This is a genomic window from Mycobacterium sp., from assembly GCF_036273375.1.
Lineage (GTDB): Bacteria > Actinomycetota > Actinomycetes > Mycobacteriales > Mycobacteriaceae > Mycobacterium.
In genome coordinates this window covers 1-54,791 of sequence record NZ_DASUHS010000093.1, presented here as the reverse complement: position 1 = coordinate 54,791, position 54,791 = coordinate 1, and the positions used below count along the sequence as shown (strand labels likewise).

Genomic DNA, 54,791 nt, shown 5'->3' with positions numbered 1-54,791 from the left:
CGACCGCACCCTGAATCCGGTGAAAGCCCTTGCGGTCGTAAAGGTGCGTGACGATGCCGCCGAGCAGCAGCCCGATGACGAGGCCGATCGTCGTCATGGTCAGGGCCTGGGTTACGCCGGCATCGCCGTGGCCGCCGAAGTAGAGCAGCGACCGGGTCCCGAGGAAGACCTGGTGCATCGGTTCGAATTCGGCCAGCCAGCGGAAGAAGGACGGTGTGGCCTCCAGCGGCACCGTGGCGCCGGCCGACGGCAGTCCGAGGATCACGAAGATGAGCAAGCTGACCAGCATTCCGGCCGTCCCCAGCACCGACAGCAGGGAACTGGACGTGATGCCCACGGCGGCGATCGCGAAGACGCCGAACGCCCAGAGTTGCCAGCTGTGGTCGATGGGCATGCCGAGCGCGTCGGCGATCGCCAGATACACCGCCGAGGTGAGCAGCCCTAGCAGCACCATCAGGGCCCACTTCAGCAGCAGCGTCTGAAATCTGGAAATCCTGACCTGCTCGGCGAACCGGTACACCGGGCCGAATTCGGCGGGCACATAACCGAGCAGCGCGTCGACGAGCGTGCTGACCACGATGCTGCCGGTGAATCCGGCCAGCAGCAGCAAGAGCGCATAGTAGAAAGCCGACAGGCCGTTGCCGGTGCCGTTCGGCAGGGGGTTGTATACGTTGGACTGGATGTCGATGGGGGCGCTCAGGCCCACCTGGGCCGCCCCGGCCAGCGGTGCGCCGCCGGTCTGCGCGGCCACCTCCGCCATAACGCGTTGCCCGGCTATGCCGTTGGCCATCCCCATCGCCGTGTTGAGGGTCTGACCGGCGATGCTCGCGCCGAGCGTGCCGGCCCTCGGATTGGTGGAGACCGTGATCGACGGCCGGTCCGCGCGGGCGGGCAGCACAGCGCTGGTCGCGAAATCCCGCAACTTCGACGAGAAGCTCGGCGGTATCAACACCTGGCCGTACACCCGGCCGGTGTCCATTTGGTGCTTGGCCTCGCCACGGGAGAGCACGCGAACGTCGAACTTGTTCTTGTCCAACCCATTGACCAGGCGGTCGACGATCTGTGCGCCACCGGGGCCGGCGTCCTCGTTCACCACCGCGATGGGGAAATGACGCAGGTTTGTCGTCGGGTTCAAGATGCCGCCGAGATAGAGCGCGCACAGCGCCGACATCAACGCCACGGTGATCACCAGGGGTGCCGCCCAGAACCGCACGGTGCGGATCGCCTTGATGTTCCGATTGGGATTGGGCGCCGCGTGCTGCGGGTGCGAGTGAGGCATGCCGACTCCTGTCTGTCGTGCTCACTCTATGGGCTGCGGAGCCGGCCCTCTATGGCCTCAGTCACCAAGCTTCGCGTGCATCTCCCAGATCAGCAGTTCTGACGGCTCGCTCGCCGACACGCGCCGGCCGTCGGCGTCGGTGAATCGGACGGCATCGCCCTCGGCCACCGCGCCTATTCCTTCCACGCTGACGCTGCCCCGGGCTGCGAAAAGGTGCAGGTAGGGAGCTTGCGGAAGGCTCACCTCCGCACCGGCCGCCAACCGTGTCACGTGCAGCGCGGCGTTGCGGTTGTGCAGGGTGATCGCGGCGTCACGCGCGGACATGCCTGAGGCGATCGTCACAAGATTGTCCGCCAACAGCTTCTCGTCGATCTCGTGCTGTTGGTAGCTCGGTGGGACACCGGCCTCATCGGGGACCACCCACATCTGCACGAAATGAACCGGCTCAGTGGAGGAGTCGTTTCGCTCGGAGTGCAGGATTCCGCTGCCGGCCGACATGCGTTGCGCCAGGCCGGGATAGATCACCCCATGATTGCCGGCGGAGTCGTGATGCGACAGTTCGCCGCGCAGCACCCAGGTCACGATCTCCATATCCCGGTGCGGGTGGGTGTCGAATCCCGTTCCCGGCGAGACGATGTCGTCGTTGTTCACCAGCAGCAGCCCGAAATGGGTGTTGTCCGGGTCATAGTGGTCACCGAAGGAGAAAGAGTGCCGGGATGTCAGCCACGGGGTGCTGGTGAGGGCCCGAGTTCCCGCATCCCTTATCACCGTGCTGGCGGACATCACCCCAGCCTAATCTGTTGCCGCGTCAGGTCACCGCCGCGGTGAGCAGGCCTTGGGCATGCCGAAGTGCCGTGTCGAGTTTCGGCAGGGTCAGCCCGGTGGAGTGACCCAGGTGAATCTCGATTTGGTACTCCGGCTGGCCGTCATGGCCGAATATCGGCAGGACTACGAATTCCGTTGTGGCCAAATCCGTCTCGAGCGCATCGGTGACCGACCGCAGGGTCACCATCGTCATCAGCGTGGTGAGCTGACGGGTGACCTGCGCCGTCGGCTCCAGCGAGCCCAGCACATCGGCAAGCCGAGTGTGCAGCGAGCGGTGAGTGTCGTCGAACCGCCACGCGCCGTAGCCGCGGGCGCGAATATCGGCGAGTACCAGTCGGTGCTCGGCAATTTCGATGCGAGTCAGCCTGGGCATCACGCGATGCAACCACATCTCGACGAAGTCGTCGTCGCGCCAGGCCATGGCGACCAGACCAAACGGCGGGTCGATGGGGAAGCGCTGCCCCACGGCACGCTCGCCGTCGGTGCCATGGCCGACCGCGTCGACGGTGGTCAAATGCCGGGCTCCGATCCTCGACATCGAGCAGCCCGCCCCGAGCGTGTGGTGCAGGAAACGCAGCGCCTCACGCCCGCGGTCCAACAGGGGGAACTGCTCGCGCAGGCCGTGAACCAGTCCGAACAATCCGCTGCCCAGCACGTAGCGACGATCGTCGCGGCGCGCCACCCAGGCCCGCCGTTCCAATTCGGCCAGCACCAGCGCGCAGGTCGAGGTGCTGATCGCGCAGCTCTTCGCCAGCTCGGCCGAGGTCAGGCCGTATGGCGAATTCGCCAGGGCGGCAAGGATGTTCACTACGCGGGCGGTGGGCGGTGATTTGGCGCCCGATCCGGCCCAGGTCGCGGCCATTGACGTATCCACCGCCACCTCCCTACGATCCGTCCAAAATAGCAGAATATGAGTCCTAATATTAGGAGAGAGTCGTGTTTAAGGTGGGAGTATGGGGGCCGGGTTCGATGGGCGTGGTCGCCCTGCGGGGCGTGATCGACCATCCGGAGCTGCAATTGGTCGACGTCGTCGTGCACAGCGATGCCAAGGCGGGTCGCGATGCGGGAGAGCTGTGTGGCATCGCGCCCGTCGGCGTGGTGGCCACCCAGGATCCGGCCGCCCTCTTGGCCGGTGACGCCGACGTAGTGGTATACGCGGCCGGCGCGAACTTGCGGCCGCTGGAAGCCGTCGAGGACATGGTGTCGATCCTGCGGGCCGGAAAGAACGTGGTGTCGTGCTCGGTGGTGCCGCTGGTCTTTCCCGACGCCGTCGACGCCGCGTTCACCGACCCGCTGCGCCAGGCCGCGATCGACGGAGGTGTGTCGTTCTTCACCACCGGCATCGACTCCGGGTTCGCCAATGACGTGCTGCCGCTGGTCCTTACCGGCGTCTCCCGGGTGATCGAGTCGATACGGGTGACCGAGATGTTCAATTACGCCACCTATCCGGATAAGTCCGCCGTCTACGAGATCCTCGGCTTCGGCCAGCAGCCGGCCTACCCGGCCTTCGCGGCCCAGCCGGGGATCTTCACCTTCGGCTGGGGTCCGGTGCTGCACCAGTTGGCCGCCGGCCTGGGTGTCAAGATCGACAACATCGAGGAGACCAACGAGCGGATCCCCGCCCCCGAGTCCTTCGACACCCCCACCGGTCACATCGCCGCCGGAACCATCGCCGCCATGCGTTCGACGCTCACCGGTTACGTGGACGGGAAGCCAACTTTCGTGCTCGACCACGTGACGCGCATGCGTGACGACATCGCCCCGGACTGGCCGCATCCGCGCATCTCCATCGCGCCGAAAGACCTCGGCTACGGGCCGGCGTCCGGACAAGGGCTGTACCGGGTGGAAATCGAGGGCTCGCCCTGCATGCGCTGCGAATTCGAGATGGCCGAGGACGCAGACCACGACCTGGGAGCCCGCATCGCCGGCTCGTCGCGGATGGTCAACGCCATCCCCGCGGTATGTGCGGCCCCGCCCGGACTGCTGTCCGCGCTGGACCTGCCGCTGATCACCGGGACCGGCCTGGTGCGTCCGGTACCGGGTCCGCCCCCGGACAGCCGACTGTTCTAAGCCCGGCCGTCGGGATACGTCGCGGCGGCGAGCTGCAGGATCTCGGCGCGGTCGGCCGGCAGGATGAACCCGGAGCCGATCGCCGCGTCGAGGGCGGCGGTGAAGCTTTCCAGGTACTGCGTGCCGCCACCCGGATAGAGCCGCTGAATCGTGTTGGCGTCGAACAGCTCTCCAGAGCCGAAGATCGCCGACATGATGCTCTCTTCGCCGCCCAGGCCCGACGTCCTGGCGATCGGCACGTCCACCCATGGGGTCCTGATGCCACCGCGGGCGAGTCCGTTGCCGTCCGTAACGGGTTGCGGCCCAGCGCTTTCGTGGACCTCGAGCGGCTCGGCGCCCGGCGCGGGTTCGCCGGTGGCGACCCAGGTGTTCAGCGCCGCGAGCGCCGCCTGCACCACGTAGTGGTGCTGCGGCCCGAAGTTGATGTTGTGCGCCAGCTGCTGGCCCATCAACATGTCGGTCGGCGTGTAGCCGGCCACGATGGCCTCGAGCGGTGCCGAGCCGCTGTCGATGAATGCCACCTGGATCGTGTAGTTGTCGGCGTGGGCGGCACCGGCGATCTCCCAGACCCGCAGCCGCTCGTTGTCCGGCTGTCTGGCGAAGTAGTAGCCGTCGCGCGGGCCGCCGAAAACATCGGTCTCGGTGATGACCGTCAGCAGCGGGGCCCGCAGTTCCGGACGGAACGTAACCGCCTGCATCGCAGGGGATTCTTCGAAGATCGAGGTGCCGTCCAGCGGGGCGGCCGGGCCGAACCGCGAATGCACCAGGAACCCGTCATAGATGGGAGCCAACGGATCGACGGCGTTGATATAGGTCGTGAGGAACATCGCCGATTGGGATTCGCCCAGTGCGATGACGCGTTGCGCGGGCAGGCCTTGCAGGATGGCGCCGTGTTCACCATTTTTGATGAGCCCGCCGACCTGGGAGAAGATGTCGTAGGAGAACGCGTCGCCCGGATGATGCAGGGCCGCATACCGTTGCGGGTCTTGGCTTTTCAGTGACATATCCCCGCCGAGCAGGCTTTCGCCGCCCTCGACTCCCACCCGCTGAGCCGAGACCGCGACGTAGGCGTAACCGGCGCGCAGCATTTCGCGGTGCGCCATCATCCACACCGCGGCGGCGTCGATGCCACCACTGACGTTGAGCCACTCAACGAGCACCGTCCCGTTGAACCGGGCCGGGTCGGACGGCGTCAACACCACGATGCGGGTGGTGAAATCGGCCGAGCCCGAGGGTGTTACGTCCCACCGGCCGTCGGGGCCCAGCTCGCTCACCGGGGTGTAGCGGCAGGCGGTGCCGGCGATCAAGAACTCCTCGACGCCGTAGCCCACCTCGGCCAGGTCAAAGGCGCTCAGCAGCAGCGCCGGCCGGCCAGGGGTGGGCGTCACCCGGGGGCGGGTGTTCGTCATGGAAGCATCCTTGTCACCTCTGGGCGGCGGACAGCGAGCTGGGCAGCCCGAATTTCGTGAACAACGTGTCGTCGAGGAAAGCCACTACATGGGATACCTTGCCGTCCTGCACATCCAGCACATGCAACTGAAAAGGAACATGCACCTCGCCGGCGCGCATGTACATGGCCGCGGCAGGCTGGCCGTTGGCGATCAGCGGCAGCATGCGCATGTCCCCGCTGACCTCCGCCGGGCACTGCTGATGAATGAGGGTGACGATGGCCCCAGCGCCCTGATACCAGCCGGTGTGCGGCGGCATCTCCCAGATCGCCTCCGCGGTGAACATATCGACCAGCCGGTCGATGTCGTAGGTTTCGAACGCGGCGATGTAGCGCGCCAGCAGGTCCTGGGCCTCGGCCGAATCCGGCTGCGCCAGTTCGTCTTCGGCGCTGGGTCCAACCGCTTCGAGCTGAGACCGGGCCCGCTGCAGCAGGCTGTTGACTGCGGTGGTGGTGGTTCCGACCGCATCGGCCACCTCAGCGGAGCGCCATCCCAGCACGTCGCGCAGCAGCAGCACCGCCCGTTGCCGTGGCGGGAGATATTGCAGCGCAGCGACAAACGCCAACCGCACCGACTCCCGCGACCCGACGACGACCGACGGGTCGGCCGGATGCTCGGTCAGCTCCGGCAGCGGCTCCAGCCACGGCACCTCGCGTCGCTCCACCAGCTCGGCGGTCGGGTCCGAGCTCGGAGCACCCAAGCCCACCGGCAACGGCCTGCGCTGGCGTCCCTCCAGTGCGGTCAGGCAGGTGTTGGTGGCGATGCGGTGCAGCCAGGTCCGCACCGAGGACTTGCCCTCGAAACGGTCGTACGCCTTCCATGCCCGCAGCAGGGTCTCCTGCACCAGGTCTTCCGCGTCGTGCAGGGACCCGGTCATTCGGTAACAGTGGGCCAGCAGTTCGCGGCGATACGGTTCGGCGTGCGCCGAGAAACCCTCGCCGGCCACCGGGTCACCTTCAGAGTTTTGCGCGAGAAGGTTCATCCGCAAGAGCCTACGCAGTGTCGGGGCAGACGGCCCGTATCAGCAGCCACTACGCTGCCCGTAATGACTAGGACCTCCGAGTGAACCGCACCGAACGCAGTTTCGATGGGTTCGGCGGTGTGCGCATCGTCTACGACGTCTGGACACCCGACACCGCCCCGCGAGCCGTCCTGGTCCTCTCACACGGTCTCGGCGAGTACGCGCGTCGCTACGACCACGTCGCAAAGCGCTTCGGCGAGGCCGGCCTGGTCACCTACGCGCTGGACCATCGCGGGCACGGCCGCTCCGGCGGTAAGCGGGTGCTGGTGCGCGACATCCACGAGTACACCGCCGACTTCGACACCCTGGTCGGCATCGCCACCCGAGAGCACCACGGCCTCAAGTGCATCGTGCTGGGGCACAGCATGGGCGGCGGAATCGTCTTCGCCTACGGCGTCGAACGCCCGGACAACTACGACCTGATGGTCCTGTCGGGGCCCGCGGTGGCGGCCCAGGATCAGGTCTCGGCGCTGCTGGCGCTGGCCGCCAAGGTGCTCGGTGCCGTCGTGCCCGGGCTGCCGGCGCAGGAACTCGACGTCGACGCCATTTCCCGTGACCCCGCGGTGGTGGCCGCCTACAAAGACGACCCGCTCGTGTACCACGGCAAGGTGCCGGCCGGCATCGGCCGCGCGTTGCTGCAGGTCGGCGAGACCATGCCGCGACGGGCACCGGCCCTGACGGCGCCGCTGCTGGTGGTGCACGGGGAGCAGGACCGGCTGATCTCCGTCGCGGGCAGCCGTCGCCTCGTCGAGTGCGTGGGGTCCACCGATGTCGAGTTGAAGGTCTACCCGGGGCTCTACCACGAGGTTTTCAATGAGCCCGAACGCGAGCAGGTGCTTGATGACGTGGTCTCCTGGATCACCGCTCGCCTGTGAGGGCGGGCGTGTCGGCCCGCTCCCGTACTTTGGCGCCATGACTGACGCGGGCGACGATGCAGAGCGAAGCGATGGGGTGGGGGTACCGCCCAGCCGCGGAGCGGCGAGGGGGAGAGCGGCGCTATGACTGACGACAAGATGCTGGCGCGCATCGCCGCACTGCTGCGTCAGGCCGAGGGTACCGACAACACTCACGAAGCCGACGCGTTCATGTCCGCCGCGCAGCGGCTCGCGACGGCCGCGTCCATCGACCTTGCGGTGGCGCGTTCCCATTCGGTTGAACGGTCGGCGGCGCAGACGCCGACGCAGCGCACCATCACCATCGGGGCCGCCGGCACCAAGGGGTTACGCACTTATGTGCAGCTGTTCGTGCTGATCGCCGCGGCCAACGATGTGCGCTGCGACGTGGCCTCGAATTCGACGTTCGTGTACGCCTACGGGTTCGTCGAGGACATCGATGCCAGCCACGCCTTATACGCCGGCCTGGTCGTCCAGATGGTCCGCGCTTCGGACGCCTACCTCGCCTCTGGTGCGCATCGTCCCACGCCGACTATCACCGCTCGCCTCAACTTTCAGCTGGCGTTCGGGGCACGCGTCGGCAAGCGGCTGACCGAGGCCCGCGACCAGGCTCGGCAGGAAGCCACCAAAGACCGCCGTCGGTCGCCGGGTACCGCTATCGCGTTGCGGGACAAGGAGGTCGAGCTGGTGGACTACTACCGCGGTGCGTCGAAGGCGCGCGGCACCTGGCAGGCCGGCCGGGCGTCGGCGGGGTATTCCTCGGCGGCGCGGCGTGCCGGGGACCGGGCCGGCAAGCGAGCGCGGCTCGGCAACAGTGCCGAACTCCCCGGGGCGCGGAGCGCGCTGAGCGGGTGACGGCGGGGAACTTCCCGAGGCGGGATTCTCAACGCTCCAAGGTCTATGCGGCTGAGGAGTTCGTCCGGACGCTGTTCGACCGTGCCGCCCAGCACGGCTCACCGGTGGTGGACTTCTTCGGCACACAGTTGACGCTGCCGCCGGAGGGGCGATTCGGTTCGGTGGCGTCCGCGCAGCGCTATGTGGACGACGTGCTGGCGCTCCCGGCGGTGCGGCAACGGTGGCCAGCTGTGCCGCCGCTGCGGGTCCGACCGCGGCGCGCCGCCACCGCCGCGCACTACGAAAACCGCGACGGCACAGGTGTTATCGCGGTTCCCGATCACGACACCGCCGACTGGGCGCTGCGCGAGCTGGTGGTGCTGCACGAAGTGGCGCATCATTTGTGCCGGGCCGAGCCGCCGCACGGCCCCGAGTTCGTTGCGACGATCTGCGAGTTGACGGAGCTGGTGATGGGACCGGAACTGGGGCACGTGCTGCGCGTGGTCTACGCCAAAGAGGGCGTTCGTTGAGCCACGCCGATCCCGACGCGCGGGCACGTGCGGTCGAAGCCCGGATGACCGACGACGAGCGATTCGCGCTGCTGGTGTCGGTGATGGGAGCCGGCGAGATGTTGCCGGTGCGCGACGAGCGCATCCCCGCGGACGCGCCGATGAGTGCGGGATACGTGCCGGGGGTTCCGCGTCTGGGTGTGCCGGCGTTGCTGATGAGCGATGCCGGCCTGGGCGTCACCAACCCCGGGTTCCGCCCGGGCGACACGGCCACCGCGCTGCCCGCGGGTCTGGCGCTGGCCGCCAGCTTCAATCCGTCGCTGGCCCGGGCCGCCGGCGAAGTCATCGGCCGCGAAGCGCGCAGCCGCGGGTTCAACGTGCAGCTGGCGGGTGCGATGAACCTGGCCCGCGACCCGCGCAACGGCCGCAATTTCGAATACCATTCTGAGGACCCGCTTTTGACCGCCACGATGGCCGCCGAGTCGATCGACGGCATCCAGCGCCATGGCGTGATCTCGACGGTCAAGCATTACTCGTTGAACTGCAACGAAACCAATCGGCACTTCCTGGACGCGGTCATCGATCCCGCCGCGCACCGCGAATCCGACTTGTTGGCCTTCGAATTGGCGATCGAGCGCTCGCGACCCGGCGCGGTGATGACCGCCTATAACAAGGTCAACGGCGACTACGCCGCGGCGAACACCGTCTTGATCAACGACGTGCTGAAAGGAGCCTGGGGTTACCGCGGGTGGGTGATGTCGGATTGGGGTGCGACGCCGAGCTGGCAGTGCGCCCTGGCCGGCCTCGATCAGGAGTGTGGGGCCCAGATCGACGCGCTGCTATGGCAGGCCGAGTCCTTCGGTGCGCCGCTGCGCGACGCATACGCCGACGGCCGGCTGACCAAGGAGCGCCTGTCGGACATGGTTCGCCGGATGCTGCGGTCCATGTTTGCCGTCGGTATTGACAACGCCGATGCGGCGCCGACACCGGACCTGGCTGCGCACAACGAGATTGCGCTGGACATCGCCCGGCAGGGAACGGTGTTACTGATCAACCGGGGGATGTTGCCGTTGGCACCCGGGTCGAGCGTGCGCATCGCCGTCATCGGCGGATATGCACACATGGGCGTGCCGGCCGGATACGGTTCCAGCACCGTCGTTCCGCCGCGCGGATACGCGGGCGTGGTGCCGATCGGCGGCACTGGGCTGGAGGCCGGGCTGCGCAATCTGTACCTGCTGCCACCGAGTCCGCTGGACGAGTTGCGAAAACAGCTCCCGCACGCCCAGATTGAGTTCGATCCCGGGATCAGTCCGGCCGAGGCGGTGCGGGCGGCGCGCGGGGCCGACATCGCTATCGTGTTCGCGGTCCGCGCGGAGGGCGAGGGCTTCGACATCGCCGACCTCTCGCTGCCGTGGGGCCAAGACGAGCTGATCACGGCGGTGTCGGCGGTCAACCCCAACACCGCCGTGGTGCTGCAGACCGGCAATCCGGTGTCGATGCCCTGGCGGGACTCGGTGAACGCCGTTGCGCAAGCGTGGTTTCCGGGCCAGGCCGGTGCCCAGGCCATCGCGGAGATTCTCACCGGGAAGGTCAATCCGTCGGGCCGGCTGCCGATCACCTTTCCGGTCGATCTGGCCCAAACGCCGCGCCCGCAACTGCCCGGCGCCGGCGAACCGTGGGGGACACCGACCACGATCGACTACGTCGAAGGAGCCGACGTCGGCTACCGCTGGTTTGCCGCGCGCGGTCATGAACCGATGTTCGCCTTCGGCCATGGGTTGTCCTACACCAGGTTTGACTACCGCGACCTGGTGGTCAGCGGGAAAGAGACCATCCGCGCCAGTTTCAGCGTCGTCAATGTCGGCGACCGCGCAGGGGCGGACGTAGCCCAGTTGTACCTAACGGCCGCCGCCGGTGAACCGTGCTTGCGGCTGCTGGGATTCGCGCGGGTGGAGCTCGAGCCGGGTGCAATGCAGTGGGTGACCATCGAGGCGGACCCGCGCCTGCTCGCCCGCTACGATGGCGGCGCCGGGACCTGGCGGATCAACCCGGGCGCCTATACGGCGGCGGTGGGTATTTCGGCTACCGCCATGCGGGCGACGGCCACGGTTCAGCTGACCGGCCGTACGTTCGGGCGATGATCCACACGGGCGCACACCCGAGCGCATGTCTGCGACGGGTGGAGAGGTTGACGGCGGTCGCCCAAAGGCACGGTCGTTTCATCCTCGAGCTGACCATGTCGTGGCTGCTCGCCCAGCAAGCTGTTGCGTCGGTGATCGCGCGCGCGACCTGCCGATCAGACTCACACCCGGCGTTCGCCCGGCGGCCAACACGAGGGGGCAGGCCGTCACGTGACGCCGCGCATTTTGTCCGACGCCGACCGTTGCCGGACACGCGTCGTGCAACGGAATCGCTCCCCAGGTCTACCAGCTCGACGACGACGGCTATTGCCACAATGTCCCCACCACGATCGAGGACTCGCTGCGCGATCTTGCCATCGCCGGGGCGGAGGCTTGTCCAGAAGGTGTGCTCCGCGTTGTCGAAGATTCAGACGCATAGCGACGCCGCTGCGCGGTTGAGCAGTCCCAACCGGTGGCACCGGCGCTCCCTGACGATGTGTTCAGGCGGTAGCTTCCCAGATGTCACGACCCTTCAGGAAGGTAGCCATGCCCGCTTCTCGCGCGTCCAATAAAGACATCGCGCAGACGTTTTTCGACAACCTGTGGGTGGACACTGCCATCGCGCGCAGCGTGGCAACCGACGACGTCACATGGGTGACGACCCGAGGCGTGCCCATTCCCGGAGCCGAGGACACAATCGAACACGTCGGGTGGGACGCCGTTGAACACGTCTCGAAAAGTGGGCTGGGGATCGAGACCGGCTACATCCCGGAGACGATGACTTTCCCGGTGCGCGAGTTCCTCGAAGTCGAAGGGGACAGGGTGATCTTCCGCTTCACCATGGCGTGCAAGACCAAGGCGGACAAGGACTACGTCAACGACTATCTGTTCCTGATCGACATGCGCGACGGTCTGGTCGCCCGCTTTCAGGAGTATTGGGACTCAAAGCAGGCCTACGATCTGCTACTCGCGCCGGGTCTCGGGGGCCGCTAGATGTCGAACAACCAACACTCGGCGACCCATCCGGTGCTCGACCTGAGCATTGACGAGGTTCTGACCACGACGCGGAATGTGCGTAAGCGTCTTGACTTTTCGCGACCGGTGCCACGTTCGGTCATCGAAGAATGCCTGACGCTGGCACTGCAGGCACCGAACGGTTCGAACAACCAGGGCTGGGAATGGATTGCGGTCGAAGATCCGGCACTCCGAAACGAGCTTGCTCAACTGCAGCGCCAAGCCCTCGAACTATTCCTCGGGGACGCCGGGCCCAATCCTTCTGTCGGCACCCGGATCGACGTCGGCCGCAACGAGCGCATGGCCGAGATCAGCGGGTCGGTGATCTATTTGATGGAGCACATGCAAGAAGCGCCCGTGCTCATGGTCCCAGCGGTCCTGACGCCGGGCCGGTTGGAGAGAGCCAACAGCTTCTACCAGGCGAGCACGTGGGGCTCGATCCTGCAGGCGGTGTGGAGCTTCATGCTCGCACTGCGATCGCGCGGTCTTGGCAGCGCGTGGACGACGCTGCAACTGTGGAAAGAGCGGGAAACCGCTGAGCTGCTCGGCATTCCGTACGAGGACTACACCATCGCGGGGGTCTTCCCGGTTGCCTATACGGTCGGCGTCGACTTCAAGCCGGCGCAGCGGCGGCCGGTCAACGAGGTGCTGCACTGGGATAGGTGGTCAAGCGCATGCCAGTAATCGATTGCGATTGCCATTTCGAAACGACCATCGCACGAGATGAGCATCCCTTCCGCGAAGTCCTGTCGCGCATGCCCGATAGCCGGGAAGTGATGCGATATGCGATGACCGAGGATCTGGCAAGGGCGACGCCGCGCGAGGATAGGCCCGCGATCGACGAAATCGTGCAGTTCCTGCCTCGAGAGAACACGTCGTCGATGCAGCAGATGCTGCTCGAGGATGCCGGAGATCCCGAGTTCGTAGTCTCCACTGTCGACGAGCGGATCGGCTGGATGGACGATGTCGGCATCGACATCGCCCTCATCAATCCTGGCAATTGGTTTCTGTTGGCCGAATTCGTCGATGATCGCGCTGCCGCATTCCGCCGCTGCAACGACTTCCTGGCGGATCGCTTAGGGGAAAGAACCGACCGGTTGCTCCCGGTCACCCTTGTCGATTTCAGCGACCTGGCCGGCGCAGCGGCCGAACTGCGCCGCATGCGTGATCGTGGCAGTAGAGCGTTCTGGATCGAGGCGCGACCGTTCAACGGTATGTCGCCGGCTCACCCCGATTGGGATGTCGTATGGGCAACGGCGACCGACCTCGGCATGATCGCGCTGTTGCATGTTGGACGTACGCCAGCCAACTTCGAGGGATGGGGAAACGCCGGCTGGATGCAACCGGGCGGCGGCGGGATGATGGGGTATTTCAGCTATGCGAACGCCATGCGTCACCAAGCGGCCGAATTGCTGCTTGCCGGAATGGTTTACGGAGGTGTGTTCGACCGACACCCAGCGCTGACTGTCGTCACCGAGGAATTATTGGTCAGTTGGTTGCCTGGTTTCGTCTCACGCTGCGATTCGTTCGGGCGTGGCGACACGGTCCGACGTAACATCCGCGCGACGCCGCTGATCGGTCTTGGCGACAAGGATCCGCTCGAAGCGGTCCTGCCGCTGCTTCCGGAAATGCTCGTCTTCTCGTCGGACTATCCGCATGGCGAAGGCAATGCCTCGCCCATAGATCTGCTCGAACCTGCCTTGTCGAATCTGGATGCGGCTGCCCGGGCAGCATTCCTCGGGGAGAATCTTGCCGACTGCTTCGCCCGGATGGGCGATCCGCTCCCAGTGCGATGAGTGGGAAGGCCAGTGCGTAAGCATCATCCGCTTGACCGGTTCGCCGGCTCGTGGGCACTGGTCACCGGTAGCGCCCGCGAGCAAGGCCTGGGCTTTGCGTTCGCGCGCCAAATAGCCGGCCGCAAGATCAATCTCGTGCTGGTGGACATCCTCGAAGAGGACCTTCAAGCGCGGGCTGCCGAGTTGCGGTCGCAATATGGTGTCGACGTCCGTCCGATCACTGCTGACCTCGGCGACCTCTCGGTATATCCGTCGATAATGGATGCGCTTGGCGATGTCAGCGTCGACTTGCTGATCTGTGACCACATGTTCACCCCGGGGGACACCCCGAAAATTCTGGATATGCCATTGGATGTCCACAACACGATGATCGACATCAACGCACGGGCGTACGTCAACCTCATTCACCGCTTCGGGAACCTGATGGCAAAGCGGGGAAGAGGGGCCATCGTGATCGTGGCCTCGGGTAGCGGATTGGTACCCGCCCCCTACACGGGTCCGTACGCCGCCAACAAGGCATTTCAGATCGTATTCGGTGAAGCATTGTGGTACGAAACCCGCGGCACCGGCATCGACGTGCTGGTGATGTCCGCCGGCTTGATGGACACCCAGGGTGATGCGCTGTCGAATTACCCGCGGTGGCAACTTGCCGACCCCGCTGATGCCGCGGCCGAAACATTGCACACCATCGGGCGCAAGCATCTCGTCATGCCCGGGCGCCCAAACCGACTGGTCACTCTGGTCAACACGCGATTGATGTCACGGCGCCGCGCCGTCACGACGATGGGCCGGTTCATGGAAAGCGGGTTGGGCAAGACCACCGGCTAGGCCCGGGTCGGCGGTTGTGCGATGAGCCGGCCGTTTCCGCGCAACCTGTTCAGGCGCGCCATCGCCGACCGGCTTCCCCTCAGCAAATCAACGGGAAACCCCGACGGTGGGTGGCTCGGCGGCATGAAAGGAGCTTCAGCCGTCTTCGCTTCCTAGGCCTCGGCCCATGCTCCTGAATACGGACAGCTGTCTGTATTAACGGAGATTGCCGGCCTGACCGTCCACGTCCCGCCGCATGTCGTGGATCCTCGGTGTGCCGAGGTACGCGATTTCAGTGCGCAATTCACGGGCATATTGCGTCTGAGCGCCGATGCCGCTAATCTGAACAAGTGTCCGGAAATGAGACGACACCGTCCCCGACCCGCACTGTGCAGCGGCGACGAAACGTGCGGTCTGAGCAGAGCATGCGCAAGCTGGTTGCCGCGGCGGTGGAGGAGTTGAGCGAGTCGACCTACGGCGAGTTGACGGTGCGCACCGCGGCGGCCCGCGCGGGCGTATCGCCCACGACCGCCTACACCTATTTCCCCTCCAAGGACGCACTGATCGCCGAGGTCTACCTTCGCCTGCTTCGTGAGGCGGCCATATTCACGGACGTCAACGACACCGCGGAATCGCGAGTCAACGCGCAGTTGCGGGAACTCGCGCTCTTGATCGCCGACAAGCCGCATCTGGCCGATGCGTGCACCATCGCGCTGATGGCCGACGACGTCGTCGTGAACGAAATTCGCTCGCATATCGCCACCGAGATCAGTCGCCGAATCGCGGCCGCCCTGGGGCCCGGTTATCCGGCGTCAATGACTTCCACGCTGCACTTGCTTTTCTCCGGTGCGATGATGCACGCCCGGGACACTGTCGGCGGCTACGCTCGCGTCGCCGCGCAGCTGGACGAGGCCGTGCCCCTGATCCTTCGTTCTCAGCTAGCGCAGCCCATGCCTGCCGCCGAACGGCTTGCGTAGTGAACAGCCACGATCGCGGATGCTTCAGCGCGAGTATCGAACACGAGGAGAACCTGAACTCATGACGACAGCGATCGTTCCGCGTGTCTCCGGCGGAGGGGGCGAGCACGGCCATCTCGAGGAGTTTCGTACCGACCCCATCGGTTTGATGCAACGGGTGCGCGACGAGTGCGGTGACGTTGGCATCTTTCAGCTCGCCGACAAGGAGGTGGTGCTGCTCACCGGGGCGGAGGCCAACGAGTTTTTCTTCCGTTCGGCCGACGAGGATCTCGACCAGGCTGAGGCATACCCGTTTATGACGCCGATCTTCGGCAAGGGAGTAATTTTCGACGCGACCCCCGAGCGGCGCAAGGAGATGCTGCACAACGCTGCGTTGCGTGGTGAGCAGATGAAGGGCCATGCGGCCACCATCGAGGGCGAAGTCAAGAAGATGATCGCGGACTGGGGCGACGAGGGTGAGATCGAACTGCTCGACTTCTTCGCCGAGCTGACCATCTACACCTCCACGGCATGCCTGATCGGGTTGAAGTTCCGCAATCAGCTCGATCACCGGTTCGCCGAGTACTACCACGACCTGGAGCGCGGCACGGATCCGTTGTGCTACGTCGACCCGTACCTGCCGATCGAGAGCTTCAAACGCCGTGACGAGGGACGCGTCAAACTCGTTGCGCTGGTGCAGGAAATCATGGATCAGCGACTCGCCAACCCGCCCAAGGAAAAGGCCGATCGCGACATGCTCGACGTGCTGGTGTCGATCAAGGACGAGCAGGGCAATGCCCGGTTCTCGGCCGACGAAATCACGGGCATGTTCATCTCATTGATGTTCGCCGGGCACCACACCAGCTCGGGGACGTCGTCGTGGACGTTGATCGAACTGATCCGCCATCCCGAGGTCTATGGGGAGGTCCTCACGGAACTGGACGTACTCTATGCCGACGGCCAAGAAGTGAGTTTTCATGCGCTGCGCTCGATTCCGAAGCTGGACAACGTAGTCAAGGAGACGCTGCGGCTACATCCGCCGCTGATCATTGTCATGCGTGTGGCGAAGGGCGAGTTCGAAGTACGCGGTCACCCGATTCATGAAGGTCAGATGGTGGCCTGCTCGCTGGCGGTATCCAACAAGATCCCCGAGGACTTCCCCGAGCCGGAACGGTTCAACCTGGACCGCTACGACAAGCCCGAGCAGGCCGACCTCGCCAACCGGTGGACGTACATCCCGTTCGGTGCGGGCAGGCACCGCTGCGTCGGAGCCGCGTTCGCCACCATGCAGATCAAGGCGATTTTCTCGGTTCTGTTGCGCGAGTATGAATTCGAGATGGCACAGCCCGCCGACTCATACCGCAACGACCACACGAAAATGGTAGTGCAGCTGGATCGACCGGCCAAGGTTCGCTACCGCAAGCGCGGCAGGTAGGGATGACCATCGCCTGTCGAGTCGAAGTAGACCTGGACCTGTGTCAGGGCCATGCCATGTGCGAGGTCGAAGCACCCGCCCAATTCCACGTTCCAAAACGGGGCAAGGTCGAAATCCTCAACGCCGAACCGCCGCAAGAGGATCGCGACGCGGTGCAGAGCGCGATCGACATGTGCCCGACCCGCGCGCTGTCCGTCCACTATTGGACACCTGAAATGCCCGAGCCGGGTCCTGTCCAGCGAAACCATCCGGCAACCGAAAGGGATTGACCCAGCATGGACTTCGGCATCGTTCTCTTCACCAGCGACCGTGGAATTTCCCCCGCGGACGCGGGGGCTGCGGCGGAGCAGAACGGGTTCACCACGTTCTACGTTCCCGAGCACAGCCATATACCGACCAAACGTGAAGTCGCTCATCCTGCGACGGGTGACGCCAGCTTGCCCGACGACCGGTACATGCGGACATTGGATCCGTGGGTCAGCTTGGCCACGGCCTGCGCGGTGACCACCAAGATCCGGCTATCGACCGCGGTCTGCCTGCCCGTTCAGCACGATTGCATTACATTGGCCAAGTCGATCGCAACCTTGGATCACCTCTCCGGCGGCCGAGTTGAGGTGTGTGCCGGTTTCGGTTGGAATCTCGAGGAGCTGGCCGACCACAATGTGCCCACAGGGCGGCGCCGAACCATGCTTCGCGAGTACATCGAAGCCATGCGCGAGCTTTGGACCAAGGAAGAAGCGTCATACAGCGGTGAGTTCGTCAATTACGGGCCCAGCTGGGCGTGGCCGAAGACCGTTCAGGAACACGTTCCGGTGTTGATCGGTGCGACGGGCAACGAAAAGAACTTCAAGTGGATCGCAAAGTACGCCGATGGCTGGATGTCGACTCCCCGGGACGCCGATATCGAGAGATTGGTCAAATCACTTTACGTCGAATGGGATTCGGCCGGCCGCACGGAACTGCCGAGGATCGTTGTTCTCGATACGGACAGGCCCGACGCGGCGCGGCTGTCCCGGTGGGCTGACCTCGGAGTGTCCGAAGTGGTCTACGGAGTGCCCGACAGGTCCGCCGAAGAGGTACAGGCATACCTGGGCAGGCTGTCGGACAAGCTGGATACGTTCGGCCCTCTCGCCGCTTCCGCGGCGGCTCAGTGACTCACCCCTCGAAGGGACCATGGTGACCGACCGCCTGAAGGACAAGGTAGCCATCATCACCGGCGCGGGAAGCGGCATCGGTGCCGCGACAGCATGCGCGATGTCGCGCGAGGGCGCCTCCGTCGTCGTCGCGGATATCCACCAAGCCAACGCCACCACTGTCGTCGAGGAAATCAGGTCGGTCGGGGGGTCGGCGGTAGCCACGCACACCGACGTCACGAACGACGCGGAGGTCGAGGCGATGGTGAATACCGCGATCAACGAGTTCGGCCGGCTGGACATCATCCACAACAACGCGGGCGCGGCTCAGGTGTCTCTCGACACCGACATCGTCAGCACGCCGGAGTCGGCGTGGTGGCTGGCCTACAACGTCGACCTCATGGGAGTGGTGCTGGGATGCAAGCACGCCATCCCCGAGATGGTCAAGACCGGGGGCGGATCTGTCATCATCACCGCCTCATCGGGGCCGTTGTTCGGCCAGCACCTATTCATCGCCTACGCCGCCGCGAAGGGCGCCGCACTGGCGGTGACGAAGTACGTTGCCACCAGCCATGGCCCGCAAGGGATTCGCTGCAACGCCATCGCACCGGGCCTGGTCCTCACCGCCGGCGTCGAGAGCGCGTTTCCCAGCCAGGGCCTGTTGGATGCGTTCGCCCGACACCAGACGCTTGAGGGATTCATCAGACCCGACGACGTCGCCAGCCTGGCGGTCTTTCTCGCGAGCGACGAGTCGCGCTACATCACGGGTCAGACCCACATCATCGATGCGGGTGCACTGACGATGGGGTCGGCGGTCCCCGACTTCAACGACGCGATCAACGAGATGGTGGGCGGCTGACGCCAGCGAACAGACCGCCATGGTCGCGACGGCGATGGATCCAGCAGCTCGACACGGGAGGAGACCCGATGACAGTTCATTCCGGACTGGACGTCCGCGCCTTCGACGACTGCAAGACGCATCGGTCGGGAGTCGTCGAGCGGGTCACGTTGGTCATGGACGTGTTCGGCCCGCACCGCCAGTCCGCTTGGCTTGAGGAAGTCGCCGACCACACCGGACTGCCCCGCTCGACGGCCTTTCGCATTCTGCGTCAGCTCGTGGAACTGGGCTGGCTCGAACATGGCCCCGAGGGTTTCCGGCTCGGAAGGAGGCTCCAGGAGCTTCACGGGTGCACGGCGGACTACACCGACGTTCGTGCGGCGGCGTCGGCAGTGCTGACTGACCTCAATCTCAGGACGGGCGCGGTGTGTCACCTTGGCGTACTGGAGGGCAGCTTCGTGCACTACCTCGACAAGGTCGGGGGCGCTGCAACGTACAGCGTGCCGTCCCGCGTCGGTGCCCGATTGGGCGCCGAGGAGACGGTCACCGGTCGTGCGTTGCTCGCCCAACTGTCTCCCGAAGACGTCGACCGGCGGTACGCGGCCGATCACCGACGGACCACCGGCGCCGGAATGAGCATCGAGCACCTACATCGGCGGCTCGATCGAGTGCGGCGACGCCGAGGCGTCGCGTTCTCCAGCGCAGAGCGGTGCGGGATGGGAATCAGTTCCGTGGCCGCGCCGGTACTCGGGCCCCACGGCGTGGTCGCCGCGATCTCGTTGGCGGCACGACGGACGATGCAGTTGGAAGCGCTGGGCCCCGTCGTCTCTGCGGCTGCGCGGACAACGAGCGCCCGCCTGTTTCCCGACTGGCACGCCTCGGCACGGTGACTCACGACTCGCGAAAAACCATGTCGCCAGTGGACATTGGCATAAACATCACCTCGAGGATCAGGGAGATTCCATGAAAAGACCGGTACGGGTATTCCAAGTGGCCACCGGCAACGTCGGAACCGAGATGATCGGCCGCATCATGGAACACCCCGACCTCGAATTCGTTGGGCTGCACTGCTATACACCGGAGAAGATCGGCCGGGACGCAGGCGAAATAGTCGGGCTACCCGCAATCGGAGTTACGGCCACGGGTACGGTCGACGAAATCATCGCGGCCAGGCCAGATGTCGTCACCTTCCACGGAGTATTCCCCGACTTCGACCTGTACGAACGCGTCCTGAGCGCGGGCATCAACATTGTCACCACGGCGGACTGGATCACCGGTCACCATCGCGAACAGAACCATCCGCATCCGTCGGGCAAGTCCCCGCGGATCGTGCTCGAAGAGGCGTGCCAACGCGGCGGGTCGACGTTCTACGGCACCGGCATGAACCCCGGGCTGTGCCACATCCTGGGCGTCATCCACAGCTGCGATGTCGCAAAGATCAAATACGTCAGCGTCACCGAATCGACGCCAGCGGATTGCCATCACTCCGTAGAGTCTTGGGACAACTGCGGATTCCGTCGCCCGGTCGACGATCCCGAGGTGCCGCGGTTACTCGAAATCGGCAGTCGGGTCTACGCCGACGGCGTCTACCTGCTGGCGGACTGCTTCGGTGTGGAACTCGACGGACCGCCCGAATTCGAATACGAGCTCGGAGCATGTACCGAGGACATCGACCTGGGTTGGTACTTCCTGCCCAAGGGTTCGCTGGGCGCGTGCCGGCTGCGCTACGTCGGCAAGGTCGACGGGACCCCGCGCATCGAAGCGGTGATCGAACTCGCCATGAGCCCGAAGACAAACCCTCAGGTGAACGTCAAAGGCTGCTACATCACCAAGATCGACGCCGATCCGGTGATCTACAGCAAGCACCTGATCCTGCCACGGCCAGGTACCGACTTTTCGACACCCGAGGCGCTCGCGTCTGTGGGTATGACGGTCACCGGCATGCCGGCGCTGAATTCTCTCCGTGCCGTCGTGGAAGCACGCCCCGGTTGTATCACAAGCGCCGACCTACCGTTGCGGGCCTTCGCGGGCAGCTTTGAGATGACTCGTCACGTGGACGTGTCGTGACCATGCGCTTCACGTTCACGGATGTAATGACGCGTTCGGAGTGCCTGCCGCGCTTGGCCGTTGCCGCTGAGGCCGCAGGTTACGACGGATTCACGATCCCCGACTCGATCGGCTACCCGGAGCATTCGGATGCCGTCTACCCCTACACGGCAGATGGTGATCGCAGCTTCCTCGAGGGCAAAGAATTCATCGAGCCCTTCGTGCTCGCTGCCTTCCTGGGCGCGATCACCCAGCGCATCCGCTTCAACACCTTCGTGGTGAAATTTCCGCTCCGCGCGCCGGTATGGGTTGCCAAGCAAGCATTCTCGGTCGCGAAGATCACGGGCAACCGCCTGGGCCTCGGCATCGGCATCGGGACCAGCCCGTATCCCGACGATTATTTGATGGCCGGCGTCGACCCGGCCTGCAAGGGCGCCCGCATGGATGAGGCCATCGAAGTCTTCCGGGGCTTGGAGTCCGGCGAGTTCTTCGAATTCCACGGACGTTTCTACGACGTCCCCTCGCTGAAGATGTGTCCGGTGCCGGCACAGCCGGTTCCGCTGCTCATCGGCGGCCACTCGGAGGCCGCGCTGCAGCGGGCGGCGACGAAGGGCGATGGGTGGATGCACGCGGGCGGGCCCAATGACGGGCTCGAGTCGATGCTGCAGAAGCTGCACGCGCTGCGCGCCGAAGCGGGAAATGCGCACGAGCCCTTCGAGATTCACGCCGTCAGCCAGGACGCGCGCACCGTTGACGGGTGCAAGCGGCTGGAGGACATGGGCGTGACCGACGTGGTGATCGGCTTCCGTAACCCCTACGTCAAGGGGGACGACGCGCAGCCGCTCACCGACAAGGTGGCCAGGCTGGAGCGGTTCGCCGAGGACGTCATCAGCAAGGTCAATCCCTAAGGCAAGCAATGAGAAACCTCTTTTACTTCGACTGGCGCACGTGGTGGATGATGGTCCGCTTGGTCCGCCGCGAGCAGGATCCCGCGCGGCGCCGCCGCCAGTACCGCACATTGTGTGTCGTCGTCCCGGCGCTGGCCGCGCTGCACACGGTGACGTTCGCGCTCGATCCCATCTTCTTTCCGGCCCTGCGACGCACCGAGGTGCGCGGTCCGGTTTTCGTGGTAGGCCACGCGCGCAGTGGTACCACGTACCTGCACCGCATGATGGCAAACGATCCCCGCTTTTCCTACGTGCTGTTGTGGGAGATGTTCTTCCCCTCGCTGATCGAGAAGAAGGTGCTGCGGGCGGTGCTGCGGTGGGACCAACGCCTGGGTGGAGGGCTGCGCAAGCGTATCGACGCTCTCGACGATCGGTTGTTCAGCAAGAGCCAAAGCGTGCACGAGTCAGGGCTTTTCGCGCCGGAGGAGGACGAGTTCCTGCTGACGATGTCGTGCGCGTCGGGCTTCTGGGTGGTGCAGTACCCATACGTTGAGGAGCTGGACTTCTACTACGTCGACGACCGGTGGCCGGCTGCCAAGCGGCGCCGGGTCATGCAGTTCTACAAAGAGTGCGTGCGCCGCCAGTTGGTTCTCAACGGTCGGGGTTTGACGCACCTCTCCAAAGCCCCGATCCACTGCGGCCGAGTCGAAAGCCTCATCGAGACCTTCCCCGATGCCCGGTTCGTCGTTCCGGTACGCAACCCACATGAGACGATTCCGAGCTTCCTCAAGCTCTTACAGTTCGCCTGGTCGGCCCGCAAGCGGACCGAGCAGGACATGCGGAAGTCGTTCCGGTCCATCGTGGATTCGTCCTACCACTACTACCAACACCCACTCGATGTCTTGGACGCCCACCCGGAGGTCCCGAGCGTGATCGTGGATTACCGGGACCTTGTGAGGAACCCGGCTAAGACGATGCTCCGGGTATACGACGAGATCGAGATCGACATGGTGTCGGAGCAGGAGAAGGCGCTGGCCGAGGAGAAGGGCCGCGAGTATCGGTCCGGACACACCTACAGCCTCGAGGAGTTCGGGCTGCAATCCGACGAGATTCGTACACGGCTGGCGCCGCTGTTCGAACGCTTCGGATGGGAGTCGGGTCGTGCCTGCTGAGCACGTCGACCTGTTGCGGGCCGCCTGGGAAGAGATGATGGATCGGCTAGGGTCGGCGCGAGAAGCGTTGGAGGCGACCGAGTTACACGCGCCGCCGGAGGCCGGGCCGCGCGATCTTGCGGAGGGCTACCGCTACCTGCTGGGCTTCGTGCATTCGGCCGTCGAGCGGGCTTTCTTCGGGGATCCCGCCTTCCCGTACTTCCGCCGCAGCATCGGCGTGCTCGACAAGGCAACCATCGACAACGCCGACGCGATGTACCTCTCGACGCCGATCGACGGCCGGTACTCCTACCGGATCACCGGCCACGTGCGGGACTCGCGACACTGGCGCGGCCAGCCGCCCGCGCCGTCGGGTCCCATTGCGCCCCAGTACGTCATCATCGAGGCCCACACGGGCTACGCCGGTGACAGCGGCGACCTCGCCGAACTGCAGCCTGGAGCGCGCGGCAACACCGGCAAACTCGACTCCTCGGAGCTGGCCGTGGATGACGACGGTCGCTTCGAGATCCTGCTGGCGTCCGAGCGGCCGGCGGATCACACCGGCAATTTCATTGCTACCCAACGGACCTCGCGGCGGAGCGATACGACGTTTTACGCCGAGCACGTGACCGTGCGGTTCTTGTTTCACGACTGGGAGCGGGAAGAGTCTCCCGAGTTGCTGATTCGCCGGTCGGACAAGGTCGGCGAGCACCCGCCCGCGCTGGACCCGCCAACCGCCGCGGCGGCGCTGCGCCGCATTGGCGAGATTGTGGATAACCAGACTCGCTACTGGAACAAGTTCTACGACGTGGTCTTGGAGGCGCACGGGGACCGCAACGGCGACGGCGTTAGCTTCATGCCGCGCAACGACTTCAACAGCCCGGCCGGTGCGTCGCTCGCGACCGGTGGCGGACAGAGCACCAACGTCTACGCCGGAGGCGTCTACGATTTGGCCGAGGACGAAGCCCTGCTCATCGACACGGAGGTGTTCGAGCTGCCGGCGTACATGGGGTTTCACCTGTCCAACGTATGGGGCGAGTCGCACGACTTCGCCAACCACGTCAGCAGCCTGAACGGCACTCAGGCCGCGCGTGACGACGATGGCCACTACCGCTACGTCGTCGCCCACCGCGACCCGGGTGTCTCAAACTGGTTGGACACCACCGGACTTCACGAGGGATTCATGGCCATGCGCTGGACCTACCCTCAGCCGACGGATCGGCTTCCCACGGTGACCGTGCGCAAGGTTTCTTTCAGCGAGCTCGGGGATCACCTACCTGAGTCCACGCGTCGCGTGTTGCCGGAGGAGAGGCGCGAACAGGTTCGCATCCGCCAGGATCACGTGCAACGCCGCTACCGGCAGTACTGATTTCACCCCACGGAAGGAAACAACATGAGCGACACCCTCACCCGCGCCGAGATCAAGGAGTTCTGGGCCGAATGGCTCGAGGTGAACCGCGAAGCGGAACGGTCCGGCGACTGGGGGAGCCTGGCGGACTGCTACCTCGAGGACGCCACCTACGGCTGGATGTTCACCCCCGACGAGCACTTCATGGCGATGGGGCGCGACGAGATCCGCCGCTGGGCAATGGGCACGGAGATGGAGGGGCTCGACGGCTGGCACTACGACTACATGGCCACCGTCCTCGACGAGGAGAGCGCCATGATCATCGGTTTCTGGAAGCAACGCTCGGGTCTGCTCGACGCCGACGGCCAGGAGTACGAGATCCGTGGCCTCGGTGGCAGCTGGTTTGGCGTGGCCCGGGACGAGGCTGATGGCAAGATCCGCTTCGCGTGGCAGCGCGACTGGTTCGACCTCGGGTCGACCGCGCACACCTTCATCGAGATCGCGAAGTCCGGAAAAGCGCCGAAGGCGTTTCTGGACCGGATCGGCCTCAACGGCATGGACATGCCGGGTCACTACCGTTACGCCGATCTGCCCTCGACCCTGTGGCCACCGCAAGTCGAGGCGGGCCAGTACGTCACCCAGAATCCGCTTGGACAGTAGGACAACATGACGTCACGAGTGCAGGATGCGGCCCGGCCGCTCGAGGGCCGAGTCGCCCTGGTGACGGGTGCCAGCCGGGGGATCGGGGCGGCCATCGCGCAGCGGTTCGCCTGCGAGGGTGCCGTCGTCGCCGTGGCTGCCCGGAGTTTGGATCAGCCTGCGCAGGGAATGATCCCGGGGACTCTGCGGGGGACCGTGGCCGACATCGAGGCGGCTGGGGGCCGCGCGTTGCCCTATCAGGTCGATCTCACCTCGCTCGAGTCCCGGGCCGATCTGGTCGAGCGCGTGGTCGCCGACCTCGGGCCGGTTGACGTACTGGTCAACAACGCCGCCAGCTCGATCTTCGCTCCGTTCACCGAGATCTCGGAGAAACGCTTGCGCCTCATCACCACGATCAATTACCTCGCCCCTTTCGACCTGTGTCAACGTGTGATCCCCGCGATGAGAGAACGCGGCGGCGGTTGGGTGCTCAACATCACCTCGCTATCGGGCGACATACCGACGACGCCCCCACCGGACCCGATTTACCACTTACAGGGGACTGCGTACGGTTCGTCGAAGGCTGCCCTCAACCGGCTGACCGAAGGGCTCGCGTCCGAGTTTTACGCCGACTTTATTGTTGCCAATGCCCTTGCGCCGGTTAAGGCTGTGTTGACCGAGGGCGTGAAGGCGACCCTCACCGAGGATGCCATCGCTGGCGGAGACATCCTCGAACCAGTCGAGGCCATGGCCGAAGCCGCCTTGGCGCTCTGCACGAGCCGCCGCGACGGTCTCAACGGCGGGGTGCACAAGTCACTGACTCTGCTCGAGCAGCTGGGTCGTCCCGTTCGCACGCTGGACGGTAGGACGTTGCTGGAGGTCTGAGCCCCCGAGCTAGGCAATCCGAGGCAGTCATCACCCACTCGGTTGACAAAGCCGTTCTCGCTGTGCCGCGCTCGACCGCACATCGCCTAGGAGGCAGCATTTCTGATCGGTTGCCTGCACTCGGGGTGGGCACGGCTGTATTCGGTGATGATTGGTTCTAGTTCGTCGGGGGTGGCGCCGTGCAGGATGACGCGGTCGGCGCCGCAGGAACGTTCCTCACGGATACGGTCGACGCATTGGCTGGGTGTGCCTGTTGCAGCGGCCGCCAGCCATTCGTCGGGTAGCAGAGTGGCGATGTGTTCGAGCTGTTCGCTACTCGCTTTGCCATCGATGGCCCCGGAGATTGAGGTGACCACCGGATCGCCGCGAAAGCGTTTCAGCACAGCAGGATCCCAATCATTGGTGCGAACCATCAAGTCGCCGTATCCCTGAAGATAGCCGGCGAGCCGTCCGACCGTCTTGCGCACGCGTAGCGCTTCAGGCAGGTGGTCGCCGACGGTGGCCAAACAAGACCAGACCCGAACGGCATCGGGGTCGCGCCCCGCCTGTTCAGCCGCGCGTTTGACCGCTGTGACGCAACGCTGCAACGTCTCAGGAGGGAAAAAGGTGTGCAGGATGACATCGTCGAAGACGCGTCCACCCAGAGCAAGCGTCTTCGGTCCGAACGCGACCAGCCCGAGCCGGATGTCTTCGTTGAAATCGGCGTCGAGGAACAGCAGGGGATAGCGACCGATAGGCCCGTCATGGTCGACGATGGTCTCGCCGTGCCAGAGCCTTCGCATCACGTGCGCCCAGTCCTCCATGTGGGCGGTGGTGACGTCACCGATGTTGAATGCCGAGTACATCGCCGATATCCCACGGCCGATGCCGAGGGTGAACCGGCCACCGGAGAGGCGGTGCATCGTGGTGGCCCAGGAGGCGGTGATCAGCGGGTGGCGAGTATTGCAATTGGTCGCGGCGGTGGCGATGTTCATGCTCGTCGTCACCGCACAGGCGGCACCGACCAGCGATGATGCCTCCTTGACGTTCCAGCGTTCAGATATGAACGCGGTGCCTAGGCCCAGTTCCTCACCGCGTCGCGCCTGCTCGACCAACGCTGCGGGTCCCTCGCCCGCGGCTCCGCCCAGCAGGTAGAACCCGAGTTCCTCGTGACTGCGTGTCATTCCCAGACCCCTTGCGCGTGCCCGCATCTGTGTACCTCGACGATGCGCCCATCGACGACACGGAAGACCTCGATGACGCTGGGACTGCGTCATGGCAGCCAGTCGCCGTCACTACTCCTTCCACAATCCGACGATGTGGGACGGTGCGCTCTCGTCGGGGAGGCGCCGAGCTTAAGATAACGATGCTTCCCACTATAAGATATCATCGATTCCTTACGTCATGCTAGCCCCACGATGGTGGGAGAAAGGCGGCTAAGCCGTTGCCCAAGCCATTGCTGAGCCGTGACGCAATCTACGATGAGGCGCCGCGGGTGCTCGCGGCTGATCCCGGGAAAGACGCAAGTGCATTCACAGGCATCTGCAAGGCCTCGCAGCCAGATAGACGAGCGATAGTCAGCACGCGACGTCGACACGCACAGAACAGAAGCCGATCATGACCTCACCGACACGACCGACCCGCAGTGACGTCACGTCCATGCCACTTCCCGCCACGCCTGCGCAGATCACCGCCGCCTGGCTGGAATCGGTGATGGAAGTTGGTATTTCCTCGGTGAGTGTCGAAGCGATCGGTACGGGGCAAACCGCGGCCACCTACCGAATCACGCCCACTTACTCACACCCGTCGCAGGCTCCACGGTCGCTCATTGCGAAGCTGCCGTCCCAAGATCAGGAGGTGCGCGATCGCGTTGCGTTGGGATACCGTGCCGAGCACGCGTTCTACACCCGAGTCGCCAATACAGTCGATGTACCGTTGCCGCAGGTGTATCACTGCGACATCGCCAGTGAAGGAGCAGAATTCGTTCTGCTGTTGTCCGACCTGGGTCCCGCGGTGCAGGGCGATCAAATCCGCGGCTGCAGCGAGGCGGAAGCGTGTCTGGCGGTTGAGGCGCTAGCCGGCCTTCACGGACCCCGATGGTGTGATCCCGCGTGGTTATCGTTCGATGCGGTCACCATGCCGAAGGCGGATGCCGACATCGCCCATGGGATGGGCGAACTCGCCCGTACCGCCCTTGACATAACGCTGTCCGGTCTTGGCGACCGCATCAGTGCGCAAAATCGGTCAACTCTGACCGAATCGGCAGACCTTGTGCAGCGATGGCTGCAAATAAACCCCCATCGATACTGTCTGCTGCACGGCGACTACCGGCTCGACAATCTACTGTTCGACCCCACGAGAACCTCGGTCACCGTCGTCGACTGGCAGACAATCGCTGTCGGACTGCCGGCACGAGATCTCGCATACTTCGTGGGCACCAGCCTGGATTGCGCTGTGCGACAGGCGGCAGAACCCGACCTGATCGAGGCTTATCATCGGCGTCTACTTAGCCATGGGGTCACCGACGGCTATTCGGCCGCGGAGTGCTGGGATGACTACCGCGTCGGCATGCTGCAAGTACCGCTGTTGACGACCTTCGGCTACGCCTTTACCGCGGCCACAGACCGCGGTGACGAGATGGTCCTGACGATGCTTACCCGCGGATGCGACGCCATCCGCCACCTCGGAACGACAGAACTGATCCGGAAGCTCACGTGAGTAGGGCGTTATGCCAGCGTGCGCACCAACGTCCACCACACACTGTCGACGAGGACATGGGCACCGCACGCTTCACGATGTTCGGATAGTTGTCTCGTCGGCGCCTGTGGGGTGACCGTGACGGCTTGTACGATGCGGCAATGGCAAAGCCGTTGATCCCGGCCGACGACATACTGGACCATGCTCTGAGACTTTTGGACGCCGAGGGTGTCGAAGCTCTCAACATCCGTCGACTCTCTGCAGACCTCAAGATCTCACCCCGGACGCTTTACCGGCAGGTGGGCAATCAGGAAGCAATGATCAGAGCCCTGGTTGCCCGGCACTTCACGCAGCTCAAATTGGAGTTCAAGGAGTATGGGACGTGGGAATCGACCGCACTGCACTGGTGTATTGCGCTGAATGACACCCTGTGCGCCCACCCGTACATCACCGAGTTGATGACTATCGATGACCGGGCCGCTGTGACGGACTATGTGCAGTCATTGCTGAAAGTAACACTACTAGAGGGGATTTCGCGCGGGCTGGCCGTGGAGTGCTGTCGCGGTCTAACCAACTTGACCATCCACCATTCGATCGCTGAGGTGAGAGCACGCCGCGAGGCCGAACACTCGCCTGAGACGGTGTCCGAGATCGCCAAGATCAATCGGAATTTCAAGCGGCTTGTCCAGTGGGTCATCGCCGCGGTCCGCGCCGAGGCGGCGTCGATGTCGAAGCGACCGCCTCCCGTGCGGCGGTCAACGCCAGCGGCCGCGGGTAGGCGCTCTGCGAAAGCGACTTAGTGGCCGACCGTAGGGACGCCACGAGATGGTTGTCGGGTTCCGGGGCGGGACGTGTCGTACCACGGCGCGGTGGTGTAGAAATCTTCGGTGGCAGCTATGGCGGCGCCAGGGACCGCCGTCGCGGCAAGGGCATGTGCTTTGAAAGCGCGGGCCGCGCCGCTAAGTCGATGTTGGCGCCTGGCGAGTTGACCGTGGAGGTCGCCGGGGATTGATGGACCCGGGCCCCAGAGGGTGACCTCGATGGCAGGTTGGTCTAGGGCTTGAAGAACCACCGCGCGAATGTGGTCGTTGTTCTCGAAGATACCGGGTGCGACGGCTATGGAAGTGGTTGCGCCGCCGTCGTTTATGGATGCGAATCGCTGATGGGTGAGGAGCGTGGTGACTCCGAGAATGTGCAGTGGGCGCAGATCGTGCGGTTCGGCGAGGGCTACGCTGACGTCCCAACCGGCGAGGGTCCGGTCACACATCCAGCCTCCGGCCAAGTCGACCAGCTCGCCGACGTCATGAGCTACGACGCAGAGTTGGTAGCGGGTGGAGCTGACCACGGATAGCAGCTGTGGGCCTTGATTTCCCATTGATCCTGTGGCCTTACGTGCGCGCCGCGGCGATGGCGGCCGCCCATCGGTAGTCGGCTTTTCCGGCGGGGGAGCGGATGATCATTGGCGCGCGGATGAACGACTTGGGGATCTTGTAGTCAGCGATGCTGCCTCGGCAGGTATCGATGAGTTCCTGGTCGGTGATGGATGTTTCGGCATTGACAGCGATGATGGCGACAGCTTCGTTGCCCCAACGGGGCGAGGGCCGGCCAACCACGACGACGTCGGTGACCGCCGGGTGGGCGGCAATGGCGCGCTCGACCTCTTCGACGTATATCTTCTCGCCTCCAGAATTGATGGTCAGGGAGTCACGACCGAGAAGTTCGATGCGCCCGTCGAGTCGAATCCGCGCACGGTCGCCGGGCACCGACCACCGGATTCCGTCGACGGTAGGAAAGGTCTGTGCGGTCTTGTCGGGATCGCCGAGGTAGCCGAGCGGAATGAGGTCGCGCCGAGCCAGCCAACCGTCTCCTTCGCCGGGTGCGAGAATCCTGTCGCGCTCCGGAGACAGCACGGCGGTGTCGTGGTGAGGATTGAACGTCGCCGCGTCAGGCTCGGAACCGTTGTCGACGAGCGCATTGAGTTGCATGCCCGACTCTGATGCACCGACGCCGTCGATGATCGAGGTCTGCGGCAGGGCGGCCATGATGCGTTGGCGCATCGACGGTGACAGCGGTGCACCGCCGTTGGATATCACGGCCAAGGCGGTCAAGTCGTACCGGCGCTGTTCGAGGGCCTCGACTAAGGGCCGCGCGATGGCGTCGCCCACTACGGGAACGCTGAGCACCTTCTCCCGTTCGGCCAGCTGCAACACCTCGTGGGCGTTGAGATGGTGTACGTCGTCGGGGATCACGATGCGACCGCCCATGGTGATGGCATTGAAGGCGCCCCATTGCGCGGCGCCGTGGATGAACGGCGGCACCATCAGCAGCGACACCGCGCCGGCCGCTTGGCGGGCGCGGTCGGCGAGTTCGGCGTAGGAGGCAAGGGGGCTGTCGCTGCCGAAGGGGCGCCCGCCCAGCGCGGCCAGAAAGATGTCGTGCTGTCGCCACAGCACTCCTTTGGGCATGCCCGTGGTGCCGCCGGTGTAGAGAATGTACAAGTCATCACCGGACGGCTCGACCCCCCTCGCCATGGGTTGCGTTGCAGCGATGATGGTTTCGTAGTCGACGGCGCCGGGCAGCAGGTCGTGGCCTGAGTCGTCGGCGACCTGGACTAGCACCTGCAGGTGGGGCAAGTGTGCCCGGATGGCAGCGATGCGCGGTGCGAACTCTGCATGATAGACCACGGCGCGTGCGTTGGCGTCGGCCAGCAGGAAGGTGAGTTCGTCCTCGACGTAGCGGAAGCTGACGTTGAAGGGCGCCACGCGTGCGCGATAGCTGGCGATCATCGCCTCAAGGTATTCGGTGCCGTTGCGCAGATAGATTCCCAGGTGGTCCTGCCCGGATTCGTGCCGTGCCAAATGCTTTCGTTCAGTATGACAACCGAGTCCCGTCGAGCGGAGGTGTGCGGCGAGGGCATCGACGCGGCGATCAACCTCGCTATATGTCATGCGGCGTTCCCGCCACACCAGCATGTCTTGATCGGGGACAGCGCCGGCCACGGTTGAGAAGACCGAGGACAAGTCGAAGAGAGTGGGGCCGTTCATGGTATTTCCTGGCTTTGGTTGGGAGCAGGGGCTTTACGGGCGTCCGACGCCTGGAATCTCGACTCGAAGCCGCAGGATCCGCCCGGTCGGCTGCTCAGGGGCGTCGGACTTGTGCCAGGCGTCGGTGGCACAGATGTAGAGGCTGCGGCGGTCGTGGTCACCGAGTGCACAGGCCAGCACGAACTGGTCGAGATGGTGTTCGTCGGTGATGACGCCGTCGCGCACCCGAAACACGCGTTTGTTGATCGAGTCAGCCACCCAACGGCCGCCTAGTTCGTCGAGGCATATGCCGTCGGGCGCGCAGAACGGGACAGCGGCGGTGGCGGGCAGCGGTTCGGTGGTGCGATCGAACAGCACACCGTTGCGATGGGTGTAGCTGCTCAGCCGGCCGGCACCGGATTCGGCGACCACGATGGTGCGTTCGGCGTCGTCGACACTGATGCCGTTGGGCACCATCAGGTCGCCGGCGGCTGTGCGCACGGCGCCGTTCGGGTCGACGCGGATCACCACGGTGGGTCGGGGCTCGGGCTGCGGCGCGTCGAGGTCGAAGCCGAGCTGGGTGACAAAAGCTGTGCCGTCCGACGTCACGATCATGTCGTTGATTTGATGGGGTGCAAGCGGTTTCAGGTCAGCGTGTACGGTGGTGCGTCCGTCGGAGATGCGGTAGATGATACGTTTGGCCATGGCGGCGACCAGGAGGTCCCCGTTGGGCAGCCAGCCAAGCCCTGCTGGTTCCTCTCCGGCGGGGAACTGGTGGAACAGCGAGACCGCGCCGTCGTCGATGCGGTGCACGGCATCGCCGCGGATGTCGGAGAACCACAGGTGCTCGTTGTGCCAGCGGGGACATTCGGGCATGTGCAGTCCGCCGGCCACGACGTCGATGGTGGGGTTGTGTTCGTTCATCAGCGTCGAGGCAGGCCAAGGACGAAGGTGGCGATCGTATTCAACTGAATTTCCAGTGTGCCTCCACCGATCACCCAGGTGGGGATGTCGAGCTCGTGAAAGACGGACTCACAACAGGTTTCGCTGAGGGCGCCGAGCGGACCGATCAGATTCAACGCGGCGTAGGCGGCATCGACGTGCAGCATCGAGGCGGCGGCCTTGCCGACGCTGGTGGCTGGTCCTGGCTCCTGACCCTGTAGCCGGCGCAACGTTTCGCGCAGGTTCATCGCGGCGATCGCCGCCCCGCGGGCGCTGATGCGGCCCAGTGTGCGTAGCGCGTCGTCGCGTGTTCCGGCGTATTGGCGTTCGGTGATGATGCGGCGGATCCGTTGTGCGTTGCCGGTGTCGCGGTAGGTGCCGATGAACAGGCGCTCCTGCGCGAGGGTGTCGATTGTGATTGCCCAGCCTTCGCCCGGTTGTCCGAGCAGCATCGCGTCGGGCACGAACGCGTCGTTGAAGAAGACTTCGTTGAACTCTGCCTCGCCGTTGGCTTGTTTGATGGGCCGCACGTCCAGCCTAGGATTGGTCATGTCGATCAGGAACATGCTCAGGCCGCGGTGCTTGGAATCCTCGGTTCCGGTGCGCGCCAAGCACAATCCCCAGTCGGCGAGGTGGGCTTGGGTGGTCCAGATCTTCTGACCGCTCAACTGCCATCCGCCGTCGGTTTTGGTCGCGCGTAACGTCAGAGATGCCACGTCAGAGCCGGCGTCGGGTTCACTGAAGAGCTGGCACCAGATCAGCTCTCCGCGCAGCGAAGGCGCGACCAGCGCCCCGATCTGTTCGGGAGTGCCGTGCTTGAGCACTACCGGCAAGACCCATTGGCCGATGGCCATCGACGCCTGCTCGAGGCCGCGGTGGTCGAATTCCTCCTGCACGATCAGCTGCTGCAGTGGGTTGGCGTCAAGCCCCCACGGGCGCGGCCAGGACGGGGCGACCAGTCCGTGTTCGGCGAGCAGAGTGCGGCGTGGGCCGGTGGCCACCGCATCATTGTTTCCCATCGGCGACGGGCGCGGGTTGGACAGTGCCGCAGCCTGATCAAGGATCCCTGCCACCCACTGACGAAAATCTTCTTCAGTGTCGGGCAAGGTCGGGGTGAAGTCCCGCGGCCCATCGACGGCGACCTCTCCGAGTCGCGCCTCCCATGACTCCACCGGGCCCGCCAGCCCGGCCAGCATGATGGCCCGACGCCAGTACAGGTGCACGTCGTGTTCCCAGGTGAACCCGATCGCCCCGTGTAACGCAAGGCATTCCACCGCCGCGTGGACGGCCCGACCCAAGGCCATGATGGCTGCACCTGCTACCGCGTGGCTTCGCTGCATCGTGGTGTCGGCAAGACCTCGCACGCCGTCCCACGCCGCGGCGGTGGCCAGCTCGCTCGTGATGCGCAGCTGCGCTGCCCGGTGCTGGACCGCTTGGAACGCGCCGATCGGTCTGCCGAATTGGGTGCGCGACTTGACGAATTCGGTCGCAGCGTCCGAGCACCACGCAATGATCCCGGCGGCCTCCACAGCCATCATCGCCACGATGAGGTCGGCGGCTTGGCCGGCGTCGATTCCGCTCAGGCGTACCGCCTCGGTGACATCGACGTCACAGAACCGAACCACCCCTAGGTCGCGTCCCAGATCCACACCATCGGCAATGTCGATGCCCATACCGGCGCTTCGGCGATCGATGACGAGCCACAGCGGTGCGGCACCAGAGTCACCGGCCTGGGCGGCCACGACGTACAGCTCGGCAGATGCTGCTCCCAGCGTCGCGGCGCTTTCACCGTCAAGCCGCATCCTGCCGTCATGTTCTCTGATGGACAGCGGCGATTGAGCCCCAAGGACCGTGGCGGTAGTTCCGGCGGCGAAACGCTTGAGAATACCGGTGGCGGCATCGTCCACCTCTGCGGTCGACACGACCGCGCTGGCACAGACCGTCGGCAACAGTGGGCCCGGAAGCAGGGCGCGACCGGCTTCACCGATGACCACCGCGATGTCCTCGATCGAGCCGCCCTGACCGCCCACCTCCTCGGGAAGGTGCGCGGCGTGCAACCCGAGGCTGATCAACTCCAGCCAATGGTCCGGAAACTCGCCCGCCTTGTGATTGGCCGTTTCCTTACGGGTGGACCCACGTGCGCCCTGGCGCTCGGCGAAGCCCGCGACGGTCTGCGCCAGCGCGCCCTGGTCATCGTTGAGTGCGACAGGCATTGGACCTCTTGGGTGCTGTGGGGAACCGATTCGACCCATCGATCGGCCGCCAACGAGCGGTGGTAATCATTGAGCCCTCCTCGATCACCCGAGTCAACATGTGGGGACCGGCGCCGCAATCCTTGTTGTTATGCAGCGTCAGTCGCTATAGCCGCGGATCGCCCGCATATGTATCATAATAATCTTAATGGAAACTACAAGTCCCACCTACGATGAGCCGATGCCGACACCGCAAAGCAGGCTCAAAGCTGGCCGACGCCCCAACCGGCGCGGTGAGGCGTCACGCAGGCATGTGCTCGATGTCGCGCTGCGCCTCCTGGCCAGCGGGGGGCCCGGGGCGGTCAGCGTCAAATTGATCGCGAAAGAAGCGCACGTCACATGGGGTACTGTCCAGTACCAGTTCGGTGACGCCGACGGATTCTGGGCCGCCACGATCCTGCACATTCTCGATACCGCGGGCCCGCGAGTGTGGAGCCGCCCATCGGCCGGGTCGGTCGAGACGCGTGTTGCCGAAGTCATAGACCTGCTATGGAAAGCCTTCGACTCGCCGTACAACGCCGTGGTGACCAATCTGCGCGCCGCGCTGGCCAAAGACCGCATCGAGCTTGAACGGAACTATCCCCGCACCGCCCGAGCGCTCGATTCACTGGAAGATAACTGGCTCAAGCAGTTTCGGGAATTCTTCGATGGAATCGCCGTCGACCCGCGCCACGCGCGCCAAGTCAGTGCGTTACTGCCGGCAGCGCTTCGGGGCCTATACGCCGAACGCACATTCGGGTCGCACCTCAACATCGACGACGCCCTCGAAGGCCTCCGCGAGGCAATCACTCTCTACATGACGCCGAGCGCACACAAGAAGTAGGCACCGTATCAAGACCTGATATGGGCCGCCCCCCGCACCGCACCCTGGAAGGAGATTGGCGTTGGACACTCACCGCGCCACTGAGCTGGAACCAGGCATCGTCCAGCTGGAGCTGACTCGCCCGCACCGCCGTAATGCATTGAGCAGTAATATGCTTGCAGAGTTACATCGCGAAATCGACCGGATCGGGGGCGATCCCGCCGTCCGGGTGGTGATCCTCAGCGGAGAGGGTCCGTCATTTTGCTCCGGTGCAGACATCAAGGCCGGTCCCGCTGATTCGGATGCCACCGAGGGCACCGCCATTGGGTCGTTGTTCGGCTCGGCGCGCAGTGACTTGGTGCGCTCGTTAGCCGCCCAGGAACTCATGGCCAGCCTGTTCGAAAAGATCCACCGGCTACGCCAACCCGTCATTGCCGCCATCAATGGGCACGCGCATGGCGGCGGATTCGCGCTCGCACTGGCCTGCGATATCCGCATCGCCAGCCAATCTGCGAGCTTCGGTGCTGTCTTCATCAAACGCGGCATCTCGGCGTGCGACATGGGGACCAGCTACTTTCTGCCCCGCTTGGTCGGCGCGGCCCGTTCAGCCGAGTTGCTGCTGACGGGACGAGTCTTCGACGCCGCTGAAGCGCACGATATGGGACTGGTAATCGATGTCGTCGACGAGGCAGACCTCCTCGAAACAGCCCTTCGCACCGCACGCCAAATCACCGAGAACAGCCCGCTGGCGGTGTGGATGACCAAGGAAACCATGTGGCAGAACCTCGACGCACCCTCCCTACGACTGGCGCTTGACGTCGAGAACCGCACGCAGATCATGTGCACCACCAGCGGTGAAGCGACGACCGCGTTCCAGGCATTCGCCGAACGCCGGCGACCCGAATGGTCGCCGCTGTGAAACTCGGTCTGCAACTGGGATATTGGGGAGCACAGCCGCCGACTCACCGTGCCGACCTTGTTGCGGCCGCCGAGAACGCCGGCTTCGACACCGTGTTCACCGCCGAAGCATGGGGCTCGGATGCCTTCACCCCGCTGGCATGGTGGGGGTCGTCAACCAGCCGCATTCGACTCGGCACGTCGATCGTTCAGCTCTCCGCCCGCACCCCGACCGCCTGCGCGATGGCATCTCTGACGCTCGACCACCTTAGCGGCGGACGACATGTTCTGGGCCTTGGCGTGTCCGGACCACAGGTCGTCGAGGGCTGGTATGGCCAGAGATTTCCCAAACCGCTTGCCCGTACCCGTGAATACATCGACATCGTCCGCCAGGTCTGGGCCCGCGAGAAGCCCGTCACCAATGACGGCCCCCACTATCCGCTTCCGTTGGCCGGCGAGGGGACTTCCGGCCTCGGTAAAGCCCTGAAGCCGATCACCCATCCGGTGCGGGCGGACATCCCGATCCTGCTGGGCGCCGAAGGGCCGAGAAACGTAGCGCTGGCAGCCGAAATCGGCGACGGCTGGTTGCCCATCTTCTACTCGTCTCGAATGGCCGATGCTTACAACGAGTGGCTCGACGAAGGCTTCGCCCTCCCTGGCGCCCGGTGTACTCGCGAGAGGTTTGAAATCTGTGCTACCGCAAACATTGTCATCACCGAGGACCGCTCTGCGGCCTTCGAGGCCATGCGACCCTACTTCGCGCTGTACCTGGGTGGCATGGGCGCCCAAGACACCAACTACCACGCCGACGTCTTCCGCCGAATGGGCTACGGCGACATCATCGACGACGTTTCGAGGTTATTTCGCGGAGGACACAAGGACGAGGCCGCCGCCGTCATCCCCGACGAACTCCTCGACGACGCCGCCATCATCGGCAACCTCGACCACGTCCGAAGCCAGATACGCCGATGGCAGGAGTCAGGCGTCACCATGCTCGTGGTTAACGCCGAAACCAGCGAGCAAATCGAGCAATACGCATCTCTGCTCTAGAACCGATTGGCGAGAACGGGATCAAGTCATGACGTCTGAAGTGCTTGTGGTCATCGGAGTCGGCGGCATGGGCCAGGCAATTGCGCGGCGGCTAGGGCCGGGCAAGATCGTTCTCCTGGCTGATTTCAATCAGGAGACATTGGAATTGGTCGCAAGCTCGATGACCAGCGACGGCCATACCGTCCAAACTCTGCCTGTCGACGTCTCCTCGCCGGACTCCGTCGATTCCCTAGCGCGGCGGGCAACTGAACTCGGTTCGGTGACCCAGTTGGTTCACACCGCCGGCGTGTCCCCGGCTCAGGCTTCGGCCGAAGCTGTACTGCGCGTCGACCTTCTCGGCGTAGCACTGGTCCTCGAGGTTTTCGGCAAGATCATCGCGCCGGGGGGAGCCGGCGTCGTCGTCGCGAGCATGGCCGGCTATCTATTTCCCGCCTTTACCGCAGAGCAAGAGCGCGCTCTAGCGCACACCCCTGCTCCTGAGCTGCTCACGTTGCCACACATCAACCCCGGCGCGGTCACCGATTCGGCACTGGCCTACGGGATTGCCAAGCGCGCCAACCACATCAGAGTTCAGGCAGCAAGCATGGCCTGGGGCCGGCGCGGGGCGAGAGTCAACTCGATCAGCCCGGGCTGTATCGCCACACCGATGGGGCATCTCGAGCTCGTTTCGCCGATCGGCGACGGCATGCGGGGCATGGTTGCCGCGTCGGCCACCGGCAGGCTTGGCACACCTGACGAGATCGCCGCGGCCGCCGCTTTCCTGCTCGGGCCCGAGGCGGCTTTCATCACTGGCATCGATCTCCTCGTCGACGGCGGAGTGGTTGCGGCACTCCAGTCCGGCGGCACGAGGTCCGCCGGCGACGTGCGTGAGCCTTGAGGGGCGTAGAAATAACGACCGAAATGTTGATGCCGCAGGAGCCATTGCGGCTCATCGTTTTGTCCACCGCCGGGATTCTCGCCTTAAGGGCTCACTAACTACCATGATCGGCCGGGTGAGTTGACGAGAGTCGTTGTAAAAAGATCAAATTCATCCCGTATCCGACTGAAGGTCGGGCGAATTGCGCGATCAGTCAGCCACTTCCGTGCGTAAGCTGTTGACGCGCTTGAGAACTGCAGCGCGTTTTTCCGGGGTGCCCATCACGACATCATGAAAGTACAGCGTATCCGAATGTTCTCGGACCTCGGCGATCTTGCCGGCGGCCACCCGAACAACCATGCAGTAGTGGTTGTGGTACGGCTCGCCGTCATGCGTGACGAACTCAGAGTCGAATTCGAACACCACCAGATCATCCTCAGCGATCATGAAATGGATGTTCGTCGAGCCGACGGCATCGTCGTAGTTCGCGTAGACCGCGTGATCGATGGCTGGCAGAGTGCGAAGCCCGTCTCGCCCGTGCAACGCGGCATCGGGTGAACCGAACAACTCGGCCTCCGAACGGGGCGCTTGCCAGCGAAAATCGTCGGTGACCATTGCCAGTCCCTCCGGCGTGGCCGGTCCGGCGGTCAGCCATCGCACGACAAGGGTTTTGCTGTCGACCTCGGCCGAAGTTTCCTGCATCGGAGCCTCTCTGGCGACGGCGGCGTGAGTCTGCAGTCAAGCCGACCGCGGGCCATTCGATGGCACGCAATGTCATTGAGTGGGACCGAGCGTGATGGGATGCCACAGCAGGATTGAGAATGAGGAGCCGTGACGGTTCAACAGTTGGTCGCTGCGCGCGCCGACGACGACGGGGTGGCGATCAAGCACGGTTGCTGCCAGTGGACCTGGCGTCAACATGTCGCCGACGCCTCGGCGACGGCTGCGGCATTGCATGCGATCCTCGATCGCGACAAACCCACCCACGTCGGCGTCTTGATGGGCAACACACCGGAGATGCTGACGCAGATGGCGGCGGCAGCGCTGGGCGGTCATGTGCTGTGCGGTGTGAACACCACCCGTCGTGGCCAGTCCCTAATGGACGATGTACGCCGTGCGGACTGCCAGATTCTCGTCGTGGATGCAGAACACCGTCGGCTCCTGGCAGATGTCGACACCTCCGGGATCGAGGTCGTCGATGTCTCTTCGGAGCTGTGGACGAATATGCTCTCGGCGTCGTCGGCCCTGCAGCCTCTGCGTGTCGCAGAAGACGGCGACACATTCATGCTGGTGTTCACCTCGGGAACCGGCGGCAATCCCAAAGCTGTTCAGGTTTCGCACTTTATGGTGCAGATGGCGGGCGAGGCGCTGACCGAACGTTTTGGGATCACCACCGCCGACACCTGTTACCTCTCGATGCCGTTGTTCCATTCGATGGCTCTGGTCGCCGGGTGGGCGGTGGCGCTGGCATCCGGAGCGGCGATGGCGCCGGCGAGCTTCTCCGCGAAGAACTTCCTGACCGATATCCGGCGATACGGAGCGACATACATGAACTATGTCGGTAAGCCGCTCGCCTACGTGCTGTCGACGGCGGAGCAGGCCGACGACGCGGACAACCCGTTGCGTGTCGCGTTCGGCAACGAGGCCAGTGACCGCGACATCGCGGAGTTCAGTCGACGTTTCGGCGTCGAGGTGTGGGACGGCTTCGGGTCCACGGAGAATGCGGTCATCGTGACCCGCGAGCCCGGCACGCCACTTGGCTCGATCGGCAAAGGGTTCGACGGTGTTGCGATATTCAAATCCGAGACCGGCACCGAGTGCCCGTGGGCACTGTTCGGCCCAGATGGGCAACTCCTCAACGGTGACGAAGCGATTGGCGAACTGGTCAACACCCAGGGAGCCGGCACGTTCAAGGGTTACTACAACGATTCGGCGGCCACCAGCGAAAGGATGCGCGGCGGCATGTATTGGTCGGGTGACCTCGCATACCGCGACGCCGAGGGCTGGATCTACCTGGCGGGTCGAACAGCTGACTGGATGCGTGTCGATGGCGAGAACATCGCCGCAATGCCGATCGAACGCATCCTGTTGCGGCACAGTTCCATCAGCCGTGTCGCAGTCTACGCGGTGCCGGACGAGGGCGTCGGAGACGCGGTGATGGTTGCGATACTCCCCCGATCGGATGACGCGTTGAGCCCGGCTGAGTTCGAGCGGTTTCTGGCTGCCCAGCCGGACCTCTCGCCCAAGGCCTGGCCGCGGTGGGTCCGTATCAACACCGAGCTTCCGATGACCGCTACATACAAGATCATCAAGCGCGAACTGATCCGCCAAGGGATTTCGGCGGACAACGGTACGTTGTGGACGCGCACCGGCCGAGGTTCGACCTACACCGAGGCTACGACGTAGACCACGGGTCGAGGGCGACGTGCACGATGACACGTCCGCGGTCGGCGCGCCGGCTGGTTGCGTACCCGGTTCGGGTGGCGCCGGCTAAGTGCACGGTGATGGGTGCGCCGTCGTCGAGGAAGTTGCGCCACCATTTCTTGCTGTCTGGTGAGGCGACTCGGATGGTGATGATGTCATCGTGCTTGGAGTACAGCACCGGTGTGCTGAAAGAGTTCCCGGAGCGTCGGCCGGTATAGCTGATGGTGACGACGAATCGTTGCAGTAGCCACGACCAACGGGACTCCAAGATGGGGACGGTGATGGCGTTGAGTATGGGGTTGCCGGCCCTTTCGATTGCACCGATGAGCCTCCGTGTGTCGATGTGCATGCATTGCTCCTTGAAATACGTTGAGGTTGGGTATGTTTGGGTGTAACGACGGACGAGCCAAACCTACTCGAACGCAAAGATTGTCTTTCCAAGGGTTTGGTTGGCGCGCAGCCGGTCGGCTGGGGCTTGGAAGTCCTCGGGTGGGTATGTGTGGTCGATGAGCGCTGGTGATGCGCCGGTCGGCACCAGCGTTGGTGACGGTGCGCCGCAGTCGCGCAATCACGCTATCGACGGCACCGAGCGCGTGGACTTGCACGGTGACGAACAGCTGAGCGGCGCCACCATGGATCGCGGCGCACACCCGCGTCTCCGGCCAGCTGACCAGCATCCGTCCGACCTCGGCCGCCAGTGTGTCCGCGGGCAGTCCCGACATGAGCACCACGTTGGCCGGCCCGCCCGCTTCCGCCCGCGCGAAGTCCGTGCGAAAGCGCATCAACCCGGGTTGGGTGAGCACGTATAGCCGCCGGCGCGCGGCGAGTTCCGAACAACCCAACCGCGCCCCGAGCTCGCGATAGCTCAGCCGGACACCCTGCTGCAGGCCCGACGCAACCAATGTCACCACACACCGACACAGCGGACGGGTCTCATCTGGCGGCATCGGCCGAGCGAAGGCGGTGACTCGGGTGAGAACTTGACGGACGATCGACCGGAGCACCGTGTCGATCGCGAGATACTCGCCGAACCGGGGTGTACGCCATGACTGATATGCAGGCGACGGAGCTATTCGACGCCGATTTCGACTTCACCGATCCCGATCGGATGCACCATCACGGGCCGGCCGTGGAGGAGTTCGCGCGGCTGCGCCGCACGCCGATGAAGCGACGCATGACCCGGTTCACCCGCAGTCGCCCAATGAGGTAACGGTGCGCCACATCTCGCGTCGTACTCGGATTCTCGAGGAGGTGCTGTCCGCTGTGGCCGACGGGTACGAAGAGGTGAACATACGCGATGTCGCCCAGCGGGCAGGTGTGGCGGTCGGCACGATCTACCGCTACTTCGCGTCCAAGGAGCATCTGCTGGTATCGGTGCTCGGGCGCTGGCTGGAGGACTTCGAACGACATGTGGGCCCACAGCTGGACGACGTCGACGATCCTTACGCACGGATGTATCGTGTCGTCGACGAGCTTCACCGTGAGGTCCATCGCAGACCGCTGCTGGCCGAGGCGATGGCGCGCGCTTACGTCGTCGCCGACGCCTCGGTGGCCGTGGAGGTGGAGCTGGTGCGATCGCGACTCGTAGACCTGTTCGCCGACGCCGTCAGTCGGGGCAAGCCTACCGAATCGCATATCGATGTCGCAGGGTTGCTCACCGATGTCTTGGTCTCAAATCTGCTGGCACTGGCCCATGGTCGAATACAGATCGGCGACATTCGCGGGCGGCTTCGGTTGATGGTAGACCTGCTCTTCAGGCGTCATGGCGCGGCTATCGGACGCCCCGACTGGCACGGAACGCGAAGCGTCGGAGAGCAATCGGCGCACTGGTTCTACGATTGGGCGCCTCGCGCTTCCAGTGCCGCCAGGCGCCGAGTCAGATCGTAATCGGCGAGCCGCAGCCAGATTTGGTTGACAGCGCGACTCCGATGGGGGCCTTGTGAGGCTGCTCAGCGATTTTGAGGTCGGGTGTCTGCTGATCCGCTTGATCATCTCGGAGCCGACGCTGCGGGCGGCCACCTAAAAGACACGAACGGGCGCGTTCATCGAATCGCGGCCCTTCAGCATTGGGTTGCCTGCGTCGCGGCGCTGGACTGGAGTTCCGCGGCGCTGCCACCTCGACCTTCGGGATAGAACTGTCGCGCCCACTCGCGTATGGCGGTGAAGCCCGTGGACTCTGACGGCGACAATGCGGGTGGGTCCGAATAGCGTTGGTGCGACCAGATATAGACGTCCTGGCTGAACTGCCGGATGACCTCTTGGCCGAACGCCTGCGCCTTTGCTTCGGCACGCGGGGTGTCCTTGCCGGGGGTGCGCCCGATGTAGACAGTGAACCGCACATCGGAGGTGTACTCGTCGACGGGAGTGATCGCGGAGATGGTCCGGTTGTCCACCATGCCCGAACTCTTCGTCACCGCAATGCCTAGCCCGCCGTTGATCGCCTCGACGCCGCTCTTGACCTCATCGATCGACTGATTCTCGTCGCCTTCGAAGGTGATGGTGAAGTCGACGTAGGACACCGGCGCATCGAAGTCGTGGCGGGTGAAGACCGGCACGATCGGCGTCTTGTGCACGAACTTGAAATGCGCAAAGTCGACGCCGTTTTCGAGCACGTACTGCGGATGCAGTTCCAGCTGCCGCTCGTAGAGGCTGGCGCGCGGATAGTAGTCGGCCGCGCTGCTGCCGTCCTCGAAGCTCGCGAAGACGTCGGGCACGTCGAAGAACGGCTCACGGCCCTCGGCGTCATGCCAGATGTAGACTGATTCGTTGCGTTCCACCACGGGGTAGGTGCGCATCCTGCGCCCTCGATTGGGCCGCTTCTCATAAGGGATACAGACGTTGCGGCCTTCGTGATTCCACTGCCAACCATGGAAGGCGCATTCGATGACCTCACCCTCGACGTGACCGCCGAAACCCAAATGCGCGCCGAGGTGTTCGCAATAGGCATCCATCACGGTCATCCGACCCGACTGTGCACGCCACGCCACCATCTCCTGGCCGAAGTACACCATCTTGTGAACATCGCCAACCCCGATCTCCTCGGACCAGGCGATTTGAAACCATCCCGTCGGCTTCATCGAAAGCGGTGGCTTCGCCATGCCGGGCTCCTCTCCTGGCGGGTGTGTGCTGGCGCCTCAAGTCTTCTCCAGAAGAAGCATAGATGGCTCTATGTAAATTTGAAAGAGGTCTTCTAGGATCCGCAAACTCGAGGTAGTGATCCCAACTGGCGATTACTTCGGCCGGTCCCACATCGGTGTATCGGTGAACGCAATCATGGTGGGCGTGGTGAGCCGGTCATCAAGTTCGGGCACGCCGACGAACTGGAATGCGATATGACGTCCGCCCGGTCGCGAGCCAGAAGAGCCAACGCTGCGCACAGCCCACCCTCCGGCGCTGGCGCCGTGAATGGCAATGCGTTGTGGGTCAATCCGAGTTCGTCGGCGCTTTCGGCCAGCCAGACCAGTCCGGCGTAGACATCCTCGAGCGGACCTGGGAACGGGATTTCGGGCGCGAGCCGGTAATCCACCGCCACCACAACGACGCCGAGTTCGCGAGCCAATCTGACGTCGAGGCAATGTTCGATTCCTGATCGCCGGCGATGAATCCGCCGCCGTGCACGCTGTAGATGACAGCTGGCGCATTGCACGACGCAGGTCGATTCGTGGGCCACTTCGATGAGAAGTCTGCAGATTGGAGGTGGAGGCGGTGTTTCGTTATCCCCCAAAGGGATTTACAACGTACAGCACGACCGGCCCCGCGGGTTACTTGACGGGGGTCAGCGCGTCGCCGCACGTGCAGCGGTAGGGCTCATCCGAACCCGAGCAGTGGCAGGGGACCTCGATGCGGACGCGGCAGCCGCAGCCTTCGTGGCCGCACGTCAGTTCGGTCCCAGCCTCGTAAGTTGTCATTTAACTCACCCTTTTCTCGTTGTGGTGACTCGCGCGGTGCGGGTCGACCGCACCCCACTATATACCCCCCACGGGTATTCAGTAAATGACCGCGGCCGCTTCGATACCAACCCGCCGTCAGTGCCGTCGCCGTCGGGCGCGGCTAGCGTGGGCGCCATGATCGAGAAACCAACCCCCAAAGACGTCGACGCATTTTTGGACAGCACGGTGGTGGACGGCGATCCGTCATTGAGCGCGGCCCTGGAGGCCAGCAGCGCAGCCGGATTGCCGCCGATTGCGGTATCGATGCAGCAAGGGAAATTCTTGAGCCTGCTCGCCGGCGCCATCGGTGCGCGCCGCATCCTCGAACTCGGCACGTTGGGCGGTTTCAGCACGATCTGGCTGGCGCGCGGCGCCGGCCCGCAAGGGCGCGTGGTCACGCTGGAATACGAGCCCAAGCACGCCGAGGTGGCGCGGGCCAACCTGGAGCGCGCCGGTCTCGCCGATCGGGTGGAGGTGATCGTCGGGGCCGCGCTGGACACGCTGCCGACGGTAACCGGTCCCTTCGATCTGATTTTCATCGACGCCGACAAAGACAACTACCCCGCCTATCTGGAGTGGTCGGTGCGACTCGCACGCCCCGGCGCGGTCATCGTGGCGGACAACGTGATTCGGCAGGGGCAGATCCTCGATCCGGAATCCAACGCTCAGGCTCGGGCGGTGCGCCAAACGCTACAGGCGATGGGCGAGGATCCGCGGCTGGACACCGCGGTGATCCAGACGGTGGGCGCCAAGCAATGGGACGGCTTCGCGCTCGCGATGGTGCGGTAGGCGTCAGCGCGGGGCGAGGTCGGCGACGGCTTGCTCGGCGGAGGTGAGTTCGCCGATCCGCAACGCGGTTTCGCCTGCGTACAGGGCCGCGCTGTCCAACCAGGAATCGGGCACGCCGGCCACCGGCGCCAGCGGCGTGAAGAACGGGAAGGCCGGCGACTGCAGACGCATCAGCGGCCCGGCGTCGAAGTATCCCAGCGCCGACAGCGGGCGGCTTGCCACGTTAAGGGCGGCGGGCAGCGCCTTGGCCTTCCCGTCTCGGCCGCACCACCGGCGGGTGGCCGCGTTGGGCACGACGCGGTGGCGCAACGGCCAGCTAAGGCCGAACAGGTTGGTTTCGATCGTCGTGTCCGCCCGCAAGATTCGCCGCTGGTATTCGCGGTTCGCGTTGGCCTCGTGCGTCAACAGGAATCGCGTGCCGGCGATGACACCGCTGGCGCCGGCGTCCAGCGCGGCGCGGGTGTCGGCGCCGGTGGCGATGCCGCCGGCCACGAACACCGGACGGTTGCCGGCCACGGTGAGGGCGCGCGGTAAAAAGTCCAGCGCCGCCATGGTTCCCACGAGATGTCCGCCGGCCTCGCGTCCTTGAGCGATCAAACCATCGGCGCCACCAGCGATCGCGGCACGCGCCTGCGCTTCGGTGCCCACCATCACGAAGACGAAGATCCCGGCATCGCGCAGGTGCGCGACGAGCCCCCGCTTCTCGCCGAAAGCCAGCACGACGGCGTCCACCCCGGCCTCGACGCAGACCGCGACGTGACGACGATGAACGAAGGGCATCAACAGGTTTACCGCGACGGCGCGGTCAGGCGCCTGTGCGCGCACCCGTTCGATCGACGTCCGTAGCCGGCGGGGCGTGTCGATGCCCAGCGTGCCCAGTCCGCCCGCGCGGGCGACCGCGCCCGCCAACGCGGCGCCCGCCAGTCCGCCGCCCATGCCGGCCTGCCCGATCGGCACATCGAGGCGCAGTCGGGCCGCGATATCCATGACCTAAGACGCTACGCGCGATGTCGATACGCCCCGCGGAGCGGCCCCGCCGGGGTGCCGATTTTCGTTGCTGGCCGACGGCGTGCGGGCGTAATCTTGACAACAGATGGATGGGTGCAGTCCGGCTCAAAAGGCTTGCTGCATAACAGAAAGGTCACAAAATGAGTACAGTCCATTCATCATCAATCGATCACCACCCCGATTTGTTGGCACTGCGCGCCCGCTATGAACGCGTTGCCGAGTCGATGAGTGCGCATGTCACCTTCGGTCTGGCTCTGCTGACGGGTCTGTATGTGGCCGCGTCACCGTGGATCGTTGGATTCAACGCCACGGCATCGCTTGCCACGTCCGACCTGATCGTCGGGATCGCGGCGGCGTTCTTGGGCTACGGGTTCGCGACGACGCTGGATCGCGCGCACGGCATGACCTGGACGTTGCCGGTGCTGGGCGTGTGGGTCATCGTCTCGACGTGGATCCTGCCGGGCGTCGTGATGACCGCCGGCATGACCTGGTCGAATGTCGTTGCTGGTGCGTTGTTGGCGTTCCTGGGCTTCAACGCGACCTACTTCGGCATGCGCACCCGCGCGACGGACACGCACGCCTGATCGCGAACTCGGTTAGGCCGCAAGGCGGTTCGCCCGTCCCGGGCCCAATCAGGCTCGGGACGGCGATCAGCCGCAGACCGCGCCGATGGCGGCCGAGCTGACCAGCTTCACGTACTTGGCCAGCACGCCGGTCTTGTAGCGCGGCTCCGGCGGGGTGAAATTCTTTCGCCGAGACTCGAATTCGGCAGGATCGGTCAGCACGTCGAGCACATGGTTGGCCACGTCCAGGCGGATGTGGTCGCCGTCTTGCAGGAAGGCGATCGGTCCGGCGTCCACCGCCTCGGGCGCGATGTGGCCGACGCACAGACCGGTGGTCCCGCCGGAGAACCGGCCGTCGGTCAGCAGCAGCACGTCTTTGCCCAGACCCGCACCCTTGATGGCGCCGGTGATGGCCAGCATTTCGCGCATGCCGGGGCCGCCCTTGGGGCCTTCGTAGCGGATCACCACGGCGTCACCCTTGGTGATGGTGCCGTCCTCCAACGCGTCCAGCGCGGCCCGCTCGCCATCGAAAACCCTTGCGGTGCCCTCGAACACGTCGGAATCGAAACCGGCCGACTTGACCACCGCCCCCTCGGGGGCCAGCGAGCCCCGCAGGATGGTGATCCCACCGGTCGGATGAATGGGATTGCTCAGCGCGCGCAGCACCTTCCCGTCCGGGTCCGGCGGCGCGATCTCGGCCAGGTTCTCGGCCAGCGTCGCACCGGTCACCGTCAGGCAGTCGCCGCGCAGCAGCCCGGCATCCAGCAGCGCCTTCATCATCACCGGCACGCCGCCGATGTGGTCGACGTGGGACATGACGTGCCGGCCGAACGGCTTCACGTCGGCGAGGTGCGGAACTTTCGACCCGATCCGGCTGAAATCGTCGAGCGAGAGCTCGACGGCCGCCTCGTGGGCGATGGCCAGCAGGTGCAGAACCGCGTTGGTCGAGCCGCCGAACGCCATCACCACCGCGATCGCGTTTTCGAACGCCTCCTTGGTGAGGATGTCGCGGGCCGTGATGCCGCGCCGCAACAGTTCGACGACGGCCGCACCGCTGCGCCGCGCGAACCCGTCGCGGCGGCGGTCGGTCGCCGGTGGCGCCGCGCTGCCGGGCAACGACATCCCGAGCGCCTCGGCGGCGCTGGCCATCGTGTTGGCGGTGTACATGCCGCCGCACGCGCCCTCGCCGGGACAGATCGCGCGTTCGATGGCGTCGACGTCCTCGCGGGGCATCAGGCCCCGGGCGCAGGCGCCCACCGCCTCGAACGCGTCGATGATGGTGACCTCGCGCTCGGTGCCGTCGGACAGCTTGGCCACCCCGGGCAGGATGGACCCCGCGTAGAGGAACACCGACGCCAGGTCGAGTCGTGCGGCGGCCATCAGCATCCCCGGCAGCGACTTGTCGCAGCCCGCCAGCAGCACCGAGCCGTCCAGGCGTTCGGCCTGCATCACCGTCTCGACGCTGTCGGCGATCACCTCGCGCGACACCAGCGAGAAGTGCATCCCCTCGTGGCCCATCGAGATGCCGTCGGACACCGAGATGGTGCCGAACTCCAGCGGGTATCCACCGGCCGAGAACACGCCCTCCTTGACCGCCTTGGCGAGCCGGTCCAGGGAGAGGTTGCACGGGGTGATCTCGTTCCAGGACGAGGCCACCCCGATCTGCGGCTTGGCGAAGTCTTCGTCTCCCATGCCTACGGCCCGCAGCATGCCACGGGCGGCGGCCTTCTCCAGGCCGTCGGTGACGTCACGACTACGCGGCTTGATGTCGGCGGTTGCCGCCGAATCGGTGGTGGGCATCGTTCAAGTATGCGCTGGCCAGTCGCGATGGCCATTTCGGGGGTTATACCCCAATGGGGTATAACCTGAAGTTCGGCGTGATGCCGCCGCATGGCGGGCGATTCAGCAGGGGTGACAGATGACGAATGACCACGGGTATTCGCAGCAGAAGGACAACTACGCCAAGCGGCTGCGGCGCATCGAGGGCCAGGTGCGCGGCATCGCCCGGATGATCGAGGAGGACAAGTACTGCATCGATGTCCTCACCCAGGTCAGCGCCGTCAACAGTGCCCTGCGTTCGGTCGCCCTGAATCTGCTCGACGAGCACCTGAGTCACTGTGTCACCCGCGCCGTCGCCGAGGGGGGCGACGAGGCTGACGACAAGCTCGCCGAAGCCTCCGCCGCCATCGCGCGCCTGGTTCGCTCCTGAGGTGGTGATTTCGTTTTTCAATCAGTGACGTAGTTGAGACCTTCGCCACGGCCCCGGTTCAGGGGGAGGCGTAGTTGCGGTCCGTACGGTAAGGCAGTGTGATCGCATTAGGCGCGACAACCCAGGAAGTGGGTAGTCCGGCCGATACAGACGCCATGACTGCCGAAATCAATGCCGCCGCGCGAACGTGGACCCCACGGATCGCGGCTCAACTTGCTGTGCTCGCCGCCGCGGCCTTCACCTACGTCACCGCCGAGATTCTGCCGGTTGGCGCGCTGCCGGCCATCGCTCGCGACCTGCACGTCAGTGTGTTCGCGGTGGGCACACTGCTGACCTGGTATGCGTTCGTGGCGGCCCTGACGACGTTTCCGCTGGTGCGCTGGACCGCGCATTGGCCGCGGCGGCGCGCGCTCATGCTCAGCCTCACCTGCCTGACCGCCTCGCAGGTGATCTCGGCACTGGCGCCCAATTTCGCGGTGCTGGCCACCGGACGGGTGCTCTGCGCGATCACCCACGGCCTGCTGTGGGCGGTCATCGCGCCGATCGCGACCCGGCTGGTGCCGCCGAGCCATGCCGGGCGCGCCACCATGTCGATCTACGTCGGCACCAGCCTCGCGCTGGTGGTGGGGAGCCCGCTGACCGCGGCCCTGAGTCTGATGTGGGGCTGGCGCCTGGCCGTCGTGTGCGTCACCGTGGCTGCCGCCGTGGTCACGTTCGCCGCCCGGCTGCTGCTGCCGGAGATGGTGCTCACCTCCGACCAGCTCGCCCACGTGGGTCCGAGGTCACGACACCACCGCAACTCCCGGCTGATCCTGGTGAGCGTGCTGGCGATGATCGCCGTCACCGGCCATTTCGTTTCATACACATTCATCGTCGAGATCATCCGCAACGTCCTCGGCGTGCGTGGGCCGAACCTCGCCTTCGTGCTGGCCGCCTACGGGCTGGCCGGCCTGCTGTCGTTACCGCTGGTGGCGCGGCCGCTGGACCATCGGCCTAAGAGCGCCGTCATCCTGTGCATCACGGGGTTGACGGCGGCCTTCGTGGTGCTGACCGGCCTGGCGTTCGGTGGTAGGGCCGGCGTGGCCACCGCGCTGATCGGGACCGCCGCCATCGTGCTGTGGGGCGCGATGGCCACCGCGGTCTCGCCGATGATGCAATCCGCCGCGATGCGCAACGGCGCCGATGACCCCGACGGGGCGTCGGGGCTCTACGTGACCGCGTTCCAGGTCGGCATCATGGCCGGGTCGCTGGTTGGCGGCCTGCTCTATGAGCGCAGTGTCACGATGATGCTGACCGCTTCGGCGGCCTTGATGGCCGTCGCACTGGTCGGCATCGCGGCCAACCGGCGGATGCTGGACGTTGCTCCGACAAGCTCACCCGATTCATAGCCGCCCAGGTCAACCAGGTAATCGCCACCGTTCCCGGGCGCGGCCAACCGCCGCTGACGGTAGCTGGCGTGGCTCCTATGCCACACTGTGTCGAGAACACGAGTGGAGGTATGCGTATGTCAGGCTGGACGAGGGCCGGCACTAGGAAGGGCCTCTTCGCCGCTGTGAGCACAACCGGCTTGGCGTCCGTCGTGGGCTTGGCGCTGGTGCTGAGTGCGGCTCCCGCATTGGCGGATCCGGACCCGGCTCCCGCTGACCCGGGCGCGGTCGCCGCTCCGCCTGGACCGCCCGCGCCGCCCGATCCGTTCGCGCCGCCGCCTCCGCCGGACCCGTTGGCGGCCCCGCCGCCGCCCGACCCGCTGGCGCCGCCGGCGCCGTGGGTTGCGCCCAACACCCAGCCCGCGGCCTCATCGGCCGCCGGGCAGAACTCCACCCCGTTCACGGGAACGGCCCCGTTCGGCCCGCCGTCGTTCGTCCCCAAGGGTGGCTCGACCGTGGGGGTGGGCCAGCCGATCATCATCAACTTCCCGGGAACGGTCGAGAACGCCGACGCGGCGATCGGCGCCGTGCACGTCTCGTCGGTCCCGCCGGTACCGGGCAAGTTCTACTGGATGACCCCGACCCAGCTGCGCTGGCGCCCAATCAATTTCTGGCCCGCGCACACCGCGGTGACGGTCGACGCCGGCGGCACCGTGTCCACCTTTCAGACCGGCGACACGCTGATCGCCACGGCCGACGACGCGACTCATCAGCTGATAGTCACCCGCAACGGCACCGTGGAGAAGACCTTCCCGATGTCGATGGGCATGACGTCGGGCAATCACCAAACCCCCAACGGCACCTATTACGTGCAGGACAAGAAAGCGTCAGTGGTGATGGACTCCTCGACCTACGGAGTGCCCGTCAGTTCGACCTACGGCTACAAGGTGACGGTGGAGGACGCGGTCCGCTTCGACAACGTCGGCGACTACGTGCACAGCGCGCCGTGGTCGGTGGATGATCAGGGCAAGCGCGACGTCAGCCACGGGTGCATCAACATCAGCCCCGCCAACGCCAAGTGGTTCTTCGACAACTTCGGTCCGGGTGATCCCATCGTCGTGAAGAACTCCAGCGGTGGCAACTACAAGAAGAACGACGGATCCGCCGACTGGATGAACTAGCCCTCGCGTAACGCAGAATCGCCCATTTCCCCAGGGGGATGGGCGATTTCGCGTCTGTGGCCGCGGTGTCGACAGCGACGGCTTCCGCTGGCCGGCGATTATGTATAGCATCATACATAACTTGAAGGTCTGAGGAGCTGCGGTGCGTAGTCCACGCGAGCAAATGGTCGTTTCTGCCGCGTTGCTGATCCGCGAGCGTGGCGCGCGCGCCACCGCGATCTCCGATGTGCTCGAGCACAGCGGCGCGCCACGCGGATCGGCCTACCACTACTTCCCCGGCGGGCGCACACAGCTGCTCTGGCGAGGCCGTCGACTATGCGGGCGAGCATGTCGCCGCCGTCCTCACCGGCGCCGACGATGGCCTGCAACTGCTGGACACATTGATCGACAAGTACCGCCGGCAGCTACTCGATAGCGACTTCCGCGCCGGCTGCCCCATTGTGGCGGTCTCCGTCGAAGCGGGGGATCAGCACGACACCGAACGCATGGTGATCGAGCGCGCCGCGGCGGTCTTCGACCGATGGTCGGATCTGATCGCTGCGCGGTTCATTGCGGACGGAATTCCGCCGGACCGGGCGTGCGAACTGGCGGTCCTCGCGACCGCCTCGCTCGAGGGCGCGATTGTGCTCGCGCGGGTGCGGCGTGACCTGACGTCCCTCGACGTCGTCCACCGCCAGCTGCGCGATCTGCTGCTGGCGGCGTCGCCCCATCAGGCGCCCGGAAAGGAAATCTGCGATGACCGGTGAATGGCAATCCAGCGCGTGCATCCTCTGCGAATGCAACTGCGGCATCGTCGTCCAAGTCGAAGACCGCCGGCTGGCCCGCATCCGCGGCGATAAGGCGCACCCGGCCTCGCAGGGCTATACCTGCAATAAGGCGTTGCGGCTGGACCACTATCAGAACAGCGGCGCCCGGCTGACCTCCCCACTGCGCCGCCGCACGGACGGCAGCTACGAGGAGATCGATTGGGACACGGCGATCGTGGAAATCGCCGAGGGATTCAAGCGCATTCGCGACAGCTACGGCGGCGACAAGATCTTCTACTACGGCGGCGGCGGGCAGGGTAACCACCTGGGCGGGGCGTACAGCGGCGCCTTCTTGAAGGCGTTGGGCTCGCGCTACCGCTCAAATGCGCTGGCGCAGGAGAAAACCGGTGAGGCCTGGATCGACGGGCACCTCTACGGTGGTCACACCAGAGGTGAATTCGAGTACGCCGAAGTCGCGGTGTTCGTCGGGAAGAACCCGTGGATGTCGCAGAGCTTCCCGCGAGCGCGGGTCGTGCTCAACGAGATCGCCAAAGATCCGGCCCGCTCGATGATCGTCATCGATCCGGTGGTCACCGACACCGCCAAGATGTCCGACTTCCACCTGCGGGTGCGACCCGGCACCGATGCATGGTGCCTGGCCGCGCTGGCCGCCATCCTTGTCCAGGAAAACCTATGCAACGAGACATTTCTCGGCGAGCATGTGCGCGGCGTGGATGCCGTGCGCGCCGCGCTGCGCGAGGTTCCGGTGGCCGACTACGCCGAGCATTGCGGGGTCGACCAGGAACTGCTGCGCGCGGCGGCGCGGCGCATCGGCACGGCCGCCAGCGTCTCGGTGTTCGAAGACCTCGGCGTGCAGCAGGCACCCAACAGCACGCTGTGCTCCTATCTGAACAAGTTGCTCTGGATCCTCACCGGCAACTTCGCGAAAAGAGGTGGCCAGCACCTGCATTCGTCGTTCGCCCCGCTGTTCGGCCAGTTCTCCGGCCGCACACCGGTCACCGGTGCCCCGATCATCTCCGGACTGGTGCCCAGCAATGTCGTGCCCGAGGAAATCCTGACCGACCATCCGGACCGGTTCCGGGCCATGATCGTGGAAAGCAGCAATCCCGCACACTCGCTGGCCAACTCGGTCGCATGCCGGGAGGCCTTCGGCGCCCTGGAACTGATGGTGGTCATCGATGTCGCGATGACCGAGACCGCCAGGCTCGCACATTACGTGCTGCCCGCAGCGTCCCAATTCGAGAAGCCCGAAGCCACCTTCTTCAACCTGGAATTCCCGCACAACACCTTCCAGCTGCGCCGCCCGTTGATGGAGCCCCTGCCGGGAACCCTGGCCGAACCCGAAATCTGGGCACGGCTGGTGCGTGCGCTCGGTGTGGTGGACGACGCGGATCTGCGGCCACTGCGCGAAGCCGCACGAACCGGCCGGCAGGCCTACACCGAAGCGTTCCTCGCTGCTGCCGCGACCAACCCCACTGTGGCGCAGCTGCTTCCGTATGTGCTGTACGAAACGCTCGGGCCGACACTGCCCGATGGGTTACGCGGCGCGGCCGCCCTGTGGGGCCTTGCCCAAAAGACCGCACTGAGCTATCCGGATGCGGTGCGCCGGGCCGGGCACTCCTCAGGCAACGCCCTGTTCGACGCGATCCTGGACACCCCGTCGGGGGTGACGTTCACCGTGCACAACTACGAGGACGACTTCACGCTGATCAGCCACGCCGACCACAAGATCGCGCTGGGAATTCCGTCCATGCTGGACGAATTGAAGACGCTGTCCCGCACGCCACCCCAGCTCACCACACCGGAATTCCCGATCGTGCTGTCGGTGGGGGAGCGGCGCGCCTATACCGCGAACGACATCTTCCGCGACCCGACCTGGCGCAAACGCGACGCCGACGGCGCACTGCGGATCAGCGTCGAGGATGCCCAGATCCTCGGACTCGTCGAGGGATGCCGGGCGCGCATCAGCACCGCGGCCGGTAGCGCCGAGGCCACCGTCGAGATCACTGAGACGATGATGGCCGGTCATGCCGCCCTCCCCAACGGTTTTGGGCTCGATTACCTCGACGCGAAGGGGCGCACCGTCACTCCCGGTGTCGCCCCGAACTTGCTCACCTCGACC

Annotated in this window: 52 protein-coding genes and 2 pseudogenes; 38 read left to right on the top strand and 16 right to left on the bottom strand. The window is 65.1% G+C overall.

The annotated features are described in order from the left end of the window. The 3 genes from VFW69_RS08885 to VFW69_RS08875 all read right to left on the bottom strand — a co-directional run. On the bottom strand, window positions 1-1,279 hold a 1,279-nt coding region (locus tag VFW69_RS08885), incomplete at its 3' end, for a YhgE/Pip domain-containing protein (RefSeq protein ID WP_526500250.1). Window positions 1,280-1,336: 57 nt separating this feature from the next. After that, complete coding sequence (locus VFW69_RS08880; protein ID WP_526500248.1) at window positions 1,337-2,062, bottom strand: pirin family protein; 726 nt, start codon at window positions 2,060-2,062, stop codon at window positions 1,337-1,339. A 25-nt stretch (window positions 2,063-2,087) separates the two neighbouring features. Further along, window positions 2,088-2,966 (bottom strand): MarR family transcriptional regulator, encoded by an 879-nt coding sequence (locus VFW69_RS08875; protein WP_526500260.1) that lies wholly within the window; start codon window positions 2,964-2,966, stop codon window positions 2,088-2,090. 74 nt (window positions 2,967-3,040) lie between these two features. Between VFW69_RS08875 and VFW69_RS08870 the strand changes: the two genes are divergently transcribed. Then, complete coding sequence (locus VFW69_RS08870) at window positions 3,041-4,174, top strand: NAD(P)H-dependent amine dehydrogenase family protein (protein WP_526500246.1); 1,134 nt, start codon at window positions 3,041-3,043, stop codon at window positions 4,172-4,174. Here the strand turns inward: VFW69_RS08870 and VFW69_RS08865 are convergent. Then, entirely contained in the window at window positions 4,171-5,583 is a 1,413-nt protein-coding gene (locus VFW69_RS08865) for an alpha/beta hydrolase domain-containing protein (RefSeq protein WP_526500244.1), read from the bottom strand. The two genes, VFW69_RS08870 and VFW69_RS08865, sit on opposite strands and share 4 nt — an antisense overlap. Window positions 5,584-5,596: 13 nt before the next feature. Continuing rightward, window positions 5,597-6,731: pseudogene (locus tag VFW69_RS08860) on the bottom strand (RNA polymerase subunit sigma-70). On the opposite strand from VFW69_RS08860, the gene VFW69_RS08855 reads away from it, so the two are divergent. From VFW69_RS08855 to VFW69_RS08760, 20 genes are all read left to right on the top strand, one after another. Continuing rightward, on the top strand, window positions 6,724-7,518 hold the full coding sequence (locus tag VFW69_RS08855) for an alpha/beta hydrolase (protein ID WP_526500258.1): 795 nt from the start codon (window positions 6,724-6,726) through the stop codon (window positions 7,516-7,518). The pseudogene VFW69_RS08860 and the gene VFW69_RS08855 overlap by 8 nt on opposite strands. A gap of 123 nt (window positions 7,519-7,641) precedes the next feature. Beyond that, window positions 7,642-8,391 carry a DUF2786 domain-containing protein gene (locus VFW69_RS08850; protein WP_526500242.1) on the top strand — a complete coding sequence of 250 codons (750 nt, stop codon included), beginning with the start codon at window positions 7,642-7,644 and terminating at the stop codon, window positions 8,389-8,391. Next, on the top strand, window positions 8,388-8,900 hold the full coding sequence (locus tag VFW69_RS08845; protein ID WP_526500240.1) for a TIGR04338 family metallohydrolase: 513 nt from the start codon (window positions 8,388-8,390) through the stop codon (window positions 8,898-8,900). Before VFW69_RS08850 ends, VFW69_RS08845 begins: the two co-directional genes overlap by 4 nt. 44 nt (window positions 8,901-8,944) lie before the next feature. Continuing rightward, window positions 8,945-11,020, top strand: coding sequence for a glycoside hydrolase family 3 protein (locus VFW69_RS08840; protein WP_526500256.1), 2,076 nt, complete (start codon window positions 8,945-8,947; stop codon window positions 11,018-11,020). 525 nt (window positions 11,021-11,545) lie between these two features. Further along, window positions 11,546-11,992, top strand: coding sequence for a nuclear transport factor 2 family protein (locus VFW69_RS08835; protein ID WP_526500238.1), 447 nt, complete (start codon window positions 11,546-11,548; stop codon window positions 11,990-11,992). Then, complete coding sequence (locus VFW69_RS08830; RefSeq protein ID WP_526500236.1) at window positions 11,993-12,697, top strand: nitroreductase family protein; 705 nt, start codon at window positions 11,993-11,995, stop codon at window positions 12,695-12,697. After that, entirely contained in the window at window positions 12,676-13,809 is a 1,134-nt protein-coding gene (locus VFW69_RS08825; RefSeq protein WP_526500234.1) for an amidohydrolase family protein, read from the top strand. Before VFW69_RS08830 ends, VFW69_RS08825 begins: the two co-directional genes overlap by 22 nt. Window positions 13,810-13,821: 12 nt before the next feature. Beyond that, window positions 13,822-14,637, top strand: a complete 816-nt coding sequence (locus VFW69_RS08820; RefSeq protein WP_526500232.1) for an SDR family NAD(P)-dependent oxidoreductase — start codon at window positions 13,822-13,824, stop codon at window positions 14,635-14,637. A gap of 404 nt (window positions 14,638-15,041) precedes the next feature. Beyond that, on the top strand, window positions 15,042-15,593 hold the full coding sequence (locus VFW69_RS08815) for a TetR/AcrR family transcriptional regulator (RefSeq protein WP_526500230.1): 552 nt from the start codon (window positions 15,042-15,044) through the stop codon (window positions 15,591-15,593). Between the two features lie 61 nt (window positions 15,594-15,654). Then, the gene (gene cyp51 / locus VFW69_RS08810; protein WP_526500228.1) at window positions 15,655-17,007 is read left to right on the top strand and encodes a lanosterol 14-alpha demethylase; all 1,353 of its coding nucleotides are present in this window, start codon (window positions 15,655-15,657) and stop codon (window positions 17,005-17,007) included. A 2-nt stretch (window positions 17,008-17,009) separates the two neighbouring features. Then, window positions 17,010-17,276, top strand: coding sequence for a ferredoxin (locus VFW69_RS08805; RefSeq protein WP_526500226.1), 267 nt, complete (start codon window positions 17,010-17,012; stop codon window positions 17,274-17,276). Window positions 17,277-17,282: 6 nt separating this feature from the next. Next, window positions 17,283-18,161, top strand: coding sequence for an LLM class F420-dependent oxidoreductase (locus VFW69_RS08800; RefSeq protein ID WP_526500224.1), 879 nt, complete (start codon window positions 17,283-17,285; stop codon window positions 18,159-18,161). Window positions 18,162-18,180: 19 nt separating this feature from the next. Further along, window positions 18,181-18,999 (top strand): SDR family NAD(P)-dependent oxidoreductase, encoded by an 819-nt coding sequence (locus tag VFW69_RS08795; protein ID WP_526500222.1) that lies wholly within the window; start codon window positions 18,181-18,183, stop codon window positions 18,997-18,999. Between the two features lie 68 nt (window positions 19,000-19,067). Further along, the gene (locus VFW69_RS08790; RefSeq protein WP_526500220.1) at window positions 19,068-19,868 is read left to right on the top strand and encodes an IclR family transcriptional regulator; all 801 of its coding nucleotides are present in this window, start codon (window positions 19,068-19,070) and stop codon (window positions 19,866-19,868) included. A gap of 73 nt (window positions 19,869-19,941) precedes the next feature. Next, complete coding sequence (locus VFW69_RS08785; protein ID WP_526500218.1) at window positions 19,942-21,045, top strand: NAD(P)H-dependent amine dehydrogenase family protein; 1,104 nt, start codon at window positions 19,942-19,944, stop codon at window positions 21,043-21,045. A gap of 2 nt (window positions 21,046-21,047) precedes the next feature. Then, window positions 21,048-21,932, top strand: a complete 885-nt coding sequence (locus tag VFW69_RS08780; protein WP_526500254.1) for a TIGR03619 family F420-dependent LLM class oxidoreductase — start codon at window positions 21,048-21,050, stop codon at window positions 21,930-21,932. Between the two features lie 8 nt (window positions 21,933-21,940). After that, a complete protein-coding gene (locus VFW69_RS08775) occupies window positions 21,941-23,083 on the top strand; it encodes a sulfotransferase (protein ID WP_526500216.1) in 1,143 nt (380 codons plus the stop codon). Next, window positions 23,073-24,431: a hypothetical protein gene (locus tag VFW69_RS08770; protein WP_526500214.1), complete on the top strand. Its 1,359-nt coding sequence runs from the start codon at window positions 23,073-23,075 to the stop codon at window positions 24,429-24,431. The genes VFW69_RS08775 and VFW69_RS08770 overlap by 11 nt, the downstream gene beginning before the upstream one ends. 24 nt (window positions 24,432-24,455) lie before the next feature. Then, on the top strand, window positions 24,456-25,070 hold the full coding sequence (locus VFW69_RS08765) for a nuclear transport factor 2-like protein (RefSeq protein WP_526500212.1): 615 nt from the start codon (window positions 24,456-24,458) through the stop codon (window positions 25,068-25,070). Between the two features lie 6 nt (window positions 25,071-25,076). Beyond that, entirely contained in the window at window positions 25,077-25,934 is an 858-nt protein-coding gene (locus VFW69_RS08760; protein ID WP_526500210.1) for an SDR family NAD(P)-dependent oxidoreductase, read from the top strand. An 86-nt stretch (window positions 25,935-26,020) separates the two neighbouring features. On the opposite strand, the gene VFW69_RS08755 is transcribed toward VFW69_RS08760, so the two are convergent. Next, a complete protein-coding gene (locus VFW69_RS08755) occupies window positions 26,021-27,097 on the bottom strand; it encodes a TIGR03857 family LLM class F420-dependent oxidoreductase (protein ID WP_526500208.1) in 1,077 nt (358 codons plus the stop codon). 475 nt (window positions 27,098-27,572) lie between these two features. On the opposite strand from VFW69_RS08755, the gene VFW69_RS08750 reads away from it, so the two are divergent. The 3 genes from VFW69_RS08750 to VFW69_RS08740 all read left to right on the top strand — a co-directional run bounded on the left by VFW69_RS08750 (window position 27,573) and on the right by VFW69_RS08740 (window position 29,961). Further along, complete coding sequence (locus tag VFW69_RS08750) at window positions 27,573-28,631, top strand: phosphotransferase family protein (RefSeq protein ID WP_526500206.1); 1,059 nt, start codon at window positions 27,573-27,575, stop codon at window positions 28,629-28,631. 140 nt (window positions 28,632-28,771) lie between these two features. Further along, a complete protein-coding gene (locus VFW69_RS08745) occupies window positions 28,772-29,410 on the top strand; it encodes a TetR/AcrR family transcriptional regulator (protein WP_526500204.1) in 639 nt (212 codons plus the stop codon). Window positions 29,411-29,772: 362 nt separating this feature from the next. Further along, window positions 29,773-29,961, top strand: coding sequence for a hypothetical protein (locus VFW69_RS08740; protein ID WP_526500202.1), 189 nt, complete (start codon window positions 29,773-29,775; stop codon window positions 29,959-29,961). A 37-nt stretch (window positions 29,962-29,998) separates the two neighbouring features. Here the strand turns inward: VFW69_RS08740 and VFW69_RS08735 are convergent, their stop codons facing one another. From VFW69_RS08735 to VFW69_RS08725, 3 genes are read right to left on the bottom strand one after another with little or no spacing between them, the layout of a single operon-like run. Then, window positions 29,999-31,654, bottom strand: a complete 1,656-nt coding sequence (locus VFW69_RS08735; protein ID WP_526500200.1) for an AMP-binding protein — start codon at window positions 31,652-31,654, stop codon at window positions 29,999-30,001. Between the two features lie 33 nt (window positions 31,655-31,687). Then, window positions 31,688-32,557: an SMP-30/gluconolactonase/LRE family protein gene (locus VFW69_RS08730; RefSeq protein ID WP_526500198.1), complete on the bottom strand. Its 870-nt coding sequence runs from the start codon at window positions 32,555-32,557 to the stop codon at window positions 31,688-31,690. Next, a complete protein-coding gene (locus VFW69_RS08725) occupies window positions 32,557-34,788 on the bottom strand; it encodes an acyl-CoA dehydrogenase family protein (protein WP_526500196.1) in 2,232 nt (743 codons plus the stop codon). The genes VFW69_RS08730 and VFW69_RS08725 overlap by 1 nt, the downstream gene beginning before the upstream one ends. Before the next feature lie 220 nt (window positions 34,789-35,008). Between VFW69_RS08725 and VFW69_RS08720 the strand changes: the two genes are divergently transcribed. The 4 genes from VFW69_RS08720 (at window position 35,009) to VFW69_RS08705 (ending at window position 38,453) form a co-directional block, all read left to right on the top strand. Then, window positions 35,009-35,650 (top strand): TetR/AcrR family transcriptional regulator, encoded by a 642-nt coding sequence (locus tag VFW69_RS08720; protein ID WP_526500194.1) that lies wholly within the window; start codon window positions 35,009-35,011, stop codon window positions 35,648-35,650. Window positions 35,651-35,711: 61 nt separating this feature from the next. Then, on the top strand, window positions 35,712-36,548 hold the full coding sequence (locus VFW69_RS08715) for an enoyl-CoA hydratase/isomerase family protein (protein WP_526500192.1): 837 nt from the start codon (window positions 35,712-35,714) through the stop codon (window positions 36,546-36,548). Beyond that, a complete protein-coding gene (locus VFW69_RS08710; RefSeq protein WP_526500190.1) occupies window positions 36,545-37,576 on the top strand; it encodes an LLM class F420-dependent oxidoreductase in 1,032 nt (343 codons plus the stop codon). Before VFW69_RS08715 ends, VFW69_RS08710 begins: the two co-directional genes overlap by 4 nt. 28 nt (window positions 37,577-37,604) lie before the next feature. Next, window positions 37,605-38,453 (top strand): SDR family NAD(P)-dependent oxidoreductase, encoded by an 849-nt coding sequence (locus tag VFW69_RS08705; protein WP_526500188.1) that lies wholly within the window; start codon window positions 37,605-37,607, stop codon window positions 38,451-38,453. Window positions 38,454-38,642: 189 nt separating this feature from the next. On the opposite strand, the gene VFW69_RS08700 is transcribed toward VFW69_RS08705, so the two are convergent. Beyond that, complete coding sequence (locus tag VFW69_RS08700; protein WP_526500186.1) at window positions 38,643-39,047, bottom strand: nuclear transport factor 2 family protein; 405 nt, start codon at window positions 39,045-39,047, stop codon at window positions 38,643-38,645. A gap of 216 nt (window positions 39,048-39,263) precedes the next feature. Between VFW69_RS08700 and fadD1 the strand changes: the two genes are divergently transcribed. After that, the gene (gene fadD1 / locus VFW69_RS08695) at window positions 39,264-40,838 is read left to right on the top strand and encodes a fatty-acid--CoA ligase FadD1 (RefSeq protein WP_526500184.1); all 1,575 of its coding nucleotides are present in this window, start codon (window positions 39,264-39,266) and stop codon (window positions 40,836-40,838) included. Here the strand turns inward: fadD1 and VFW69_RS08690 are convergent. After that, window positions 40,828-41,205, bottom strand: coding sequence for a hypothetical protein (locus VFW69_RS08690; RefSeq protein ID WP_526500182.1), 378 nt, complete (start codon window positions 41,203-41,205; stop codon window positions 40,828-40,830). The genes fadD1 and VFW69_RS08690 overlap by 11 nt on opposite strands. 696 nt (window positions 41,206-41,901) lie before the next feature. Here VFW69_RS08690 and VFW69_RS08685 point away from each other — a divergent pair. Together VFW69_RS08685 and VFW69_RS08680 are read left to right on the top strand one after the other, a co-directional pair. Next, window positions 41,902-42,066, top strand: a complete 165-nt coding sequence (locus VFW69_RS08685) for a hypothetical protein (protein ID WP_526500180.1) — start codon at window positions 41,902-41,904, stop codon at window positions 42,064-42,066. Between the two features lie 2 nt (window positions 42,067-42,068). Next, window positions 42,069-42,743 carry a TetR/AcrR family transcriptional regulator gene (locus VFW69_RS08680; RefSeq protein WP_526500178.1) on the top strand — a complete coding sequence of 225 codons (675 nt, stop codon included), beginning with the start codon at window positions 42,069-42,071 and terminating at the stop codon, window positions 42,741-42,743. Between the two features lie 173 nt (window positions 42,744-42,916). Here the strand turns inward: VFW69_RS08680 and VFW69_RS08675 are convergent, their stop codons facing one another. From VFW69_RS08675 to mymT, 3 genes are all read right to left on the bottom strand, one after another. Then, a complete protein-coding gene (locus tag VFW69_RS08675) occupies window positions 42,917-43,954 on the bottom strand; it encodes a Rieske 2Fe-2S domain-containing protein (protein WP_526500176.1) in 1,038 nt (345 codons plus the stop codon). A gap of 173 nt (window positions 43,955-44,127) precedes the next feature. Continuing rightward, window positions 44,128-44,382: an alpha/beta hydrolase gene (locus VFW69_RS08670; protein ID WP_526500252.1), complete on the bottom strand. Its 255-nt coding sequence runs from the start codon at window positions 44,380-44,382 to the stop codon at window positions 44,128-44,130. A gap of 235 nt (window positions 44,383-44,617) precedes the next feature. Next, on the bottom strand, window positions 44,618-44,764 hold the full coding sequence (gene mymT / locus VFW69_RS08665) for a copper-binding metallothionein MymT (RefSeq protein ID WP_526500174.1): 147 nt from the start codon (window positions 44,762-44,764) through the stop codon (window positions 44,618-44,620). 156 nt (window positions 44,765-44,920) lie between these two features. Here mymT and VFW69_RS08660 point away from each other — a divergent pair, with 156 nt between their 5' ends. Further along, window positions 44,921-45,574 carry an O-methyltransferase gene (locus VFW69_RS08660; protein ID WP_526500172.1) on the top strand — a complete coding sequence of 218 codons (654 nt, stop codon included), beginning with the start codon at window positions 44,921-44,923 and terminating at the stop codon, window positions 45,572-45,574. 3 nt (window positions 45,575-45,577) lie between these two features. Here the strand turns inward: VFW69_RS08660 and VFW69_RS08655 are convergent, their stop codons facing one another. After that, window positions 45,578-46,561, bottom strand: a complete 984-nt coding sequence (locus tag VFW69_RS08655) for a nitronate monooxygenase (protein ID WP_526500170.1) — start codon at window positions 46,559-46,561, stop codon at window positions 45,578-45,580. Window positions 46,562-46,722: 161 nt separating this feature from the next. Here VFW69_RS08655 and VFW69_RS08650 point away from each other — a divergent pair, with 161 nt between their 5' ends. Beyond that, window positions 46,723-47,166 (top strand): SPW repeat domain-containing protein, encoded by a 444-nt coding sequence (locus tag VFW69_RS08650; RefSeq protein WP_526500168.1) that lies wholly within the window; start codon window positions 46,723-46,725, stop codon window positions 47,164-47,166. 66 nt (window positions 47,167-47,232) lie between these two features. Here the strand turns inward: VFW69_RS08650 and ilvD are convergent, their stop codons facing one another. Further along, window positions 47,233-48,945, bottom strand: coding sequence for a dihydroxy-acid dehydratase (gene ilvD / locus VFW69_RS08645; protein ID WP_526500166.1), 1,713 nt, complete (start codon window positions 48,943-48,945; stop codon window positions 47,233-47,235). A gap of 118 nt (window positions 48,946-49,063) precedes the next feature. Between ilvD and ricR the strand changes: the two genes are divergently transcribed. The 5 genes and pseudogenes from ricR to VFW69_RS08620 form a co-directional block, all read left to right on the top strand. Next, complete coding sequence (gene ricR, locus VFW69_RS08640) at window positions 49,064-49,354, top strand: copper-sensing transcriptional repressor RicR (RefSeq protein WP_526500164.1); 291 nt, start codon at window positions 49,064-49,066, stop codon at window positions 49,352-49,354. A gap of 155 nt (window positions 49,355-49,509) precedes the next feature. Next, window positions 49,510-50,742: an MFS transporter gene (locus VFW69_RS08635; protein WP_526500162.1), complete on the top strand. Its 1,233-nt coding sequence runs from the start codon at window positions 49,510-49,512 to the stop codon at window positions 50,740-50,742. Window positions 50,743-50,858: 116 nt separating this feature from the next. Then, window positions 50,859-51,902, top strand: a complete 1,044-nt coding sequence (locus tag VFW69_RS08630) for a L,D-transpeptidase (RefSeq protein ID WP_526500160.1) — start codon at window positions 50,859-50,861, stop codon at window positions 51,900-51,902. A 142-nt stretch (window positions 51,903-52,044) separates the two neighbouring features. Beyond that, window positions 52,045-52,648 (top strand): annotated as a pseudogene (locus tag VFW69_RS08625) (TetR/AcrR family transcriptional regulator). Continuing rightward, window positions 52,638-54,791 (top strand): molybdopterin-dependent oxidoreductase (locus VFW69_RS08620; protein ID WP_526500158.1); only part of this gene is annotated, 2,154 nt, incomplete at its 3' end. The pseudogene VFW69_RS08625 and the gene VFW69_RS08620, both read left to right, overlap by 11 nt.

Coding starts and splice junctions, on each gene's coding strand:
- VFW69_RS08880 (WP_526500248.1), bottom strand. CDS start 2,062: ATGTCCGCCAGCACGGTGATAAGGGATGCGGGAACTCGGGCCCTCACC.
- VFW69_RS08875 (WP_526500260.1), bottom strand. CDS start 2,966: ATGGCCGCGACCTGGGCCGGATCGGGCGCCAAATCACCGCCCACCGCC.
- VFW69_RS08865 (WP_526500244.1), bottom strand. CDS start 5,583: ATGACGAACACCCGCCCCCGGGTGACGCCCACCCCTGGCCGGCCGGCG.
- VFW69_RS08850 (WP_526500242.1), top strand. CDS start 7,642: ATGACTGACGACAAGATGCTGGCGCGCATCGCCGCACTGCTGCGTCAG.
- VFW69_RS08840 (WP_526500256.1), top strand. CDS start 8,945: ATGACCGACGACGAGCGATTCGCGCTGCTGGTGTCGGTGATGGGAGCC.
- VFW69_RS08835 (WP_526500238.1), top strand. CDS start 11,546: ATGCCCGCTTCTCGCGCGTCCAATAAAGACATCGCGCAGACGTTTTTC.
- VFW69_RS08830 (WP_526500236.1), top strand. CDS start 11,993: ATGTCGAACAACCAACACTCGGCGACCCATCCGGTGCTCGACCTGAGC.
- VFW69_RS08815 (WP_526500230.1), top strand. CDS start 15,042: ATGCGCAAGCTGGTTGCCGCGGCGGTGGAGGAGTTGAGCGAGTCGACC.
- cyp51 (WP_526500228.1), top strand. CDS start 15,655: ATGACGACAGCGATCGTTCCGCGTGTCTCCGGCGGAGGGGGCGAGCAC.
- VFW69_RS08805 (WP_526500226.1), top strand. CDS start 17,010: ATGACCATCGCCTGTCGAGTCGAAGTAGACCTGGACCTGTGTCAGGGC.
- VFW69_RS08800 (WP_526500224.1), top strand. CDS start 17,283: ATGGACTTCGGCATCGTTCTCTTCACCAGCGACCGTGGAATTTCCCCC.
- VFW69_RS08795 (WP_526500222.1), top strand. CDS start 18,181: ATGGTGACCGACCGCCTGAAGGACAAGGTAGCCATCATCACCGGCGCG.
- VFW69_RS08790 (WP_526500220.1), top strand. CDS start 19,068: ATGACAGTTCATTCCGGACTGGACGTCCGCGCCTTCGACGACTGCAAG.
- VFW69_RS08785 (WP_526500218.1), top strand. CDS start 19,942: ATGAAAAGACCGGTACGGGTATTCCAAGTGGCCACCGGCAACGTCGGA.
- VFW69_RS08780 (WP_526500254.1), top strand. CDS start 21,048: ATGCGCTTCACGTTCACGGATGTAATGACGCGTTCGGAGTGCCTGCCG.
- VFW69_RS08775 (WP_526500216.1), top strand. CDS start 21,941: ATGAGAAACCTCTTTTACTTCGACTGGCGCACGTGGTGGATGATGGTC.
- VFW69_RS08765 (WP_526500212.1), top strand. CDS start 24,456: ATGAGCGACACCCTCACCCGCGCCGAGATCAAGGAGTTCTGGGCCGAA.
- VFW69_RS08760 (WP_526500210.1), top strand. CDS start 25,077: ATGACGTCACGAGTGCAGGATGCGGCCCGGCCGCTCGAGGGCCGAGTC.
- VFW69_RS08755 (WP_526500208.1), bottom strand. CDS start 27,097: ATGACACGCAGTCACGAGGAACTCGGGTTCTACCTGCTGGGCGGAGCC.
- VFW69_RS08750 (WP_526500206.1), top strand. CDS start 27,573: ATGCCACTTCCCGCCACGCCTGCGCAGATCACCGCCGCCTGGCTGGAA.
- VFW69_RS08745 (WP_526500204.1), top strand. CDS start 28,772: ATGGCAAAGCCGTTGATCCCGGCCGACGACATACTGGACCATGCTCTG.
- VFW69_RS08740 (WP_526500202.1), top strand. CDS start 29,773: ATGGGTGAGGAGCGTGGTGACTCCGAGAATGTGCAGTGGGCGCAGATC.
- VFW69_RS08735 (WP_526500200.1), bottom strand. CDS start 31,654: ATGAACGGCCCCACTCTCTTCGACTTGTCCTCGGTCTTCTCAACCGTG.
- VFW69_RS08730 (WP_526500198.1), bottom strand. CDS start 32,557: ATGAACGAACACAACCCCACCATCGACGTCGTGGCCGGCGGACTGCAC.
- VFW69_RS08725 (WP_526500196.1), bottom strand. CDS start 34,788: ATGCCTGTCGCACTCAACGATGACCAGGGCGCGCTGGCGCAGACCGTC.
- VFW69_RS08720 (WP_526500194.1), top strand. CDS start 35,009: ATGCCGACACCGCAAAGCAGGCTCAAAGCTGGCCGACGCCCCAACCGG.
- VFW69_RS08705 (WP_526500188.1), top strand. CDS start 37,605: ATGACGTCTGAAGTGCTTGTGGTCATCGGAGTCGGCGGCATGGGCCAG.
- VFW69_RS08700 (WP_526500186.1), bottom strand. CDS start 39,047: ATGGTCACCGACGATTTTCGCTGGCAAGCGCCCCGTTCGGAGGCCGAG.
- VFW69_RS08690 (WP_526500182.1), bottom strand. CDS start 41,205: ATGCACATCGACACACGGAGGCTCATCGGTGCAATCGAAAGGGCCGGC.
- VFW69_RS08685 (WP_526500180.1), top strand. CDS start 41,902: ATGACTGATATGCAGGCGACGGAGCTATTCGACGCCGATTTCGACTTC.
- VFW69_RS08675 (WP_526500176.1), bottom strand. CDS start 43,954: ATGGCGAAGCCACCGCTTTCGATGAAGCCGACGGGATGGTTTCAAATC.
- mymT (WP_526500174.1), bottom strand. CDS start 44,764: ATGACAACTTACGAGGCTGGGACCGAACTGACGTGCGGCCACGAAGGC.
- VFW69_RS08660 (WP_526500172.1), top strand. CDS start 44,921: ATGATCGAGAAACCAACCCCCAAAGACGTCGACGCATTTTTGGACAGC.
- VFW69_RS08655 (WP_526500170.1), bottom strand. CDS start 46,561: ATGGATATCGCGGCCCGACTGCGCCTCGATGTGCCGATCGGGCAGGCC.
- VFW69_RS08650 (WP_526500168.1), top strand. CDS start 46,723: ATGAGTACAGTCCATTCATCATCAATCGATCACCACCCCGATTTGTTG.
- ilvD (WP_526500166.1), bottom strand. CDS start 48,945: ATGCCCACCACCGATTCGGCGGCAACCGCCGACATCAAGCCGCGTAGT.
- ricR (WP_526500164.1), top strand. CDS start 49,064: ATGACGAATGACCACGGGTATTCGCAGCAGAAGGACAACTACGCCAAG.
- VFW69_RS08635 (WP_526500162.1), top strand. CDS start 49,510: ATGACTGCCGAAATCAATGCCGCCGCGCGAACGTGGACCCCACGGATC.
- VFW69_RS08630 (WP_526500160.1), top strand. CDS start 50,859: ATGTCAGGCTGGACGAGGGCCGGCACTAGGAAGGGCCTCTTCGCCGCT.